This is a genomic window from Bradyrhizobium sp. USDA 3650 (assembly GCF_054057395.1).
This window is the reverse complement of sequence record NZ_JBSRZG010000001.1, coordinates 7,174,150-7,229,052: the sequence shown is the minus strand read 5'-3', so window position 1 is coordinate 7,229,052 and position 54,903 is coordinate 7,174,150. Positions and strand designations below refer to the sequence as shown.

The 54,903-nt window shown below is 63.2% G+C and carries 57 protein-coding genes and 2 pseudogenes (2 of these 59 cut by a window edge); 24 read left to right on the top strand and 35 right to left on the bottom strand.

The annotated features are described in order from the left end of the window. Window positions 1–673 carry the 3' portion of a cyclase family protein gene (locus ACVIN2_RS34030; protein ID WP_456768957.1) on the top strand. 104 nt of this gene lie to the left of the window's left edge, so 673 of the gene's 777 nt are visible here — the last part of the coding sequence; its start codon lies beyond the left edge, outside the window; the stop codon is at window positions 671–673. Here ACVIN2_RS34030 and ACVIN2_RS34025 read toward each other — a convergent pair. The 3 genes from ACVIN2_RS34025 to ACVIN2_RS34015 all read right to left on the bottom strand — a co-directional run bounded on the left by ACVIN2_RS34025 (window position 670) and on the right by ACVIN2_RS34015 (window position 2,604). Continuing rightward, window positions 670–1,398, bottom strand: coding sequence for a Crp/Fnr family transcriptional regulator (locus ACVIN2_RS34025; RefSeq protein ID WP_007601607.1), 729 nt, complete (start codon window positions 1,396–1,398; stop codon window positions 670–672). The two genes, ACVIN2_RS34030 and ACVIN2_RS34025, sit on opposite strands and share 4 nt — an antisense overlap. Window positions 1,399–1,669: 271 nt before the next feature. Then, window positions 1,670–1,804 carry a hypothetical protein gene (locus ACVIN2_RS34020; RefSeq protein ID WP_456768956.1) on the bottom strand — a complete coding sequence of 45 codons (135 nt, stop codon included), beginning with the start codon at window positions 1,802–1,804 and terminating at the stop codon, window positions 1,670–1,672. Between the two features lie 89 nt (window positions 1,805–1,893). Continuing rightward, complete coding sequence (locus ACVIN2_RS34015) at window positions 1,894–2,604, bottom strand: helix-turn-helix domain-containing protein (RefSeq protein ID WP_456768955.1); 711 nt, start codon at window positions 2,602–2,604, stop codon at window positions 1,894–1,896. Between the two features lie 147 nt (window positions 2,605–2,751). On the opposite strand from ACVIN2_RS34015, the gene ACVIN2_RS34010 reads away from it, so the two are divergent. Continuing rightward, window positions 2,752–3,069, top strand: a complete 318-nt coding sequence (locus tag ACVIN2_RS34010) for a c-type cytochrome (protein ID WP_456768954.1) — start codon at window positions 2,752–2,754, stop codon at window positions 3,067–3,069. A 6-nt stretch (window positions 3,070–3,075) separates the two neighbouring features. Here the strand turns inward: ACVIN2_RS34010 and ACVIN2_RS34005 are convergent, their stop codons facing one another. From ACVIN2_RS34005 to ACVIN2_RS33995, 3 genes are read right to left on the bottom strand one after another with little or no spacing between them, the layout of a single operon-like run. After that, a complete protein-coding gene (locus ACVIN2_RS34005) occupies window positions 3,076–4,179 on the bottom strand; it encodes an ABC-type transport auxiliary lipoprotein family protein (RefSeq protein WP_456768953.1) in 1,104 nt (367 codons plus the stop codon). 3 nt (window positions 4,180–4,182) lie between these two features. Further along, window positions 4,183–4,950, bottom strand: a complete 768-nt coding sequence (locus ACVIN2_RS34000; protein WP_456768952.1) for an ABC transporter ATP-binding protein — start codon at window positions 4,948–4,950, stop codon at window positions 4,183–4,185. Window positions 4,951–4,952: 2 nt separating this feature from the next. Next, window positions 4,953–6,089, bottom strand: coding sequence for an MlaE family ABC transporter permease (locus ACVIN2_RS33995; RefSeq protein ID WP_456768951.1), 1,137 nt, complete (start codon window positions 6,087–6,089; stop codon window positions 4,953–4,955). 175 nt (window positions 6,090–6,264) lie between these two features. Between ACVIN2_RS33995 and ACVIN2_RS33990 the strand changes: the two genes are divergently transcribed. After that, window positions 6,265–6,540 carry a hypothetical protein gene (locus tag ACVIN2_RS33990; RefSeq protein ID WP_456768950.1) on the top strand — a complete coding sequence of 92 codons (276 nt, stop codon included), beginning with the start codon at window positions 6,265–6,267 and terminating at the stop codon, window positions 6,538–6,540. Next, complete coding sequence (locus tag ACVIN2_RS33985; protein ID WP_456768949.1) at window positions 6,541–7,029, top strand: phage holin family protein; 489 nt, start codon at window positions 6,541–6,543, stop codon at window positions 7,027–7,029. It begins immediately after the preceding gene. A 9-nt stretch (window positions 7,030–7,038) separates the two neighbouring features. Here the strand turns inward: ACVIN2_RS33985 and ACVIN2_RS33980 are convergent, their stop codons facing one another. Together ACVIN2_RS33980 and ACVIN2_RS33975 are read right to left on the bottom strand one after the other, a co-directional pair. Further along, the gene (locus tag ACVIN2_RS33980; RefSeq protein ID WP_456768948.1) at window positions 7,039–9,732 is read right to left on the bottom strand and encodes a bifunctional acetate--CoA ligase family protein/GNAT family N-acetyltransferase; all 2,694 of its coding nucleotides are present in this window, start codon (window positions 9,730–9,732) and stop codon (window positions 7,039–7,041) included. 69 nt (window positions 9,733–9,801) lie between these two features. Further along, window positions 9,802–10,632, bottom strand: coding sequence for a universal stress protein (locus tag ACVIN2_RS33975; RefSeq protein ID WP_456768947.1), 831 nt, complete (start codon window positions 10,630–10,632; stop codon window positions 9,802–9,804). A gap of 191 nt (window positions 10,633–10,823) precedes the next feature. Here ACVIN2_RS33975 and ACVIN2_RS33970 point away from each other — a divergent pair, with 191 nt between their 5' ends. Then, a complete protein-coding gene (locus ACVIN2_RS33970) occupies window positions 10,824–12,356 on the top strand; it encodes a bifunctional aminoglycoside phosphotransferase/ATP-binding protein (protein ID WP_456768946.1) in 1,533 nt (510 codons plus the stop codon). A gap of 12 nt (window positions 12,357–12,368) precedes the next feature. After that, a complete protein-coding gene (locus tag ACVIN2_RS33965) occupies window positions 12,369–13,340 on the top strand; it encodes a CHAD domain-containing protein (RefSeq protein ID WP_456768945.1) in 972 nt (323 codons plus the stop codon). Here ACVIN2_RS33965 and ACVIN2_RS33960 read toward each other — a convergent pair. Beyond that, window positions 13,337–15,184 (bottom strand): PHA/PHB synthase family protein, encoded by a 1,848-nt coding sequence (locus tag ACVIN2_RS33960; RefSeq protein WP_456768944.1) that lies wholly within the window; start codon window positions 15,182–15,184, stop codon window positions 13,337–13,339. The two genes, ACVIN2_RS33965 and ACVIN2_RS33960, sit on opposite strands and share 4 nt — an antisense overlap. A gap of 190 nt (window positions 15,185–15,374) precedes the next feature. Between ACVIN2_RS33960 and ACVIN2_RS33955 the strand changes: the two genes are divergently transcribed. Next, entirely contained in the window at window positions 15,375–16,103 is a 729-nt protein-coding gene (locus ACVIN2_RS33955; protein ID WP_456768943.1) for a CBS domain-containing protein, read from the top strand. Between the two features lie 46 nt (window positions 16,104–16,149). On the opposite strand, the gene ACVIN2_RS33950 is transcribed toward ACVIN2_RS33955, so the two are convergent. The 3 genes from ACVIN2_RS33950 to ACVIN2_RS33940 form a co-directional block, all read right to left on the bottom strand. Next, window positions 16,150–16,608 (bottom strand): RidA family protein, encoded by a 459-nt coding sequence (locus ACVIN2_RS33950; RefSeq protein ID WP_456769850.1) that lies wholly within the window; start codon window positions 16,606–16,608, stop codon window positions 16,150–16,152. Between the two features lie 21 nt (window positions 16,609–16,629). Beyond that, window positions 16,630–18,321, bottom strand: coding sequence for a benzoate-CoA ligase family protein (locus ACVIN2_RS33945; protein ID WP_456768942.1), 1,692 nt, complete (start codon window positions 18,319–18,321; stop codon window positions 16,630–16,632). A gap of 147 nt (window positions 18,322–18,468) precedes the next feature. Beyond that, window positions 18,469–18,987: a MarR family winged helix-turn-helix transcriptional regulator gene (locus ACVIN2_RS33940; RefSeq protein ID WP_456768941.1), complete on the bottom strand. Its 519-nt coding sequence runs from the start codon at window positions 18,985–18,987 to the stop codon at window positions 18,469–18,471. Between the two features lie 248 nt (window positions 18,988–19,235). On the opposite strand from ACVIN2_RS33940, the gene ACVIN2_RS33935 reads away from it, so the two are divergent. After that, window positions 19,236–20,411, top strand: coding sequence for an ABC transporter substrate-binding protein (locus ACVIN2_RS33935; RefSeq protein WP_211398297.1), 1,176 nt, complete (start codon window positions 19,236–19,238; stop codon window positions 20,409–20,411). A 29-nt stretch (window positions 20,412–20,440) separates the two neighbouring features. Beyond that, window positions 20,441–20,896 carry a cupin domain-containing protein gene (locus tag ACVIN2_RS33930; protein ID WP_007601580.1) on the top strand — a complete coding sequence of 152 codons (456 nt, stop codon included), beginning with the start codon at window positions 20,441–20,443 and terminating at the stop codon, window positions 20,894–20,896. A gap of 9 nt (window positions 20,897–20,905) precedes the next feature. Here ACVIN2_RS33930 and ACVIN2_RS33925 read toward each other — a convergent pair whose 3' ends face one another. The 4 genes from ACVIN2_RS33925 to ACVIN2_RS33910 form a co-directional block, all read right to left on the bottom strand. Continuing rightward, the gene (locus tag ACVIN2_RS33925; RefSeq protein ID WP_456768940.1) at window positions 20,906–22,156 is read right to left on the bottom strand and encodes a flavin-dependent oxidoreductase; all 1,251 of its coding nucleotides are present in this window, start codon (window positions 22,154–22,156) and stop codon (window positions 20,906–20,908) included. Window positions 22,157–22,211: 55 nt separating this feature from the next. Beyond that, window positions 22,212–24,563 carry a bifunctional salicylyl-CoA 5-hydroxylase/oxidoreductase gene (locus ACVIN2_RS33920; protein ID WP_456768939.1) on the bottom strand — a complete coding sequence of 784 codons (2,352 nt, stop codon included), beginning with the start codon at window positions 24,561–24,563 and terminating at the stop codon, window positions 22,212–22,214. A gap of 95 nt (window positions 24,564–24,658) precedes the next feature. Continuing rightward, window positions 24,659–25,495 (bottom strand): enoyl-CoA hydratase family protein, encoded by an 837-nt coding sequence (locus tag ACVIN2_RS33915; protein ID WP_247411750.1) that lies wholly within the window; start codon window positions 25,493–25,495, stop codon window positions 24,659–24,661. 43 nt (window positions 25,496–25,538) lie between these two features. Beyond that, complete coding sequence (locus ACVIN2_RS33910; protein WP_456768938.1) at window positions 25,539–26,300, bottom strand: SDR family NAD(P)-dependent oxidoreductase; 762 nt, start codon at window positions 26,298–26,300, stop codon at window positions 25,539–25,541. A gap of 215 nt (window positions 26,301–26,515) precedes the next feature. Between ACVIN2_RS33910 and ACVIN2_RS33905 the strand changes: the two genes are divergently transcribed. Genes ACVIN2_RS33905 through ACVIN2_RS33885 form a run of 5 tightly spaced genes read left to right on the top strand, consistent with a single transcriptional unit; the run spans window position 26,516 to window position 32,222 of the window. Next, complete coding sequence (locus tag ACVIN2_RS33905) at window positions 26,516–27,313, top strand: alpha/beta fold hydrolase (protein WP_456768937.1); 798 nt, start codon at window positions 26,516–26,518, stop codon at window positions 27,311–27,313. 12 nt (window positions 27,314–27,325) lie between these two features. Beyond that, entirely contained in the window at window positions 27,326–28,615 is a 1,290-nt protein-coding gene (locus ACVIN2_RS33900; RefSeq protein ID WP_456768936.1) for an acyl-CoA dehydrogenase family protein, read from the top strand. A 2-nt stretch (window positions 28,616–28,617) separates the two neighbouring features. Beyond that, window positions 28,618–30,141: a class I adenylate-forming enzyme family protein gene (locus tag ACVIN2_RS33895; protein WP_456768935.1), complete on the top strand. Its 1,524-nt coding sequence runs from the start codon at window positions 28,618–28,620 to the stop codon at window positions 30,139–30,141. Continuing rightward, entirely contained in the window at window positions 30,138–31,226 is a 1,089-nt protein-coding gene (locus ACVIN2_RS33890) for an NAD/NADP octopine/nopaline dehydrogenase family protein (protein WP_456768934.1), read from the top strand. The genes ACVIN2_RS33895 and ACVIN2_RS33890 overlap by 4 nt, the downstream gene beginning before the upstream one ends. 3 nt (window positions 31,227–31,229) lie before the next feature. After that, window positions 31,230–32,222, top strand: a complete 993-nt coding sequence (locus tag ACVIN2_RS33885) for a 3-hydroxybutyryl-CoA dehydrogenase (protein ID WP_456768933.1) — start codon at window positions 31,230–31,232, stop codon at window positions 32,220–32,222. On the opposite strand, the gene ACVIN2_RS33880 is transcribed toward ACVIN2_RS33885, so the two are convergent. The 6 genes from ACVIN2_RS33880 to ACVIN2_RS33855 form a co-directional block, all read right to left on the bottom strand. Then, window positions 32,219–33,265, bottom strand: coding sequence for a peptidase M29 (locus tag ACVIN2_RS33880; protein ID WP_456768932.1), 1,047 nt, complete (start codon window positions 33,263–33,265; stop codon window positions 32,219–32,221). The two genes, ACVIN2_RS33885 and ACVIN2_RS33880, sit on opposite strands and share 4 nt — an antisense overlap. A 36-nt stretch (window positions 33,266–33,301) precedes the next feature. Then, on the bottom strand, window positions 33,302–34,069 hold the full coding sequence (locus ACVIN2_RS33875) for an ABC transporter permease (RefSeq protein ID WP_027519277.1): 768 nt from the start codon (window positions 34,067–34,069) through the stop codon (window positions 33,302–33,304). Continuing rightward, complete coding sequence (locus ACVIN2_RS33870; RefSeq protein ID WP_456768931.1) at window positions 34,066–34,851, bottom strand: ABC transporter permease; 786 nt, start codon at window positions 34,849–34,851, stop codon at window positions 34,066–34,068. The genes ACVIN2_RS33875 and ACVIN2_RS33870 overlap by 4 nt, the downstream gene beginning before the upstream one ends. Further along, window positions 34,848–35,693 (bottom strand): ABC transporter ATP-binding protein, encoded by an 846-nt coding sequence (locus tag ACVIN2_RS33865; RefSeq protein WP_456768930.1) that lies wholly within the window; start codon window positions 35,691–35,693, stop codon window positions 34,848–34,850. The genes ACVIN2_RS33870 and ACVIN2_RS33865 overlap by 4 nt, the downstream gene beginning before the upstream one ends. Window positions 35,694–35,814: 121 nt before the next feature. Continuing rightward, entirely contained in the window at window positions 35,815–37,509 is a 1,695-nt protein-coding gene (gene ilvD, locus ACVIN2_RS33860; RefSeq protein ID WP_456768929.1) for a dihydroxy-acid dehydratase, read from the bottom strand. 78 nt (window positions 37,510–37,587) lie between these two features. Continuing rightward, a complete protein-coding gene (locus ACVIN2_RS33855; protein WP_456768928.1) occupies window positions 37,588–38,571 on the bottom strand; it encodes an ABC transporter substrate-binding protein in 984 nt (327 codons plus the stop codon). Between the two features lie 246 nt (window positions 38,572–38,817). Between ACVIN2_RS33855 and ACVIN2_RS33850 the strand changes: the two genes are divergently transcribed. Beyond that, complete coding sequence (locus ACVIN2_RS33850) at window positions 38,818–39,666, top strand: NAD(P)-dependent oxidoreductase (protein WP_456768927.1); 849 nt, start codon at window positions 38,818–38,820, stop codon at window positions 39,664–39,666. Window positions 39,667–39,691: 25 nt separating this feature from the next. Here the strand turns inward: ACVIN2_RS33850 and ACVIN2_RS33845 are convergent, their stop codons facing one another. From ACVIN2_RS33845 to ACVIN2_RS33825, 5 genes and pseudogenes are all read right to left on the bottom strand, one after another. Next, a complete protein-coding gene (locus ACVIN2_RS33845; RefSeq protein ID WP_456768926.1) occupies window positions 39,692–40,237 on the bottom strand; it encodes a flavin reductase family protein in 546 nt (181 codons plus the stop codon). A 9-nt stretch (window positions 40,238–40,246) separates the two neighbouring features. After that, window positions 40,247–41,476: an acyl-CoA dehydrogenase family protein gene (locus ACVIN2_RS33840; RefSeq protein ID WP_456768925.1), complete on the bottom strand. Its 1,230-nt coding sequence runs from the start codon at window positions 41,474–41,476 to the stop codon at window positions 40,247–40,249. A gap of 107 nt (window positions 41,477–41,583) precedes the next feature. Further along, a complete protein-coding gene (locus ACVIN2_RS33835) occupies window positions 41,584–42,852 on the bottom strand; it encodes a CaiB/BaiF CoA transferase family protein (RefSeq protein WP_456768924.1) in 1,269 nt (422 codons plus the stop codon). Between the two features lie 279 nt (window positions 42,853–43,131). After that, a pseudogene (locus tag ACVIN2_RS33830) lies at window positions 43,132–43,510 on the bottom strand (GNAT family N-acetyltransferase). A gap of 62 nt (window positions 43,511–43,572) precedes the next feature. Next, window positions 43,573–43,872 (bottom strand): hypothetical protein, encoded by a 300-nt coding sequence (locus ACVIN2_RS33825; protein ID WP_456768923.1) that lies wholly within the window; start codon window positions 43,870–43,872, stop codon window positions 43,573–43,575. 352 nt (window positions 43,873–44,224) lie between these two features. Here ACVIN2_RS33825 and ACVIN2_RS33820 point away from each other — a divergent pair, with 352 nt between their 5' ends. The 3 genes from ACVIN2_RS33820 (at window position 44,225) to ACVIN2_RS33810 (ending at window position 46,696) form a co-directional block, all read left to right on the top strand. Further along, the gene (locus ACVIN2_RS33820; protein WP_456768922.1) at window positions 44,225–44,425 is read left to right on the top strand and encodes a hypothetical protein; all 201 of its coding nucleotides are present in this window, start codon (window positions 44,225–44,227) and stop codon (window positions 44,423–44,425) included. A 60-nt stretch (window positions 44,426–44,485) separates the two neighbouring features. Beyond that, window positions 44,486–44,914 (top strand): response regulator, encoded by a 429-nt coding sequence (locus tag ACVIN2_RS33815; protein WP_456768921.1) that lies wholly within the window; start codon window positions 44,486–44,488, stop codon window positions 44,912–44,914. A gap of 243 nt (window positions 44,915–45,157) precedes the next feature. Further along, complete coding sequence (locus tag ACVIN2_RS33810; RefSeq protein ID WP_456768920.1) at window positions 45,158–46,696, top strand: FAD-dependent monooxygenase; 1,539 nt, start codon at window positions 45,158–45,160, stop codon at window positions 46,694–46,696. A 44-nt stretch (window positions 46,697–46,740) separates the two neighbouring features. Here ACVIN2_RS33810 and ACVIN2_RS33805 read toward each other — a convergent pair whose 3' ends face one another. The 3 genes from ACVIN2_RS33805 to ACVIN2_RS33795 all read right to left on the bottom strand — a co-directional run bounded on the left by ACVIN2_RS33805 (window position 46,741) and on the right by ACVIN2_RS33795 (window position 48,727). Then, window positions 46,741–47,130 (bottom strand): hypothetical protein, encoded by a 390-nt coding sequence (locus tag ACVIN2_RS33805; RefSeq protein ID WP_456768919.1) that lies wholly within the window; start codon window positions 47,128–47,130, stop codon window positions 46,741–46,743. Between the two features lie 298 nt (window positions 47,131–47,428). Continuing rightward, window positions 47,429–47,635 (bottom strand): hypothetical protein, encoded by a 207-nt coding sequence (locus ACVIN2_RS33800; protein WP_456768918.1) that lies wholly within the window; start codon window positions 47,633–47,635, stop codon window positions 47,429–47,431. 726 nt (window positions 47,636–48,361) lie between these two features. Further along, on the bottom strand, window positions 48,362–48,727 hold the full coding sequence (locus ACVIN2_RS33795; protein WP_456768917.1) for a hypothetical protein: 366 nt from the start codon (window positions 48,725–48,727) through the stop codon (window positions 48,362–48,364). Window positions 48,728–49,402: 675 nt separating this feature from the next. On the opposite strand from ACVIN2_RS33795, the gene ACVIN2_RS33790 reads away from it, so the two are divergent. Both ACVIN2_RS33790 and ACVIN2_RS33785 read left to right on the top strand, forming a co-directional pair. After that, a complete protein-coding gene (locus tag ACVIN2_RS33790; protein ID WP_456768916.1) occupies window positions 49,403–49,603 on the top strand; it encodes a hypothetical protein in 201 nt (66 codons plus the stop codon). After that, window positions 49,600–49,806 carry a hypothetical protein gene (locus tag ACVIN2_RS33785; protein WP_456768915.1) on the top strand — a complete coding sequence of 69 codons (207 nt, stop codon included), beginning with the start codon at window positions 49,600–49,602 and terminating at the stop codon, window positions 49,804–49,806. The genes ACVIN2_RS33790 and ACVIN2_RS33785 overlap by 4 nt, the downstream gene beginning before the upstream one ends. Here the strand turns inward: ACVIN2_RS33785 and ACVIN2_RS33780 are convergent. Continuing rightward, a complete protein-coding gene (locus ACVIN2_RS33780) occupies window positions 49,800–50,069 on the bottom strand; it encodes a DUF6894 family protein (RefSeq protein ID WP_456768914.1) in 270 nt (89 codons plus the stop codon). The genes ACVIN2_RS33785 and ACVIN2_RS33780 overlap by 7 nt on opposite strands. Window positions 50,070–50,390: 321 nt before the next feature. Between ACVIN2_RS33780 and ACVIN2_RS33775 the strand changes: the two genes are divergently transcribed. Next, complete coding sequence (locus ACVIN2_RS33775; protein WP_027566625.1) at window positions 50,391–50,951, top strand: hypothetical protein; 561 nt, start codon at window positions 50,391–50,393, stop codon at window positions 50,949–50,951. 128 nt (window positions 50,952–51,079) lie between these two features. On the opposite strand, the gene ACVIN2_RS33770 is transcribed toward ACVIN2_RS33775, so the two are convergent. Further along, window positions 51,080–51,328: a hypothetical protein gene (locus ACVIN2_RS33770; RefSeq protein WP_456768913.1), complete on the bottom strand. Its 249-nt coding sequence runs from the start codon at window positions 51,326–51,328 to the stop codon at window positions 51,080–51,082. Between the two features lie 629 nt (window positions 51,329–51,957). Between ACVIN2_RS33770 and ACVIN2_RS33765 the strand changes: the two genes are divergently transcribed. Further along, window positions 51,958–52,728, top strand: a complete 771-nt coding sequence (locus tag ACVIN2_RS33765) for an EAL domain-containing protein (RefSeq protein WP_456768912.1) — start codon at window positions 51,958–51,960, stop codon at window positions 52,726–52,728. Here ACVIN2_RS33765 and ACVIN2_RS33760 read toward each other — a convergent pair. The 3 genes from ACVIN2_RS33760 to ACVIN2_RS33750 all read right to left on the bottom strand — a co-directional run bounded on the left by ACVIN2_RS33760 (window position 52,714) and on the right by ACVIN2_RS33750 (window position 53,623). Next, complete coding sequence (locus tag ACVIN2_RS33760) at window positions 52,714–52,935, bottom strand: hypothetical protein (protein WP_456768911.1); 222 nt, start codon at window positions 52,933–52,935, stop codon at window positions 52,714–52,716. The two genes, ACVIN2_RS33765 and ACVIN2_RS33760, sit on opposite strands and share 15 nt — an antisense overlap. 130 nt (window positions 52,936–53,065) lie before the next feature. Further along, a complete protein-coding gene (locus ACVIN2_RS33755) occupies window positions 53,066–53,242 on the bottom strand; it encodes a hypothetical protein (protein ID WP_456768910.1) in 177 nt (58 codons plus the stop codon). Between the two features lie 90 nt (window positions 53,243–53,332). Further along, the gene (locus ACVIN2_RS33750) at window positions 53,333–53,623 is read right to left on the bottom strand and encodes a hypothetical protein (protein WP_456768909.1); all 291 of its coding nucleotides are present in this window, start codon (window positions 53,621–53,623) and stop codon (window positions 53,333–53,335) included. A gap of 260 nt (window positions 53,624–53,883) precedes the next feature. On the opposite strand from ACVIN2_RS33750, the gene ACVIN2_RS33745 reads away from it, so the two are divergent. Then, entirely contained in the window at window positions 53,884–54,069 is a 186-nt protein-coding gene (locus tag ACVIN2_RS33745; RefSeq protein WP_007612773.1) for a hypothetical protein, read from the top strand. A 280-nt stretch (window positions 54,070–54,349) separates the two neighbouring features. Then, window positions 54,350–54,903 (top strand): annotated as a pseudogene (locus tag ACVIN2_RS33740) (NRAMP family divalent metal transporter); it runs 734 nt beyond the window's last position.

The following is a 54,903-nucleotide window of genomic DNA, read 5'->3' as shown; positions in this document are numbered from 1 at the left end:
CCTGCCGCGGATGCTGCAGTTCTTCGACGGCCTCACGGCACAGGACCTGCCGGACGGCCAGGGCTGGGCCGTCGAGCAGGTCTCGCTGTCGACCCATAACGGCACGCATCTCGATGCGCCCTGGCACTTCCATCCGACCATGAATCGCGGCGAGCGGTCATGGACGATCGACGAGGTGCCGCTGGAATGGTGCTTTCAGCCCGGCGTGAAGCTCGACTTCCGGCATCTCCCCGACGGCTACGTGGCGAGCGCCGACGACGTCGAGAAGGAGTTGAGGCGGATCGGGCATTCGCTGTCGCCGCTGGAGATCGTCGTCGTCAACACCGGCGCCGGCGCCAGGTTCGGCCAAGTCGACTATGTCAGCTCAGGCTGCGGCATGGGCTATGAGGCCACCATGTACCTGCTCGAACGCGGCGTGCGGCTGACCGGCACCGACGGCTGGAGCTGGGACGCGCCGTTCGTCCACACCGCGAAGAAATATGCCGAAACGAAAGATGCCGGCCTGATCTGGGAAGGCCACAAGGCGGGACGGCACATCGGCTATTGTCATCTCGAGAAGCTGCACAATCTCGACCAGCTGCCTTCGACCGGGTTCACGGTCTCGTGCTTTCCGGTGAAGATCGAGCGGGCCTCCGCGGGCTGGACCCGCGCCGTCGCGATCATCGACAGCTAGCTGTCGAGCCCGCTCTCGGCGAGTTCGCGCAAGGCATCCATGTCGAGCACGACGATGGCGCCGTGCTCGAGGCGAACCCAGTTGCGGCCCGCCCAGGCGCGCAATTGCTTGTTGATGCTCTCGCGCGTCATGCCCACCATCTCGCTGATCTCCTGCTGCGTGATGGCGAGCGTGCCGCTGCCGGAGTCGAACTTGCGCTCTTCGGTGAGGCCGAGCAGCGCGCTCGCGAGCCGGCCCGGCAGATTTTGCAGGATCACCTGCTCGACCTGCTGGCTGGTCCAGCGCAGGCGCGCGCACAGCAGCTCGATGAATTTCATTGCGAGCGCCGGCTGGCTCTTCACGAACGGCAGGAAATCCCGGCGATCGATGATGTAAAGCTCGCAATTGGTGTTGGCGGTCGCATCGGCCGACCTGGGGGCGCCGTCGAGCACCGCGATTTCGCCGAAGATCTCTCCGGGACCGATCAGATTGAGAATGGCGTTACGGCCGTCGGGCGACGAAGAGGAAATCTTCACCGTCCCTGTGATCACCGCAAACAGGTTGTTGCCGGGATCGCCCTTGGCAGCGATCGTCGCGCCGCGCTTCACCGTGGTGTGCTTGGCGTAACGGCAGAGCTGATCCAGCGCCTCCGGCTCCAGATCCGCAAAGATCGGGTGCTTGCGCAGGACCGATAATTTATTCCCCGCCGCTTGTCGGGGGTCGTCGCCGGTCTTGTCCTGAGGCACGCCACTGGGCTCCTAAGACTGCGAGGCACTGGGGTCCCTGCGTAGTCAGTGTAGCCCAGTTTTTCAACCGGAAAGCATGGTCTCGATTTGAGGCAAACGCGGCGAAAATGCCGCGGTCGGGCGCGAAGCCGGCAGCCGAAGGATGAGCCAATGCGTCCCGGTCGATGCAGAGTTGCAAGCGCCGCACGCCGCCTTGCGTTGAGGCGCTGCCAACCCGCCCGAACTCGCACGGCATAGCCGCGCCGCGGGCGCCGCAAATGCGACCGTGATCTCAGGCGCTTCGATGCTTGACGTCTGACTTGAGCCGGCCTGGACTGGTTTGCCGGCCTGCCCAGACCAGTGCCCCGGCGAATGTGACAAAGATTGCCACGACAATGATGCTCATCAGCAACGCGTCGGCCGGCATGATGCCCTCCCCTGTGAATTCAGGCATTATTCGGGACACGCGGCGGAACGCATTGATCCCGATCAAAATCGAGCCGCGCTGCGTCGGAATCAGGCTGCGGCCAGGGCCTCGACCTTCGCCGGATCGAGCAGGCTGATCCCGCCATGAATGATCTCGATCACGCCGTGGCGCTCCAGCTTGGTGAAGGTGCGGCTGACGGTCTCGATGGTCAGGCCGAGGTAGTCGGCGATGTCCTGGCGGCTCATCGGAAGCGGGACCGTGTCCGATGCCCCCTTCAGCGAGACCAGCCGCTCGCGCCAGCCGAGCAGAAAGGCCGCCACCTTTTCGCCCGCCGAACGGCGGCCGAGCAGGACCATGTGGTCCCGGGCCTGGTTCAGCTCGCGAATTGCCAGCTCATTGATCCGCCTGAGGAGGTGCAGCCGGTCCTCGATGAAACGGCCGAAGGGTGCCTTCGCGAACTGGCATACGGTCACCGTGCCGATCGCATCGGCCGAAAAATTGTGCCTGCCGGAAATATTCATCCCCAGGAAATCGCCGGGCAAGGCAAAGCCCACGATCTGCCGGCGGCCGTCGGGCAGCAGCTTGTACAGCCGCATGACGCCCTCGATGAGATTGTAAAACGAGGTGGTGATGTCCTCCTCGGAGAACACGGTCTCGCCTGAGGCAAAATGGACGCGCCGGCCGAGATGTTCGAATTCCCGAAGCTCGACCGCATCCAACGACGAGCAAACCGCCGATGCGCGGACGGCGCAATCGCTGCAGAGCTGCCAGTTCGGCTCAATCGTGACTACGGGCTTCATCGACCGCTCCAAGCGCCGGGTGCCCATCAGGCCCATTCCGTCGCGCGGCTGCATTTTACTGCACTGCGCCAAAGCCGGTTGACCCAGATCAATTTTGGAGGGAATCCCCGCCCTATTCTCTCCCAGACTTAAACGGGGTCACTTTACATGCTGCAAGGAATGCTGCGTCACGGGCTGGTCGGGTTGCTTCTGATCACACCTGCCCTGGCGGCCCCGACCGCCGAACAACGCGGCAAGGCCTTTGCGCGCGCCAATTGCGTGCGCTGCCACGCGATCGACCGTGCGTCGAACAGTCCGCTCAAGATTGCACCGCCGCTGCGAGCCCTGCACCAGCGCTATCCCATCGAGAGTCTTGGGGAGGCGCTGGCCGAGGGCATCAACACAGGCCACGCCGACATGCCGGCCTTCGAGCTCACTCCGGACCAGATCCACGATCTCCTGTCCTACCTCAAGACCCTGGAATAGCCGCCCTCACACCGCCTGCACCGTCCAGCCGATCAGCTCCTTCGCGATGCGCGTGAAGGCCGTATCAAACGCTGCGACCGCCGCGGCCGGTTCGACCTTGTCGAGCTTTTCGCTGGTCTCGACGAGACGCGAGGCGATCACCTTGCCGTTCTTGTCGACGATCCGTGCCGACAGTCCGATTTCGACCCGTGCCTCCCCCTCCGTGGCGATGCGGAAGCGCCTGATGTCGATCAGCAGCTGATAGTCCGCCTGCCCGAGATCGGCCGTGCGCAGCGGCGCGTGGGCGATGTCGTAGTTCTCGAAACTGTCGATCAACCGCGCCTGCACCAGCTTGGGAATGCTGTCGGCCCAGAGGAAGTCCGCAAAGCCCGGATTGTCGCCGCCGGGCGCAAACAGCATGCGCTGGGTCTGGAGCATGGCGACCGCTGTCGGCTCTGGAATGGCCAGTGACGCCGCGAGCGTCTTGCCGGCCGGACCGAGGTTCTGCGGCGTGCGCAGGTCATAGGTGACTTTCTGCGCCGGCGTTCCGCCGCCGGTCATCTTCTCCAGGCCCGCCAAAATGCCGTCAATCTTGCCGGTGTTGCGCGCAAGCCCGTCGGAGAAGGTCTTGAGATTGGCGATGGTGTCCTTCAGCGGGCCCGAATTGTCCTCCAGCACGGTGTCAACCCGCCGCAATGCATCCCGCGCGGCCTGCGTCATGCTCTGGCCCGCACCGGCCTCGGCAATCAAGGTCGGGGGCTCGCCGGATTTGGTGACGATGACGCCCCCCTCCAGCGTCACCACCGGCACGCCGGTCAGCCCCTGGAAATCAAGCCCGACCTTGCTGTCGGCGCGCACCGGCGTGGTTGAAGCAACCGAGATCGTCGCATTGACGAAGCGTGGATTGTCCGGCGCAAGGCCTAGCTGGGTGACCTCGCCGACGCGGATGCCGTTGAACAGCACGCCGGCGCCGACCAGAAGACCGGGCACCGGGCCCTGGAATTGCACGTGATAGCTGGTGCGCGGTCCGATGCCGCCGGTGTTGTTCAGCCAATAGACGAAGCCGAACACCGCGAGGATCGCGGCCAGGACGAAACTGCCGATCAGCACGTAGGGAGCGCGTGTTTCCATGTCTCATCTCATCTCGTGTTGCAGCATCTGCGAGCGCTTGCCGTGGAAATAGGCCCGCACCCAGGGATGCTCGGATTGCAGCAATTCGCGCATCGGACCGATCGCCACGATCTTGCCGTCGGCGAGCGCGGCGACCCGGTCGCAGACCGTGGTCAGGCTCGCCAGATCATGGGTGACCATGAACACGGTGAGGCCGAGGGTCTTTTGCAGGGTCCCGATCAGCGCGTCGAAATCGCCCGCCGCGATTGGATCGAGGCCTGATGTCGGCTCGTCCAGGAACAGGATCAGCGGATCAAGTGCGAGCGCGCGCGCCAGCGCCACTCGCTTGGTCATGCCGCCGGACAGCTCCGCCGGATATTTATCGGCGTCCTGCGCCCGCAGCCCGACCATTTCGAGCTTGGCGATCGCGATCTCGTCCATCAGCTCCTGCGACAGCACGAGATTTTCACGGAGCGGAAACTGGATGTTCTGCCGGACCGTCAGCGAGGAGAACAGCGCGCCCTGCTGGAACAGGATGCCCCATGTCGTGGCCGCGCCTTCGGTGCGGCCGCCGATTGGCCGTCCCGTCACCTCGATGGTCCCGCTTTGGCGCGGGATGAGGCCGATGATGGTTCGCATCAGGACCGACTTGCCGCCACCGGACGCCCCCACGAGTCCGAGGATCTCACCCCGGCGCACGTCGAGCGACAGATGATCGAGCACGGTCTGCCGGCCGAAGCCGACCACGAGGTCGCGGACGCGGATCGCGAACTGCTCTTGCGATTCGCCCATGATCACATTCCGATCGAGGCGAAGAAGATCGCGAACAGGCCGTCGAGCACGATCACCAGGAAGATCGACTTGACCACCGACGTCGTGGTCTGTCGTCCCAGCGACTCGGCGCTGCCCTTCACGCGCAAGCCCTCGCTGCAGGCGACGACTCCGATCACCAGCGCCATGAACGGCGCCTTCAGGATGCCCACCTCGAAATGGGTGACCGAGATCGCCTCGTGCAGCCGCGCGATGTAGATCGCCGGCGCCATGCCGCCGTAGAACTGCGCGACCAGGCCGCCGCCATAGAGTGCGGCGATCGATCCGATGAAGGCAAGGATCGGCAGCGCAATCACCAGGGCAGCAACCCGCGGCAGGATCAGGACGTGGACGGGATCGAGGCCCATGGTCGAGAGCGCGTCGATCTCCTCGCGCATCTTCATCGAGCCGAGCTCGGCGGTGTAGGCGCTTCCCGAGCGGCCGGCGACCATGATGGCGACGATCAGCACACCAAGCTCGCGCAGCACCAGGATGCCGACCATGTCGACGGTGTAGGACTCCGCGCCGAACCTGCGGAAATGAAAAAATCCCTGCTGGGCGATGATGGCGCCGATCAGGAAGGTGATCAGCACGACGATGGGGATGGCCTGCCAGCCGATGCGGTAGAGCTGGTAGATCCGCGATGTCAGCCGCAGCGAGCGCGGCCGGCGCAGCACGCCGATCACGGCCATGAACAAGGCGCCCAGCATTTGAAGAAAGATCGTGATGTCTTCGCGCGCGCCGACCGTGGACTTGCCGAGATCGTTCAACCTGAGCAGAACAGGGTTGGGTGCGGGCGCCGGCGGTGGGGTGTGGCGGTTGACCTGGCGCACCTCGTCCATCAGGCCACTGAAATGGTCGGCGACACCGATAAACTCGGCCGACCTGCCGGATGATGAAGCCCTGCGCGACAGCTTTTCCAGGACCCAGGCGCCGAGCGTGTCGAGTGCGCTGACGCCCGACATGTCCAAGGTCACGGCTCTGGATCGATCGACATCCGCCCCGACCGACCGGGACAATGTCTCCAGCATCGACACGTTCGCGGCAATCCACGGCCCTTCCGGGCACAATTTCAGCTCTTCGCCGGAGGGCGTTGCCAGCAACAGCGGTTCGGAGTTCACGCTTCCACCTCATCGGGACAACCGGGTCCCCATTCAGCCGGTCATTCTAGGCCAGCATGTGGCAGCCGGTTTGACCTGTCTCAAGACCACGACGCGTCTGCCTCCTTGACGCAAATCAAGCGCGGTCGGGCCGGCGAGTCCTAGGTTTGTTTCCATTAACGGGGAAATCAGATCCATGTTCGACCGCGACAGGATGAGCGAAGAACTGCGCACGCTGAAGGTTGACGTCACACGCTTGCTGAGCACGGCCGGCGAGGAGATGTTCGACAGTTCGAAAGACCGCGCGGAGGCACTTGCCGATCAGATCAAGGCCGCGCTCGCCGAGCTCGGCGAGACCGTCGACGAGGAGCAGGACCAGCTTCAGGGCCTCATTGCGGACCGCCCGCTCACATCACTGGCCTCGGCCTTCGCGCTCGGCGTGGTCGTCGGATTTGCGCTGCGGAGGCACTAGGTGAACACGGAAAATGTCGTCAAACATCTGCGTGTGCTCTGGCGTACCGACAGGATCATCGCGGACATCAGGCTGCGCCACCTGCTGATCGGCCTAGGCCTGCGTGCCTTTGCGGCGCTGATCGCCGCGTTCGGGCTCCTGATGCTGGAGCTGTCCGCCTATTTCGCACTGGTGCAGATATGGAGTGCCATTGGCGCGGCCGCCATTCTCGGCGCCGTCAATTTTGCCATCGCCGCAATTCTCTTTGTGATTGCCGGCCGGCCGCCTTCAGGTCGCGACATCGAACTCGCCAACGAGATTCACGGCGCATCCATCGAAGCGCTTCAGCTCGAGGCACGCACATTCAAGGCCCAAATGTCGGGCGCCGTGCATCATCCGCTCAGCACGATGTTGCCCGTGCTGGTGCCGCTGATTGCGGTCCTGGTAAAGACTTTGCGGAGAACGGCCAAGGAGGCCCCCGCCGCAAATCCGGCTGAAGCCCGCTCATAGCGGTCGAGCTCAGAGTTTCAGCCTGACGTCGCAAATATCCGGTTCAGTGGGATCCGGCTTCACCTCAAAGCCGAGCTGCCGGCACATTTCGAGCATCGTGGTGTTCTCCCTGAGAACATCACCGGAGATCGCTTTGAGCCCCTCCGATCTCGCGTAGTCGATGATCAGCTGCATCAGGGCCCATCCCAGCCCCTTGCCCTTGAGATCGGAGCGCAGCAGGATCGCATATTCACCGCTCTCGTAGATCGAGTCCGAATGGAGTCGGACCACGCCGACCATCTCGCCGTTCGCCTCGTCGAACGCGATAAAGGCCATCGCCCGCGCATAGTCGAGCTGGGTCAGGCGCGCGATGAACTCGTGGGTGAACTCCTTCATCGGCGCGAAGAAGCGCAGACGAAGGTCGTGCGCCGTGACATGCTTCAGGAATGCGTGGATGGTCGGCTCGTCCTCCGGACGCAGGGGCCGCGCGAAGATCCGCCAGCCCTCCTTGAGCTTGAGGCGGCGCTCCCATTGCGACGGATAGGCCCGAACGGCGAAATTGGCAGCGCCGGAGCCCGCAAATTTCCGTTGCGGCGACCCGACTGCGACGCGGGCATCGACCGCGGTCGCGCCGGTTTCGTCCGCCAGCAGCGGATTGATGTCGAATTCACGGATCCCGGGAATGTCGGCGGCCATCTGCGCCAGCTTGACCAGGACCATGGCGACGGCGTCAGGCTTCACCGCCGGCACGTCCCGGTAAGCGCGAAGCAGCCGGGACACGCGGGTGCGGTCGATCAGATCGCGGGCCAGTTGCAGATCGAGCGGCGGCAGCGCAAGCGCCTTGTCGTTGATGATCTCGACCGCGGTCCCGCCGCGGCCGAACACCACGACGGTGCCGAAGGTGGGATCGTCGGCGAGACCCAAAATCAACTCGCGCGCCTTCGCCTTGACGACCATCGCCTGCACGATGACGCCCTCAATGCGGGCTTGCGGACGCAGCTTTCTTGCCCGAGCGAGAATGTCGGTGGCGGCGGCGCGCACCGCCTCGACCGTCGTCAGATTGAGCACGACGCCGCCGACGTCGGATTTGTGGACGATGTCACGCGACATGATCTTCAGCACGACCGTGGCGCCTTGCGCAAAGATGTCGCTCGCGTAGGCCACCGCCTGCTCGATATCGGCCGCGGCGTATGTGGGCACCATCGCGATATCGTAGGCTTCGAGCAGGTGCTTGATCTCGACAGGTTCGAGCCATTGGCGCCCATCGGCGATGGCAGCAGCTACGATCTGTTTTGCAGCACGTGCGTCCGGCACGAACGTCTCAGGCATCGCCGGTGGAACCTGGCTCAGCTCCTCCACGACTTCGCGGTGCCTCACGAGGTACATGAAGCCGCGCACGGCGTCATCCTCGGTCGGATAGTTCGGGATGCCCGCACCGGACAGTGTTTCGATGATGTTCTGGTCTGCTCCGATCCACGAGGCGAGCACGGGCTTGGCCCAACTGCGGTGCTTCTCGCGATATGCCTTGACCCGTTCGGTCACCATCGTTGCGATATCGGCAGCCGAGGCGATCGCGGTCTGCACATTGAGGACGAGGACCGCATCATTGTCGGGATCGGCAAGCAACACCTCAAGCGCTGCCGCATAGCGCGACGCATCGGCGTCGCCCACGATGTCGACTGGATTTGCGCCGGACCAGGTCGGCGGCAGCGCGTCATCGAGTTTCTTGCGGGCGTCGGCCGAGATGGTCGCCGGAATGCCGCCGAGCTCGACCAATCGGTCAATAGCGAGGACGCCGATGCCGCCGCCATTGGTCAGGATGGCGAGGCGCTTTCCCGCCGGCGACTCGACGCGGCCGAGTGTCTCGGCGCAATCGAACAGCTCGCGCAGATCAGAGACCCGCAGGACGCCCGCGCGCCGGAACGCCGCGTCATAGACGGCGTCGGCGCCCGCAAGCGCACCGGTATGGGTGGCAGCCGCCTTCGCGCCCTGCGCCATTCGGCCGGACTTCACCACGACGACCGGCTTCACGCGCGCCGCGCCACGCGCGGCCGACATGAACTTGCGCGCGTCCTTGATGGCTTCGATGTAGAGCAGAATCGCCCTGGTTTTGTGATCCATCGCGAAATGGTCGAGCAGATCGGCAACATCGACGTCGATTTGATCGCCGATCGAGACGATGCCGGAGAAGCCGACGCCGCGCTGCGCGGCCCAATCGACCATGCCGGCCGCGATCGCGCCTGATTGCGAGATCAGCGCGAGATTCCCCGGCCCCGGCATGTGCGCAGCAAAACTGGCATTGAGGCTCACGCCGGGCATCATGATGCCCAAGCAGTTCGGCCCGATCAGCCGCATGCCGTATTTGCGGGCCGCAGCGATGGCGGCCTCGTGCAGGGACCCCGGTCCATGGCCGAGCCCGGCCGAGACGATCAGGGCGCCCGCCGAGCCGCGTCGCCCGGCTTGATCGACGATGCCGGGAACCGCGCGCGCCGGCACGGTGATGATCACGAGCTCGGGCACGAACGGCAATTTGTCGAGGCTGTCCACGGCCGCGACGCCGCCGATCTCGGCATGGCGCGGATTGACGAGGCCGAATTGTCCCGAGAATCCAGCCTTCTGGATGTTCTCCAGAACGGCGCGTCCAACGGACACCGGGCGGGCGCTCGCACCGACGAGCGCGACCGAACGCGGCGACAGCAGGTTCTTCAGACGATAGGTTGACATGAAAGCAAATGCGCCCGGTCGGTGGCGGTTCCGATGGTTGACGATCAAGCCGATAAACTGACGACCCGCCTAGTACGAGAGCATAACCCAGCACGGTGGCTCGCCAATGACGGTCTTTGTCACACCGCCCCAAACGATCTCGTTCAGGCGCGAATGATGGTAGGCGCCCATCACGATCGCATCGATGGCATGGGAATTCGCCCAGCTTCCGAGCACCTTGCCAATCGAGCTGCCGCTGCCCGTCGTGGTTTCGAACGAGGCGTAGACCCCATGTTCCCTCAAGTGATCGACCAGAGCCGTCCCGGATTGCACGATCGCGTCTGACTTGTCGTCCGCCACGGTCACCACGCGGACCAGGGCTGCTGCCTGAAGGATAGGCAGCGCGTCGCCGACCGCACGCGCCGCACGCGCGGAGTGATCCCAGGCGATCATGACGTTCTCGAATTCCGGTCGCAGTTTGTCCACATGCTGCTCCGGGCAAAGCAGCACGGGCCGCCCGGATTCGAACAGAAGCGTCTCGATGATGTGCTCGATGCGACTGTCGTGCGGCTTCACGGGGGCCAGCGTGAGATCGCTGAAGCGTCCGTGCTCGGCCAGGACTGACGCGATCTGGTCTGGCGGCACCTTGGCCGACCGGCTTTGAGCGCGAATGCCGGTGCGGGAAGTTGCGCGGGTGAACGCATCCAGGAGATGCTGACTGTCGCCCACCCCAAGCGAGCCGTTTGCCTCGGCCGCATCGGGGAGCATCACCTTCGGCCGCACGAAGACATCCTCCTCGAGTGCAAGCGCGGTGATCCTGGCGCCGAGGTCGGCAGCAACGGCCACGCATTTCTCGATCGCAGCAAGGGCCGGGTCGCGTGGCTGGCCGACGAGCGGCAGAAAGACGTCCTTGATCGGCATCGGGATTCTCCTCAGGCACCAGAATAGGCTGGCTTTGGTCGGGACGCTTGATCCTCGTCAAGCCCGGGAACTTCGACCGGCCGGAAGGAAACAGGCGTTGACCGAAGTCAAGGACTGGCCGCGATCTGCTTCTATGGATTACCCTGATCGCGGGGCAAGCAGCCTTAACGCATCTGGACGTACCAGCTGGAATGACAGACGATTCTGCGACCCAGGACCGGATCTTTGCGGCGCTCACCAATTCCGCGGATCATCCGAACGTGAGGCGGATCGATACGCACGCAGCTTCGGTCTTTCTCGAAGGCAAGCGTGCTCTGAAAATCAAGCGCGCCGTGAAATTTCCATTCCTCGATTATTCGACGCTCGAGAAGCGCAAGGCGGCGTGCGAGGAGGAGATCAGGATCAACCGGCCGCTGGCGCCGCAGATCTATCACCGCGTCGTGGCGATCACGGAAGAGCCCGATGGATCGGTGAAGGTCGACGGAAGCGGCCGGCCGATCGAGTATGCGGTCGAGATGTTGCGCTTCGACGATAGCCGGACGCTGGATCATCGGGCCAACGCCGGGGCGCTGGATGACACTTTTGCCTCAGCTGTCGCCGACGCGATCGTGGCTTCGCATGCGCAGGCTGTTCGCGCCGACGGCAGCGCATGGGTTTCCTCCATCCCCGGCCTGATCGATGGCAACAGCAATGGCCTGCGGACCGGCAATCATTTCGAAACCGAAGAGATCGCAGAACTCGGCAGAGACTCACACGCAATGTTCCTCCGCCTCCGGCCTTTGCTCGAAGAGCGCGGCCGTCAAGGCTTCGTGCGCCGCTGCCATGGCGACCTGCATCTTGCGAACATCGTGTCGATCGACGAGAAGCCGGTGCTGTTCGACGCCATCGAATTCGATGCGCAGATGGCAACCACCGACGTGGTCTACGATCTCGCATTCGGATTGATGGATCTGTTGCACCACGATCAGGCACGCGCAGCCAACATCGTGCTGAACCGCTATCTCGCCGCGACTCCAGTCGAAAATCTCGACGCGCTCTCCGCACTGCCGCTGTTCATGTCTATCCGGGCGGCAATCCGCGCCCAGGTCGCGCTGGCACGGCTGAAGCCGCCGCATTCCGATGATCCCAGCCTTCTCGACGGGGCGCGACGCTATTTTGGCCTCGCCCGCGCGCTGATCCATCCTCCCGCTCCCCGGCTGATTGCAGTCGGCGGACTGTCAGGCACCGGAAAGACGATCTTGGCACGCACGCTCGCGCCGGACGTTTCGCCGCAGCCGGGCGCCGTCGTGCTGCGCAGCGACCTCGTCCGCAAGCAGATGTTCGGGATCGAGGACACGGACCGGCTGCCGGCATCCGCATACACACCGGAGGTCACGGCCCGCGTTTACGAGATATTGGCTCAGCACGCCGGGCGGGTGCTGGCGCAAGGCCATTCAGCGATCATCGACGGTGTGTTCGCCCGTGAGGACGAACGGGACGCGGTTGCAGCACTGGCTCGCGAGCGTAACGTGCCGCTGAGCGGCCTCTTTCTGGTTGCGGACCTCGCGACCAGGCAGGCGCGGATCGGAGGCCGCCGGGGCGACGCATCCGACGCCACGCAAGAGGTTGCCGCGCTGCAAGAGCACTATAATATCGGCCATGTCGGTTGGGCGACCATCGATGCATCCGGGACGCAAGAGCAGACGCTCCAGAACTGCCGGGACGCGATCGCCGAGAGCAAGTAAGGCAGTCTGCAAATGGCGCGACCCAGCACGAATTCGACGGCCGCGCGCGTCAAGCCTGCGGCGAGGCACAATGTCCTGCCCGGCCGCCTCAGCCCCGGCATGGTCTGCGATACGGCGTTCCGGATCATCGCCCGCCGTCACCTCGCCGCCGTTCTCGCCCAGCATGACGGCACCTGCCGCGGCGATCCCGAGGCGCTGCACCAGATCCGGATTGCACTGACGCATCTGCGCACCGCCATCCGCTTCTTCTCGCCGATGGTGGATGACGCCGTACGGCCGGAGGTCTGGACCGAACTGAAATGGCTGAACAGCCAGCTCGGCATGGTGCGGGACCTCGACGTGGCGATCGAGCGGGTCATCGCCGAGAGTGGAGGCGAGTTGACCGTGATTGCCGAGCTCCAGCACTGGGACGAGAAGCGCGCCGAGAGCCACCGCCTGCTGGCGCGCGCGCTGCAATCCGCGCGGTATCGCCGGCTCGTCGAGCAGACGTCAGCCTGGATCGAGAGCGGCCCCTGGTCGACCCGCCGCAGCAAGGAGGCCATCAGGCTGCGCCGCTGCGCGCTCGCCGACCACGCAACAGCGAAACTCGCGGAATGGGAAAAGGCGCTGCTCAAGAAAGCGCGTAAGCTCCGCAAGCTCGGTGTCGAGAAACGGCACAAGCTGCGGCTTCTCAACAAGCGGCTGACTTATTCGATCGAGTCGCTCGAGGACCTGTTCGCCGACGAGTCGCTGACCAGGCAGAAGTCGATCCTCAAGCAATTGCGCAAGGCGCAAAAGTCCCTTGGGCGATTGAACGACGACGCGCGAGGGCAGTCGCTGGCCGCGTCATTGAACGTAGCCATCCCCGAAGCGGGCATTCGCTTCCTCAACCGCAAGCGCGAAAAGAAACTGTTGCGGATCGCTTCGGACGCCTACCGGAAACTGGACAAGGCCAAGCCGTTCCGCTCCGCCGACCTTGCGCCGAATGCGCAGCCTGAGGATTAGGTGTGGACATAGTCTCCCGGCGCGTCGGGCAAACCGTCAAGGTCTCCGCCTCCGGTCTGCGGCGGATCGCAGGGCGCCCCGGAGTGTGCGGCCAGCCATTCTGCCCATTCCGGCCACCACGATCCCTCGACTTGCGGTGCCAGCTTCAGCCATTCGTCCGGGCCGACATAGCGCGCATCGGCGGCCTTGATCAGCACCTGATAGCTGTGGCCGGACTCGTCCGGCGGCGCGACGACGCCGGCATTATGGCCGCCGCTGGTCAACACAAAGGTCACGTCGGCATCGACCTGATAGTGGATCTTGTAGACGGATCGCCACGGCGCCACGTGATCGGCGAGCGTACCGACCACGAACATCGGCGCATGGATGTCGGAAAGCGACACGCTCTTGTCCTCGACACGATAGCGGCCCTCGGCCAGATCGTTGCCCAGGAATAGCTTTCGCAGATACTCCGAGTGCATGCGATAGGGCAGCCGCGTGGCGTCGGCGTTCCAGGCCATCAGATCGCTCGGTGGCGCACCCTCGCCCATCAGATAGTCGTGCGACAGCCGCGACCAGATCAGTTCGTTGGAGCGCAACAACTGGAACGCGCCGGCCATCTGCGTCGTGTCCAGATAGCCCCGCTGCCACATCAGGTCCTCGAGAAAGGCGACCTGGCTCTCGTTGACGAAGAGCGTCAGCTCGCCGGCCTCGGTGAAATCCGTCTGTGCGGCAAGCAGGGTGGTCGTACACAGTCGCTTGTCGCCATCGCGCGCCATCGCAGCCACAGCGATCGACAGCAATGTGCCGCCCAGGCAGTAGCCGAGCGCATGGGTCTTCTGGCCCGGCACGATCCGGCCGATCATGTCCAACGCCGCCATGACACCCAGCTTGCGATAGTCGTCAAAGGCAACATCCCGGTCTTTGGCATCCGGATTTCGCCAGGAAATCGCGAATACGGTGAAGCCCTGGCCGGTCAGATACCTCACCAGAGAATTCTGCGGCGATAGATCGAGGATGTAGTACTTCATGATCCAGGCCGGCACGATCAGGATTGGCTCGGGTCGCACTTGAGCGGTCGTCGGATGGTACTGGATCAGCTCGATCAACGCGTTGCGATAGACGACCTTGCCCGGCGAAGCCGCGACCGTCTTGCCGACGACAAACTGTTCGTCACCCGCCGGCGTTGCGGCGGAGAGCAGGCGCATCAGGTCGCTGCACCAGTTCTGCCAGCCGAATACGAAATTCTCCCCGCCGCTCCGGAACGCCTTCTCCAGCACTTGCGGATTGGTCGCCGCGAAATTCGACGGCGCCAGCATGTCGAGCATCTGACGCATCGCGAATTCGACGACGGCTTCATTTGCGTGCGACACGCCGCGTACGCCGGTCGTGGCATCGTGCCACCAGCGCTCTCCGAGCAGGAACGCCTGCGCCAGCAGATTGAACGGTGCGGCTTCCCACTGCGGACCCCTGAAGCGACGATCCCGCCCCTGCGGCGCAATCACGGACCACGGCTTTTGCGACGTCGCATGCGCGGCGGCTTCCACGAACTGGCCCATGTCGCGAAGCACGTTGCGCGACATCTCCACCTGACGCTGGGGCGCCGCGGCCAGATGAGAGCTCCAATCGAGCCAGGCGAGCGACAAGGCCAGCGGCGAAATCCCGCCCGTCAACCGCGCCAGCATCGCATGAAACGCGCGGTCGAGAGGGTATGGCTCCGATACAGGCAGGGGATCGGCGGCGACCGGCATTCCAGCCGGCGTTTCGGGGCCCCTCGTAGAGGCTTCGGGCTCAACGACAGGGCTAACGGAGAGAGCCTGCGCGGATGGCTCTTCGGCCCGTGGAAATATCTGCACGACGCTCATGGCTGAATGTTCCTGCCAGCTTCTTGGCTGCGTGGCAGCAGGATATGGCGAGGCTTCGGATGCGCGTTGAGCTGCATCAAGTCCGGGCATCGGGAAGAGCCCCGCTTCACCCCTTGACCTGCATCAAGCCGCAGCACCACGCCGGAGCTAGGTTTTGCGCATCGACATCGACAAGCCAGCGGAGACTGCCATGCGTGCCCATCAGATCATGACCCGGTCGGTCATCTCGGTTACCCCGGACACCAGCATCGTCGAGGCGGCAAACATCATGCTGAAGCGGCATGTCAGCGGTCTCACGGTCGTGGACAATGCCGGCAAGCTGGTCGGCGTGGTCTCGGAAGGCGACTTCATCCGCCGCAGCGAAATCGGCACGGGACGCAAGCGCGGGCGCTGGCTGCGGTTTATTCTCGGATCCGGCAAATCGGCCAGCGACTTCGTCCACGAGCACGGCCGCAAGGTCTCGGAGGTGATGACCTCTTCACCGGTGACCACCACCGAGGATGCGGCACTTGCCGAGATCGTTGACCTCATGGAACGGAACAATGTGAAGCGTCTGCCGGTGGTCCGCGGCGACAAGATCGTCGGCATCGTGTCGCGGGCGAACCTGCTCCAGGCGGTGGCGGACCTCGCCCGAGATGTACCCGACCCGACCGCGGACGACGATCACATTCGCAGCCGCATCATCGATACCATGGAGAAGAACGACTGGTGCCCGTTCGGGCTGAACGTCATCGTCCGCGATGGCATCGTTCATCTCAGCGGCGTCATCACCGAGGAGCGCGTGCGACAGGCCGCGGTCGTCGCAGCGGAGAACGTCATCGGCGTGAAGAAGGTGCATGACCATCTCTGCTGGGTCGACACCATGTCAGGAATATATCTGAACTCGCCCGAGGACGATGACCTCGCCAAAGCAAGCTGACCAAAGCAAGCTGACCAAGGCAAGCTGAGCGCGCGCCGATCGCAATTCAGCGCGGAATGACGGCGGTAGCTTCGATTTCGACGCGCGCCGCCTTCTCGACAAGCCGGACGACCTGAACCAACGCCATCGCCGGGTAGTGCGCGCCGAAGATGGCGCGATAGGCCTTGCCGAGCTCTTTCAGGTTCGCCAGGTACTCGTCCATGTCGACGACGTACCAGGTCAGGCGCACCAGATGCTCGGGCTGCGCACCGGCCTCCGCGAGGATCGCGGCGATGTTGCTCAGGGTCTGGCGCACTTGCGTGACAAACCCCTCCGCGAGACGCTCCTCGGCATCCCAGCCGATGACGCCGCCGGTGACGACGATGCGTCCCTCGGCGGCCATGCCGTTGGCATAGCCTTTCGGCACCGGCCAGCCGGACGGCTGCAGCACCTGCGCTCTGGAGCGGGCTTCGTCCTCGGCTGCTGTCGGCAGCACCGCGAGCTGCGGGCCTTTCGGCGTCGTCACGGACAATTCTCTATCCTTCTCTCATCCCGCCGCGACGCCGGAGGACGTCACCGCGGTCTGCGCCAGTTGCCGCAAGGCAAAGCGCTTTAGCTTGCCGGTCTCGGTCTTCGGTAGTTGCGTCACGAACTCGATCGCGCGCGGATATTTGTACGGCGCGATCTCGCGTTTGACATGCTCCTGCAACGCGGCCACGAGTTCCGCGTTCGGCGTTACGCCCGGCGCGGCAATGACATAGGCCTTCACGATCATGCCGCGCGCCTCGTCCGGCGCGCCGACGACCCCGCACTCGACGACGGCGGGATGCGTGAGCAGCGCCGCCTCGACGTCCGTGCCTGCGATGTTGTAGCCGGCCGACACGATCATGTCGTCCGAGCGCGACTGATACCAGAAATAGCCGTCGCTATCCATCAGGTAGGTGTCGCCGGTGATGTTCCAGCCGTTCTGGACGTATTTGCGCTGGCGCTCGTCGGCGAGATAGCGGCATCCGGTCGGCCCGCGTACCGCGAGCCGCCCCATCGTGCCCGGCGGAACGTCATTGCCGGAATCGTCGACGATCTTCGCCTCATACCCCGGCACCGGCTTGCCCGTCGCACCAGGGCGGATCTCGTCCTCGGTCGCGCTGATGAAGATGTGCAGCAGCTCGGTCGAGCCGATGCCGTCCATCAGCTTGATGCCGGTCGCCTTCTGCCAGGCATCGAATGTCGGCTTGGGCAGCGTCTCGCCGGCGGACACGCATTTGCGAAGCGAGGAAATATCGCGGCCCGGAAGCTTGCCGATCATCGCCCGGTACGCGGTCGGCGCGGTGAAACAGACCGTCGTCTTGTACAGCTCGATCGCATTCAGAATGTCGTCGGGCGCCGTCTTCTCAAGAACGACGAAGGAGGCACCGATGTGCATCGGAAACAGCACGCCGCCGAAACCAAATGTGAAGGCAAGCGGTGCCGAGCCGACGAATCGGTCCTTCTGCTCCGCGCGCAGGATGTTGCGCGCATAGCCATCGCACACCGCCAGCATGTCACGGTGGAAATGCATGGTGCCCTTGGGATCGCCGGTCGTGCCCGACGTGAAAGCGATCAGGCAGACGTCGTCGGAGGCAGTATCGACAGCTTTGAACTCCGGACTTGCATCCTCCATCAGCGCCTCGAGCGAGTCGCTGCTGCCGTTGCCCCAATAGACCACGCGCTTGAGGCCGGGGGCCGCAGCTTTCGCCTTCTCCATTTCGTCGGCGAGCTTGCCATCGCAGAGCGCGAGTGTGATCTCCGCCTTCTGGATCGGATAGGACAGCTCCTTGGCGCGCAGCAGCGGCATGGTCGCCACGACGATGCCGCCAGCCTTGATCACCGCCAGATAAGTCGCGACCATCATCGGATTGTTGGCCGAGCGTAGCAGCACGCGCCCGCCGGTGACGAGACCAAGCTTGCCCACCAGCACATTGGCGATGCGGTTCACGACCGTTTGCAGCTCACGATAGGTGTAGCTGACGGCGGGGCTGATCACGCAAGGAGCGTCGCCATGCCCCTGCTCGACCCAGCGGTCGAGGAAATAGCTGACGCAGTTGAGGCGGGGCGGATATTGCAGTTCCGGTCGCGTGAAGATGAATTCCGGCCAGAGCTCGGCTGGCGGAAGATGCTGCCGCGCGAACGTATCGACATGGGCTGTCGCAGCATTGGCGTCACGCGAACCCGAGACTTGAACCTTGGCGGCGTTGGCCATCGCACGCTCCTTTCAGCATGGAAAGCACCCGGCAGCACTCACTCGAAAACATTTTAGGCTTAAAGCAATTTCGCGCAATAGCGGATTTTGGGCATCCCGTGCTTTTTCCGGCGGCAAATGGGATTGGTGGGTGCCTCGGCCGCGGACCTAGGCCCGGCGGCGAGCGGCCGATTTCTGCGCCGATGCCTTGGTCTTGGCGAGCAGCCGCATCAATTCGCGCACATCCTTCGGCGTCAGATCGGCGAAGAGATCGGCGATCCAGGTTTCGTGTTCCGCGGCCATTCTGCGAAACTCGGCGCGACCGAGTTTAGTCAGCCGGATCACCTGGACGCGGCGGTCCGTCTCCGACGTGCGGCGGTCGAGATGACCGGATTCCACGAGGCGCTCGACGAGACCAGTGACGTTGCCGTTCGACACCATCATGCGCTTGGAGACGTCGGACAGCGTCATGCCGTCGGGCGCCTTGTCGAGCTGCGCCATCAGGTCGAAACGGGGCAATGTGACGTCGAAGCGCTGTCGCAACCGGCCACGGACCTCGCCCTCGATCAGGGTCGTGCAGGTCAAGAGGCGCAGCCACAGCCGAAGCTCTTCGGCGTGGTCCTCCGGAGTTTCGACGGCCTTGGTCTCGGAATCGAGCATCTCGATGTAGCCACTCACGGCCGGCATGGGCGCCGGCACGGATTCCCAACGTTTTGAGCTTCAAGTAAATCCGAGCCGGCTGCAAGCGTAAAGCCGCAACAATCGACCGCATGCCGATTTCTTTAGGCTTCAAATAATTGGCGCGCCGCTTGCATGCACCGCTGCCCGCAGATGACGACGCTTCGAGCTCGCTTGCCGCGGCAGCAATCATCGGCATAAACTTGGATTGGAGTAGCGGCTTGCAGCGCAAGTCCTGTTGTCACGGGGGACAGATCATGAAGACGCAAATGACGTTGGCCGCAGCCGCCTTGCTGCTTGGCACTGCGGTGAGCCCTTCCCTCGCCCAGGAGAAAATCAAGCTGGGTGTGATCGTGACCCTGTCGGGACCCGCCGCCGCGCTCGGCCAACAGGTTCGCGACGGCTTTGCGCTCGGAATGAAGGATCTCGGCGGAAAGATGGGCGGCCGCGATGTCGAGGTCGTCGTGGTCGACGACGAATTGAAGCCGGACGCAGCGGTCACCAAGGTCAAGGGCCTTCTGGAGCGCGACAAGGTCGATTTCGTGGTCGGCCCGATCTTCTCCAACATCCTCCAGGCGATCCACCGGCCGGTCACGGAATCGAAAACCTTCCTGATCAGCCCCAATGCCGGCCCATCGACGTTTGCCGGCAAGGACTGCAACCCGTTCTTCTATGTGACCTCGTATCAGAACGATCAGGTGCACGAGATCCTCGGCAAGGTCGCGCAGGATCGCGGCTACAAGCGCATGTATCTGATGGTGCCGAATTATCAGGCCGGCAAGGACTCGGTGGCGGGCTTCAAGCTCGACTACAAGGGCGAGATCGTCGAAGAATCCTACATGCCGCTCAACACGCTGGACTTCCAGCCGGAGCTTTCCAAGATTTCATCGCAGAAGCCCGATGCTCTCTTCACGTTCATGCCCGGCGGCCTCGGGGTCAATCTCGTCAAGCAATACCGGCAGGCTGGCCTTGCCGACAGCATTCCGGTGCTCTCGGCTTTCACGGTTGATGAATCGACGTTGCCGGCGCAGCAGGACGCGGCGGTCGGCATGTTCGGCGGCGCGAACTGGGCGCCCAATCTCGACAATCCCCAGAACAAGAAGTTCGTCGCCGCCTACGAGGCCGCCTATAACGGCGTCCCCGGCACCTACGCGTTCCAGGCGTACGATGCCGCGATGCTGATCGACAGCGCCGTCAAGGCCGTGAAGGGCGACCTCTCCAATAAGGACGCGGTCGCGGCCGCTCTGAAAAAGGCCGACTTCACCTCGCTGCGCGGCGCCTTCAAGTTCAACACCAACGGTTATCCGATCCAGGATTTTTACCTGACCAAGGTCGCCAAGCGCGCGGACGGCAAGTTCCAGACCGAGATCGTCCAGAAAGTCTTTGAGAATTACGGCGACCGCTACGCCAAGGACTGCAAGGCGGCGAATTAAACCGCGCGTCGCGTCGAGGGAGGATCACAATGAAGAGCGAAATCACCGGCATCACGCGCGCCAATGAGGGGATCCAGGGCATCTCCTGGAACATCCTCGGCCAGACCTATGTGCCGAAGAGCAACACGGAGCACAGCTTCTCCTGGCATGCGACGCTGCCGCCGGGCACGTTCGTACCGCCGCACATTCATCCCGACCAGGATGAATATCTCTACATGCTGGAGGGCAAGCTCGATTTCATGCTCGGCAATTCCGAGTCGCAGGCGACCGCGGGCGACCTGATCCGGCTCGGCATGGGCGTGCCGCACGGCATCTTCAACAAATCGGAGCAGACCGCGAAGGTGCTGTTCTGGGTGTCACCGACCCGCAAGCTGTTCGACCTGTTCTGGGGCCTTCACAACATGAAAGAACAGAAGCCCGAAGACGTGGTGGCGATGGCCGCCGAGTTCAACATCCACTTCCTGCCGCCGCCTCCCGGCGGCTAGCAGCGCAATTCACGCCCTCACCGCCGCAAGTCCCGGCACTGCGGCGAAGCCGGCCTTGGTGGCATAGCCGCGCACGATCGCCTCGCGCTGGGAATAGCTCAGCACGTTGTCGACATTGTCGAAACCATCAGGCGCGAGCTGCTCGACGGCGTCGATGACGCCCTCGGGGCCGCCGCGCCGGTTGGAGCGAACGATGTCCGCGGTCATGGGCAGCCGCTTCTTCTCGTATTCAAGCAACGCCTGGCGCGGATGCTCGGCGCGCACCAGCGCGTCGGCGAGGCAGCGCGCATCGAGGATGGCCTGCGAAGCGCCGTTGGAGCCAACCGGATACATCGGATGCGCGGCATCGCCGAGCAGCGTAACTCTGCCCGACGACCAATAGGGCAACGGATCGCGGTCGCAGGTCGGATATTCGTAGAACTCGGGCGTGGCCGAGATCAGGCTCTTCACGTCGACGTAAGGCACCGAGAAGCGCGCCACATGCGGCATCAGCTCCTCGCGACGGCCCGGCCGCGACCAGTCTTCCTTCCGCGGCGGCGGGGCATTGCCCTCGCCGACCTTCACCAGCACCGCCCAGTTGGTGAGACGGCTCGCCGGGCTCGATCCCTCCGCGATCGGATAGATCACCACCTTGGCGTTGAGCCCGCCGGCCACAATCATCGACTTGCCGGTGAGGAATAGCGGCCAATCCCGCGCACCGCGCCACAGCATCAGGCCGTTCCAGCACGGCGGCCCCTCGCTCGGGAACAGCGTGTCACGGACCCGCGAATGGATGCCGTCGGCACCAATCAGAATGTCGCCGCGCGCGGTATGGATGTGCACGCCAGCGCGATCGAAGAAGTAAGCGGTGACGCCGCCCTCGTCCTGCGTGAAGGCGCCGAGGCGGCAGCCGGTATGGATGGCCTCCGGCCCGAGCCGCTCCTCGACGGCCCGATGGATGACGCCTTGAAGGCGACCGCGATGGATCGAGAATTGCGGCACATCGTGGCCGGCGTCGATGCCGCGGGCCTCGCGCCAGACTTCCTGGCCGTGACGGTTGAGGTAATAGAGCTGGTCGGTGCGGATCGCGACATCGTCAAGCTGTTGGAGCAGACCGAGGCCTGCCAATTCGCGCATGGCATGGGGCAGCGTGTTGATGCCGACGCCAAGCTCGCGGATGGTGTCGGACTGCTCGAAAATCTCGCAAGCGAGGCCCCGCGAACGCAGCATCAATGCGGTGGTGAGACCACCGATACCGCCACCGACGATAATCGCCTTCATCGCCCTCACTCCACTCGGTACACACCAGGCAATGCGGCCAAAGTCGCACGGGCGGTCACTCCGCCGCAAGCGGCTTTGTCGCCTCCGCCTTGAGCTCGGCCCGGGTCTTGGGCTTAGCCTTAATTCTCAGCTCCTCAAGATCCTGCCGGTCGCGCACGCTGTTGCGGAAAATCTGATCTTTTCCGGGAAGATATTGCGGCGGGCAGAACGCGTCGTCCGCCCCGTACCAGGCCGCCGCCCGCATGGTGAAGGAGGGATCGACCAGATGCGGCCGCCCGAGCGCGACGAGGTCCGCCCGGCCGGCAGCCAGGATGGTGTTGGCCTGGTCCGCCGTCGTGATGTTGCCGACGCACATGGTGGCCACGCGCGCCTCGTTGCGGACCTGGTCGGAGAACGGAGTCTGGAACATGCGGCCATAGATCGGCTGCGCATCGCGCACGGTCTGCCCGGTTGAGACGTCGACGAGGTCGACGCCGGCTTCGGCAAAAGCCCGCGCGATCGCTACCGCATCGTCGCCGCCGATGCCACCCTCGGCCCAGTCGGTCGCGGAAATGCGCACCGACATCGGCTTGTGCGACGGCCACGCGGCCCGCAGCGCCTCGAAAATTTCCAGCGGGAAGCGCAGGCGATTTTCGAGCGAGCCGCCATATTCGTCCGTCCGGGTATTCGTCAGCGGCGAGATGAAGCTCGCGAGCAGATAGCCGTGGGCGCAGTGCAGTTCGAGCATGTCGAAGCCACAGCGCTCGCCGCGCTCGGCCGCCGCCACGAAAGCGTCCCTCACTGCGTTCATGCCAGCGCGATCGAGCTCGCGCGGAACCTGGCTGTCGGGGAAATAGGGCAGCGGCGACGCCGAACACACCTCCCAGCCGCCCTCCTCGAGCGGACGGTCCATGCCGTCCCACATCAGCTTGGTCGCACCCTTGCGCCCGGCGTGCCCCAGTTGCAGGCAGATTTTTGCGGCTGAATTGGCATGGACGAAATCAACGATGCGTTGCCAGGACGCCTCCTGCTCGTCGTTCCACAATCCTGTGCAGCCCGGCGTGATGCGGGCGTCGCGAGCAACGCAGGTCATCTCCGTGAAGATCAGGCCGGCGCCGCCAATCGCGCGCGATCCATAATGCACCAGATGGAAATCGGTCGGCACGCCCTCCTTCGCCGAATACATGCACATCGGCGACACCACGGCGCGATTGGCGATCTCCATCTCGCGCAACCGGAAGGGCTGGAACAGCGGCACCATCGGCGTCTCGGTGTCGACGTCGAAGCCGCTGTCACGAACACGCTTGGCAAACGATCTTTCGACCTCCGCCACAAAGTCGGGGGCGCGAAGCTTCAGATTGTCATAGGTGATCGCCTTCGAGCGCGTCATCACACCGAAGGCGAACTGCACGGGATCGAAATTCCAGAAGCGGTCGACGTGCTCGAACCAGACCAGCGAGACGTCGGCGGCGTGCTGCGTCTTCTCGACCTCTTCGCGACGGCCGTGCTCATAGACGTCCAACGCCGCCTTGATGCTGGGCGCCTTCTCCATCGCCTCGGCCAGCGCAATCGCATCTTCCATCGCGAGCTTGGTGCCCGAGCCGATCGAGAAATGCGCGCTCGCCTTGGCGTCCCCGAGCAGAACCATGTTGTCCTTGACCCAGCGCTTGCTGCGGATCATCGGGAAATTGCGCCACGTCGAACGATTGGTGAGCAGTTGATGCCCATCGAGGAACCAGCCGAAGATCTCGGCCATTCGCGTAGCCGACTGGGTCTCGTTCAGCCCTGTCAGCCCGGCGCGTTCGAACGTGTCGGGATCGGTCTCGAAAATCCAGGTCGAGTGGCCGGCTTCATATTGATACGCATGGGCGATGAACGGCCCCCACTCCGTCTCCTGGAAGATGAAGGTGAAGGCATCCAGCGGCCTGGTCGAGCCCATCCAGGCGAACTTGTTGGCACGGAGATCGACTTCCGGCGCGAAATGATCGACGTATTTGTCGCGAAAACGGCTGTTGATGCCGTCCGCGACCAGGATCAGATCGGCGTCGGCGAAGCGGGATTCGTCCTCGACGTCCGCTTCGAAATTCAGGACGACCCCCAGTTCGCGCGCGCGCGCCTGGAGGATCAGGAGCAGCTTCTGCCGCGAGCAGCCACAAAAGCCGTTGCCGCCGACCCGATGGACCGTTCCGCGGAAGTGCACGGCGATGTCATCCCAGTAGGCGAATTCCTGGGTGATGCGGCGATAGCTCGGAAGATCGTGCTTCTCGAAATTATCGAGGGTGGCGTCCGAGAACACCACGCCGAAGCCGAAGGTGTCGTCGGCGCGATTGCGCTCGTACACCGCGATCTCAGCGCTCGGCCGCTGCTTCTTCAGCAGGATTGCAGCGTAGAGACCCGCAGGTCCGCCACCGATGATCGCGACTTTCATGGGAGCCTCGCCAATTCAACCCGGCGAAACTATTTTAAGCCTAAAATAATCTCGCGCAAGTCCCCATTGCGGCAGGCTGCCGGCAAAGCCCCCGTTTAATCGCCCCTGAAGACCGGCTTGACCTTGTTGGCAAAGGCCTCGAAGGCCCGTTCGAAATCGGCCGTTGTCATGCACAGCGCCTGAGCAACGGCTTCCGCCTCGATCGCCTCCTCCACCGACATCGCCCATTCCATGGCCAGCATCCGTTTGGTCATGGTGTTGGCGAAGGTCGGTCCCTCAGCAATCTGCTTGGCCAGTAGCTGCGCCTGGGGCAACACCTGCTCCGGGGTGACGAGGCGGCTGAAGAAGCCCCAGCGCTCGCCCTCCTCCGCGGTCATGAACCGGCCAGTGTAGAGCAACTCGGAAGCGCGGGACTGTCCGATGATCCGCGGCAGGATCGCGCAGGCGCCCATGTCACAACCGGCAAGGCCCACCTTGTTGAAGAGGAATGCGACCTTGGCCCCGCTCGCCGCAAGCCGCATGTCCGACGCCATGGCAATGATCGCGCCCGCCCCGGCGCAGATGCCTTCAACCGCGGCAACGATCGGCTGCGGGCAGGCCCGCATCGCCTTGACGAGGTCGCCGGTCATCCGCGTAAACGCCGTCAGCCCCTTGGTGTCCATCTTCACGAGCGGACCGATGATCTCGAACACATCGCCGCCGGACGAGAAATTGGCACCAGCGCCGGTCACGACGATGGACTTGACCGCATCGTCGAACGCGCAGGCGCGAAAGAAATCGGTGAGTTCGCGATAGCTCTCGAAGGTCAGCGGATTCTTCCGTTCCGGACGATTGAGCGTCACGGTTGCAACACCATCGACGACGGCCAGCAGGAAGTGCTGCGGCGAATAGTCCGCAAGCGGTAAGGTCACCGGATTGGCTGGTCTGCTCATGCGATCTCCTTGGCTTCCTTGTACCGCGCCTATGCCAGGCGCGCTAAATCTCACCACCGGCAACAGCGATCGCCTGCCCGGTGATTGCGCCGGCGCCCTCGCCGCACAGCCAGAGCACGGTATCCGCGACCTCTCGAGGAGAGATCAATCGTCCCTGTGGATTATGCTTTGCGAGCTCGGCAATGGCCTGCTCGCGGCTACGCCCCGTCTTTTTCATGATGTTCTCGATGCTGCCGGCGACCAGATCGGTGTCGGTGAAACCGGGACACACTGCGTTGACGGTCACGTTGCTGCCAGCCATCTCGAGTGCAAGGGACCGGACGAGACCGACCACAGCGTGCTTGGCCGCGGTGTAGGCGCTGACATAGGCATATCCCTTGAGCCCCGCCGTCGACGCGATCGCGACGATACGGCCATAGGGACGATCCTTCATCCCGGGCAGCACAGCGCTGACAGCATGGACCACGCCCATGAAATTGACATCCATCATGCGCGCAAACAGGGCACTGTCGGATTTGGAGAACGGCGCAGACTCGGCGCTTCCCGCGTTGGCGATCAGGATATCGATCGGCTGCCGCGCACTTGCTTGAGCGATGGCGGCTTTCAATGAGGTTTCGTCCGAGACGTCGGCGACGGCCGCAAAATGCGCGGCGCCTGCGCTGACAGCCTCTTCAAGCGTCGCAGCGTTCCGCCCAAGGACGGTCACCGTGGCACCGGCCTCGACGAGCGCTGCTGCGATGGCGCGACCGATGCCGCGACCGCCACCTGTCACCAGCGCGTGCGGCGAATGCGGTAATCCGGACATGCGCTGGCTTCCTTGCATTCTGCTGATCGCTCTCTCGATATATTTTAACCTTCAAACTTTTGCAAACAAAGCTCGACTCCACCCCGTGAACGGCCGCAACGGAGAAGACGGCCCGAAAATTGCTTTAAGTATAAAATTATCTCTTCCCATCCCTCACAGGCCTGTTAGCATTAAAGGGCCAAGCAAAAGGATGTCGCGTGTCGCAGCCTGCGCCAATGATAACAAAGGACGGCCGCTTCGCCTATGAAGCAGCGGGCGATCCGGGCGGGACACCTCTGATTTTCCTGCATGGCATCGGCGGTGCGGCACGGGCCTGGCGGCAGCAGCTTGCGACATTCGGCGACCGCTTCCACGCGATTGCATGGGACATGCCCGGCTATGGCGGATCGGCGCCGCTCGCCAGCGTCAGCATCGCTGCCCTGGCGGATGCGCTTCAGCGATTCATCGAGCAGCTTGGTGCGAGCAGGCCGATTCTGGTCGGCCATTCCATCGGCGGCATGATCGTCCAGAAATGGCTGGTGCACTCCCCAAAACTGGCGCGCGCGATCGTGCTGGCGCAGACCAGCCCGGCGTTCGGCAAGGCCGACGGCGATTGGCAGAAATCGTTTATCGCCGCACGGCTCGGGCCGCTCGATCGCGGCGAAACGATGAAGTCGCTGGCGCCCTCTCTGGTGAAGGAACTCGTGGGCGACGATCCTGATCCCAGGGGAATGGAGCTTGCACGCGAGTGCATGGCAAGTGTGCCCGAGGCGAGCTATCGCGCCATGATGCTGGCGTTGATCGGCTTCGACCAACGCAGCACCCTCAAGAATATTTCCATCCCGACGCTGCTGCTGTCCGGCTCCAAGGACAACAACGCGCCAGCACCGATGATGGCGAAGACGGCGACCTACATTCCCTCCGCGGAATATGTCGAACTCGACGCTGTCGGCCATCTCGCCAACCTCGAGCGTCCCGACGCCTTCGACGCGGCCCTCGGCCGGTTCCTGAATTCCGTTGCGACCAAAACGTAGGATGACTCCGCAATGACCATGCAAGTCAGCAAGACCATCGGCGCGACCGACAAGGTTGCGCTGGATGCGCCGATCTTCGATCCCGTTGCATTCCGACTGAGTGACGAGCAGGCCGGTATCATCGCGCGGGCGCGCGAGATCGGCCAGAGCGTGTTCGCCGGCCGCGCCGCGACTTACGATCGCGAGGCGATCTTCCCGTCGGAGAACTATCGCGATCTGCATCGCGTCGGCCTGCTCGGTATTGCCGTCCCCAAGAAGCATGGCGGGCTCGGCGCGAACTACCAGACCTACGCACTGGCGGCAGCCGAAATCGGCCGCTATTGCGGCGCGACTGCGCTCACCTGGAACATGCATGTCTGCTCGACGCTGTGGTCCGGTCCGCTCGCGGACGATCTCGACATGGATGCTGAAACCCGCGCCGAGCACGAGCAGCGGCGTGCAGTCCACTACAAGCGCATCGTCGAGGATGGCGCGATCTATTCGCAGCCCTTCTCGGAGGGCGGTGCGGCAGCGGCAGGCGGCGTCGCTTTCGGCACGGAAGCAAGGCCGGTCGAGGGTGGCTGGATCGTCAACGGCAAGAAGATCTTTGCATCACTCTCCGGCCATGCCGACTATTACGGCGTTCTCTGCACGGAGATCGAGGAAGGCGAGAAGGCTTCGCGCCGCAATACGCTTTACCTCGCCATCCCCTCAAAATCGGAGGGCGTCTCGGTCGTCGGCGACTGGGATCCGCTCGGCATGCGCGGAACAGTCTCGCGCACGCTGCTGTTCAAGGACGTGTTCGTGCCGGCAGATTCGGCGCTGATGCCGCGCGGCGTCTATTTCCAGGCCGCGATGCGCTGGCCGCACATGTTCCTGACGCTGTCGCCGACCTATATGGGCCTTGCGCAAGCCGCCTATGACTTCACGGTGCGGTATCTGCGCGGCGAAGTACCGGGCATGCCGCCGGTCAAGCGCAGGATGTATCCGACCAAGCAGATTGCGGTCGCGCAGATGCAGATCAAGCTCGAGCAGATCAAGGCGATCTGGTTCCAGGCAGTCACCGAAGCGCGCGCCAACCCGAGCAAGGAGCAGGTGCTGCGCGCCTATGCCGCGCAATATTCGGTGATGGAGGGCGCCAATGAGCTCGCCGCGCTCGCGATCCGCACCTGCGGCGGACAGGCCATGCTGCGCTCGTTGCCGCTGGAGCGGATCTATCGCGACAGCCGCTGCGGCTCGCTGATGCTGCCCTGGACAGCCGAGCTCTGCCTCGACCGGATCGGGCGCGAAGCGCTGTACGAGGCCGGCGAAACGGACGACTGACGGTGGACCTCTGCAGTCTGATCGATCGCAACGCGGCGTTCGCGCCAGACAAGACAGCTATCGCCTTCGAGGGCGAACAGTTGAGCTACGCGGCATTCGCTGCGCGCATCGAGCGGACGGCGGCGACGTTGAAGCAGGAGCTCGGCGTCGTCAGGGGCGACCGCGTTGCGATCCTCAGCCTGAACCGGCCGGACTATCTGGTTCTGCTCTATGCCTGCGCGCGGCTCGGCGCGATGCTGGTGCCCCTGAACTGGCGGCTCGCTGTCGCCGAGCAGCTTTTCATCCTCAACGATGCCGGCGCCAAGGTTCTGGTGCTCGAGCAAGCATTTGAGGGGGTACTTGCCGAGCTTGAGGGAACCGCAATCGTCGGGCTCGATTTCGAGCCGCCCCGCGGCACGACGTTCGAAAACCTGTTGGCTCGGAGCCGGGGCACCGGCCGCAACCCGCACACCGATCTCTCCTGCCCGCTCCTCATTGTCTACACATCGGGAACGACCGGACGGCCCAAAGGCGCGGTGTTGCGCCAGGAGGCGCTGTTCTGGAACGGCGTCATGAGCCAGCACATGCACAACATGACGTCCGATGACCATGTGCTGACGCTGCTACCGTTCTTCCACGTCGGTGGCCTCAACATCCAGACCACCGCGGCGCTCCAGCTGGGCGCGACGGTCACGGTTCACGCACGCTTCACGCCGGACACCGCGCTTGCAGCCATCGAACGGGAACGGCCGACCTTGACCGTGATGGTGCCGGCGATCATCCAGGCGGTGAGCGAGCATCCCGCCTGGGCCACGACCGACCTCTCGTCACTCAAAGCCGTCGCGACCGGATCGACCATCGTGCCGCCGCATCTGATCGACCGCTTCGTAGCGCGCGGCGTACCCGTGCTTCAGGTCTACGGCTCGACGGAAACTTGTCCCATCGCAGTCTACACCCGGCTTGGTGGCGACCTTTCGCGCGCGGGATCGACCGGACTTGCCGGACTGTGCTGCGAAGCGAAAGTGATCGATCACGCCGGCAACGAGGTGCCGGCGGGCGCACCGGGGGAGATCGCGGTGCGCGGCCCCAACGTGTTCTTCGAATATTGGGGCAATGCGGACGCCACGCGCGATGCGCTGCACGACGGCTGGTATCGTACCGGCGATATCGGCCTGTGCGACGCGGACGGCTATTTCTGGGTGCGCGACCGCAAGAAGAACATGATCATTTCCGGCGGCGAGAACATCTATCCGGCGGAGGTCGAACGCGTCCTGCTCGAACATCCCGATGTCAGCGAATGCGCCGTGATCGGCCGGCCCGATCCGCGCTGGGACGAGGTGCCCGTCGCCTACGTCATCCCGCGATCCGGCGGTCGGCTGGAAGCAGACGCGTTGAAAGCGCATCTCCAGGCCCAACTCGCCCGCTACAAGGTTCCGCGCGACATCGTTTTCGTCACCGACCTGCCGCGCACAGCGCTGGGCAAGGTCCAGCATTTCCTGCTGAAGCAGCTTGATGCGCAATCGCGCACGCAAGGAGAAGCATCTTGAAGATTGCGGTTCTGGGTGGGGGAAACGGCTCTTTCGCGGCCGCGGGCGATTTTGCGCTGTCGGGACATGAGGTCCGGCTCTGGCGCCGCGACGCGGATCAGGTCGCAGCCCATCGCACCGCCGGGTCGCGCATCCTGGTGAAGGATCATAACGGCCGTCACGACGTGAAATTGGCGCTGGTGACGACCGGCATCGCCGAGGCCGTCAACGGCGCAGAGCTGATCCTGTGCCCCGCCCCGGCCTTCGCACAGCCTGATATTGCGCGCCTGCTCGCTCCACATCTGCGGGATGGACAGGTCGTGTTTCTGCCGCCGGCTACGTTCGGCTCGATGATCTTCACCCAGGCTGCGCGGGATGCCGGCAACCGCGCCAAGGCGTGCTTTGCCGAAACCGGGACCTTGCCCTGGCTGACCCGCAAGCACGGGCCGTTCGAGGTCGCGATCACGATCCGCGCCAAGCGACTGCCCGTCGGCGTTTTCCCGCTCGATCAGGCGCCGCGCGCACTTGAGGTGATCGGACAGGCTTTCCCCGGCGCGGTCGAGCCGTGCGGAGATGCTCTTTCGGGTGCGCTGATGAATGCAGGCCCGATTATCCATCCGCCGCTGATCGTGATGAATGCAGGTCCGATCGAGCATTTCGAAAAGTGGGACATCCACAAGGAAGGAACGCAAGCCGCGATTCGCCGTGTCACCGACGCGCTCGACGCCGAACGGATTGCCGTGCGTGAGGCGCTCGGATATGGCGCACCGCATTTTCCGCTCGCCCATCACTATGCCAAGGAAGGCGAGGTGTGGATGTACGGCCGCGGCTCGCACGACCGGCTGACCGATTCCGGCGACTGGCGCGAGCGGATCGTGCTGACCGAGCACCGCTACATGAGTGAAGATTTGCGGCTTGGGCTATCGCTGCTGGTCTCTGTCGCCGGGCTGGCGGGCGTTGCTACGCCGCTGGCCAAAGGATTTCTGGCCATCGGTGGCGCAATCTGCGGTGAGGATTTTACGCAAGGCGGCCGAACCCTCGAGACGCTGGGCCTCGGCAATCTCGACAAGGCCGCTTTGCAGACGCTTCTTCGCAAGGGATTTTGACCGATGACCAGCCGAGCCACAATCGCCTGTCTCGGGGCCGGCCGAATGGGCCGCGGCATCGCCGTCGCGTTCGCCTACGCGGGGCATATGGTCACGATGATCGACATCAAGGCCCGTTCAGTGGAGGATTTCGCGAGGCTGGAGGCAGATGCGCTCGGCGAAGTCAGGAAGACCTTTGCCAGCCTGGCGAAGCTGGGGCTACTGACCGAGGCGGATGTCGACCCGCTGATTGCGCGGGTCTCGATGGTGCCGGCCAGCCAGAGCGATGCGGCACTGTCCGACGCGGGAATAGTCTTCGAGGGGGTCCCCGAGATCGTCGAGCTCAAGAGGGACGTGCTGGGGGCGGCCTCGAAACAAGTCGGACCCGATACGATCATCGCATCGACGACATCGACCATTCTCGTCGACGATCTCTCGGGCGCGATCGTGAACCCTCGCCGTTTCCTCAATGTGCACTGGCTCAATCCGGCCTATCTGATCCCGCTGGTGGAGGTTTCGCCCGGCAAGGCCACCGATCCAGGCATCATCGCGGAGGTCAAGGCGCTACTCGAAGGCATCGGCAAGGTCCCGGTGGTCTGCGCGGCGACGCCCGGCTTCATCGTTCCGCGCATCCAGGCGTTGGCGATGAACGAGGCCGCGCGCATGGTCGAGGAAGGCGTCGCTAGCGCAGAAGACATCGATAAGGCGATCCGCTACGGCTTCGGCTTCCGCTATGCCGTGCTTGGGCTGCTCGAATTCATCGACTGGGGTGGCGGCGACATTTTGTACTACGCCAGCCGCTATCTCGAAGGCGCACTCGGCAGCGACCGCTATCGTGCACCGGAGGTCATTTCGCGGAACATGCACGAGGGCCGGATCGGCCTGCGAACGGGCGCAGGCTTTCTCGACTATTCAGGTATGGACATCGAGGCCTATCGGGCAAAACGGCTTCAGGCCATGGTCGACCTGCTTCGGCACTTTGACCTGGCGCGGCCACCAGTGCTCGATCGCGGTTAGCCGAAGACGTCCTGCAGCACGCCTTCGCGCACCACCGCAATGCCGTCGAGCTCGATCGTCGTCCCCATCATCGGCAGATCGAAATGGCCCGCCGTGTAACGGCCGGCGAATTCGTTGGCACCGGTCGAGAACAGGAAGTTGCCGGAGACGGCACGAATTTCCGTGCCGTTGGTGTCGCGCTGGTCATACATCGACAGCGCCTCGTAGCGCGCGCCCGGATTCATGCCGAAACCGACATGCGATACCGCATAGGCTTCCCGATCGCCCCAGGCGGCAAGATAGGCACGCATCATTGCGGCATCCGTGCCCTCGCCCTCCAGCTCGACGACATAATCGTCCTTCAGTGTCATCTTCACCGGCGAAGTCAGGTAACGCTTGAAGGTCAGGTTGATGTCGCCGGGCGCCATCACCAGCGTGCCGTTGATCGTTCCGCTCTTGGGGAAGCTGACGACGATGCCCCCGGGCCAATGCGCCAGCGTACCGGGCTTGTCCGTCCAGCCCCACACGCCGACCGTGGACGCGCCGACCATATCGACGTCGAGCGCCGTGCCGGCTTTTGACGTCACCCGCATCCGCTTGGTCCCGCGCAGCATCTTTGCCGCCGCGCGAACGCGCTTCTCGAGCGCGGAATCCGGCACCATCCGCTCCAGCGCCTCAGGATGCTCGTTGGAGATCACCAGGATGCGCGCGCCGGCTTTGAGGATCTCGGGTGTCTCCACCGCATGCATCAGGCCCTCTATGGTGCAATCCACCACAAAGCCGGCTTGTTGAAGCGCGGTGATGACCGGGCCGAGCCGCTGGATCGCCTCGCTCGCCCCTGTCGAGCGAACCGGAACGATATTCCGGTTACGCGGGGTCGGCATGACCACGTGAAACGGTCGCGCGCCCATCCGCAGCAGCGCGAGCTCCGCCAGATGAACGTTCAACGCACGTGACTGGGTTTCCGAGAGAATCGCCGCGGTATCGCCGGCCTTGACGGCGCATCGCTCAAAAATTTCGCAAAATGCGTCGATCCATTTTGCCTCGATGCGATCAGCCAGCATGGTCTACTCCCGTCTTTCTGTTTCTTCTTCGTCAGTTCATGCTTCGGGGAAACCCCGCAGCAGATACGCGCGCACTGCCCCCAGTAGACCATTGAGGATCAGGCCCAGCAGCGAGATCGTGATCAGCGGCACGAACATGTCGACGGCCTGAAAGGTCCGGGCCGCCGTGACGAGCACATGTCCGAGCCCGTCGCTCGACGTGATCATCTCCGCCAGAAACACCACGATGCAGGAAATGACAAGGCCGATCCGGCAACCGGTCAGGATCGACGGCATCGCGGCCGGCAGCACCACCTTGAACAGGATCTCATAGCGCGGCGTTCCCGCCGCCATGGCCGACCAGATCAGCTTCTGCTCCACCGTTGACGCGCCGTAATAGGTAGACAACAGAATGGGAAAGAGTGCATCCGCCGCCACCAGCGTAATCTTCGATCCGTGACCGAAGCCGAGCAGCAGCAGCAATGCTGGATAGAGCGCGACCTTGGGCAAGGGTGCAAGCACGCGAACGATCGGCCGAACCACGGCGTTGATAGCCGGATTGGCGGCCGCGGCGATGCCGATGCTGACGCCGAGCACGACCGCAATCGCAAAACCGGCAAACAGCCGGATCAGAGTCGCCGCGATCTCCTGCTGAAACGTCCAGGTCAGGAGTTGCTGAAGCAACCTGCTGAAGACGTATCCCGGCGGCGGCAGCAAGACCGCAGGCGCGAAGCCAAATGATACAAGGCCTTGCCACAGCGCGATCACCAGCACGATCGGCGCAAGCCCAAGGATAATGCTGGTGGAGCGAAGCTGCGGCATCATGAGAAGCTCAGCGGCATGTCGAACTGCGGTTCCGACCAGCGCACCAGTCTTGCGCGGACCCGCTCGAAGATCGCATCGAGGCAAATTCCCATCGCGCCGACGATGATGATCATCGCAAAGACGGTGTCGTATTGGCCCATGTCGAGGGCGTTGAACAAGATGTTGCCGGCGCCGGACTGACGGGCGATCATCTCGCTAGTGATCATCGTGATCAGCGCCAGCACGAGTCCGGTGCGGCAACCGGTTAGAATTTCTGGAAGCGCCGCCGGCAGTACGATCCGGACCAGCCGTTGCGCAGGCGAAAGCCCCATCGCGGCGCCCGACCACAGCATCTTCTCTTCCACCGCCTTGGCGCCCTCGAAGCTGTGATAGATCACGGGCAGGCTGACGCCGAGAAAGATCACCAGCGTCTTCGTGATGTCGCCGACGCCGAGCCACAGCATGATGATCGGCATCAAGGCCGCCTTCGGCACCGGGTAGATCACCATCAAGAGCGGATTGAAGGATGCCGCGACGGCCCGGCTGCGGCCCATCAACAGGCCGAGCGGAATCGAAACCAGCACCGCGACCGCGAACCCGATCGCCATGCGGCGGAGCGAGGCCAGGATGTTGATCAGCGATTCCTTGTTCCCGAGGATGTCCGGGATTGCACGGATCGCCTCGACTGCCGTCGGGAAGCTGTCGTTCTTCAGCGCGAGTGACGCAACCTGCCATGCCGCCAGAAGCCCGATACAGGCAAACACCGGAGCGGCACGCTTGCCCAAGGCCGCCAGCGACGTCACGACCGCGATCCCGTCTCGTCGACCTCGTCGAACATGCGCTCGATATCGACAACGTATTTCTGGTAGCGTGGATCGAGCAGCAGCTCGCTGCGGCGGCGCGGCCGCGGCAGATCGATGTCGATGACCTCGCGGATGCGGCCGGGAGACTTCGACATCATCACGACCTTGTCTGACAGGAAAACCGCTTCGTCTACCGAATGAGTGACGAACAGCACCGTCTTGCGATCACGCTCCCAGATATTCAACAGATCGTTCTGCAGCCGCGTTCGCGTGTGAGCATCGAGCGCGCCGAACGGCTCGTCCATCAACAGAACCTCAGGATGGTAAGCCAGCGTTCGAGCCAGCGCTACGCGCTGCTTCATGCCGCCGGACAGCTCCTTGGGATAGAAGTTCTCATAGCCCTTGAGCCCGACCATTTCGATCAGGGCCCGGCTCTGTGCTTCCGCCTCGGTGGTGCGCACGCCCTGCTGGCGAGGGCCATACATCACATTGCCCAGCACGGTCTTCCACGGAAACAACGCGAATTCCTGAAATACCGGGCCGCGATCCGGCCCTGGTCCCGTGATCGTCCGTCCCCTGATCTTCGCTGAGCCGCTGGTCGGGCTGACGAAGCCGCCGACGACGTAAAGCAATGTCGACTTGCCGCAGCCGGACGGACCAAGGATGGAGACGAAGGCTCCCTCCTCGATTGCCAGCGAGATGTCCGATAGCGCCACATGGTCCTTGCGCGCCGAGGTCTGAAATACCTGCGAGACGTTCTCGATCTCGATGATTGCAGAAGCCGGTTTTTGCGGCGTCACCGGTCTCACCCATTCGCTCGATCTCGAAGGCACTACCTTCATCCCGTCTCACTTCATTCGCGCGAACCCTGCGCAACAGGCTTGCTAAACATCCTTCGTCAGCGACGCGAGCTTAGCAAGAAACTTGCCAGACCATTGGCTGTTTTCGGGCAAGTGCGCCGCGTCATCCGAACCAGGGCCATTCCGCAGGCCCCTCATGCGTCACGGCCCCGCCCGGTGCCTGGCCAACCAATCGCGCATATTTGGCGAGGGCGCCGGCACGATGACGAGGCGGACGCGGCTTCCAATCGTGTCGGCGAGCAGTGAGTTCTTCCTCGTCGACCAGCATATCCATCTGCCGGTTCGCTGCATCGATCCGGATCCTGTCACCATCGCGTACCAGCGCCAGGGGACCGCCGACGAAGGCCTCGGGAGACACATAGCCGATGCACATTCCGCGCGTGGCGCCGGAGAACCGTCCATCCGTGATCAGGGCCACCTTCTCGCCCATGCCCTGTCCATAGATCAGCGCGGTGACCCCGAGCATCTCGCGCATGCCGGGGCCGCCTACCGGCCCCTCGTTTCGGATCACGAGAACCTCGCCCACCTGATAGGTGCGATCACGAACCGCAGCGACGCAGGCCTCCTCGTCTTCGAAAACGCGCGCCACGCCTTCAAAGAACTGGCTCTTCAGGCCCGCGACCTTGATGACCGCGCCGTCGGGACAGAGGTTTCCCTTCAGCACCGCGACGCCGCCATCTGGCATGATCGGCGCGCGAGCCGCGTAAACGACCTCTCCGTCAGGTGCATTGGCGGCGCCGTATTCTTCGGCAAGCGTACGGCCCGTGACAGACAAACAGCTGCCATCAATATGCCCGCTCTGGATCAGCTCCCGGATCACCACGGCGGCACCGCCGATATCGTAGACGTCCTTCGCTGTATATTTGCCTCCAGGCCGCAGGTTTCCGATCAGCGGGGTCCTGGCAAAAACCTCGCCGACATCATCGATCGTGAATGCGATGCCGGCCTCGTTCGCGATCGCTGGCAGATGCAGCGCAGCATTGGTCGAACCGCCCGTGGCGGCTACGATTGCCGCACCGTTTTCCAGGGATTTCCGCGTCACGATGTCGCGCGGCAAAGGCCCGCCGCGCTCCAGCATTTCCATGACGAGGCGCCCGGCCCGCCTGGATATCTGCGCGCGTTCGGCATAGACACCCGGCACCATCGACACGTTAGGAATGGTGAGGCCCATCGCCTCCGAGACCATCCCCATGGTGTTAGCAGTGAATTGGCCGGCGCACGCGCCGATGGTCGGCAGGCAGGCCCGCTCAATCCGCTCGAGCGTGGCGCCGTCGATCTCTCCGGTCATGAAGCTGCCGACAGCCTCATAGGAGTCGAGCACGGTCAGGGTCCGCCCGTCCACGCGGCCCGGCAGCGCGCTGCCGCCATAGATGAAAATAGCCGGCACGTTACAGCGGACCATGCCCATCATCACGCCGGGAAGCGTCTTGTCGCATCCGCCGTATCCGATCAGCGCATCGTAGGCGAGACCATGGACGACGGCTTCGATCGAGTCGGCAATCAGCTCCCGCGAAAAAAGGGAGAACTTCATCCCTTCGTGATTCATGCTGATACCGTCGGAAACCGACACGGTCGAAAACTCGCGCGGCGTGCCGCCGGCCTCCTCGATTCCGGTCTTGGCCGCTGCGACCTGAAAGTCGTGCGTCATGTTGCAGGGCGTCTGTTCGCCCTTCATGCTGACGACGCCGACCATCGGCTTGGCAATCGCAGCGTCGTCGAGCCCCATGGCGCGCATGAACGCGCGGTGCGGAGCCCGGTCGAGGCCATCCGTCGTGATCCGAGATCGGAGCTTCTTCATACGTGCATCATCTTCATGCAACGTCCCGGATCATCCTGGACGCCGCGACCTTCTCGCTCGGTTCATTCGCCCGATCGCCTATTGCAGCGGAGCGACAATCGTCGAATGCTTGAATTGCGCGACATCCAATTTTGGCAGCATCCCTGTCTCCGCGTAGATGTCCAGCATCTTCTGGATCGCGGGGAAATTCGGTGCAGCGCCCGGATCGCGGCCGAAATCATTGTCCTTGAGCAGATAGGTCTCGAGAACCGGAATAGGTGCCTTCAGGACTTCGTTGACGACCTTCAACGTCTCTTCGCGGTTCGCCAGCGCTTTCTTCATGCCAGAGGTAATGTCACGCACGTAAGCCTTGACCAGTTCCGGGTTCTTGTCGACGAAATCGGCACGGCAGGCTTCCAGGATGTGCACGATGTTCGGCATCGCCTGCGACAGCGAGAACAGTTTGCGCGTGCCGCCCTTTGCCTCCGCGCGCGCGGCAAACGGCTGGTTCATGTTGACCGCATCGACGCGGCCCTGCCGCAACGCATCTTCGGAGACGGCAAAGCCGACCTCGACCAGCTTGATGTCCTTGGCCGGATCAATGCCGTTCTGCTTCAGCAACAGATTGAACGGGCCTTGGGTGCCGCCGCCGATCACGGAGATTCCGACCGTCTTGCCCTTGAGATCGGCGATCGTCTTGATCGGGGAGTCGTCCATGACAGCCCAGTAGACCGAGAAACCGCCGGCCTTCTCGAAGACGTGCTGCGCCACGATGTAGGCCTTGAGGTTGCCGCCAACTACGCCGTTGGCGAGCGACAGCGGCGCCTGCGTCGCGCAATCCAGCGCGCCGGCCGCCAATGCCTGCGTCATCGGAGCGGTGCCCTGAAACTGGGTCCATTCGATGTTGTAGGCCTTGCCGATATTGGGAAACTCAGCCGGGCGGCGCATCATCCAGTACTTGGATTCTTCGGCCGGAATCGTCCAGCCGACACGAATTGTCTGCTGCGCACATGACGGGCCTGCGCTCGCGCTCACGGCCGCTGCCGCCCCCAAAGCCAGGATCCACTTCGAAACGGTTCGCATCGTGCCCACTCCGCTGCCCAGGCGCCGACCGGCGCCATCCAACCCGACCGCAGCAAATGTTTCATGGTTCAAACAATCAAGCAAGCCATGCCGGCCGGGGCGGTTTCGTCGTGAGTTGCGCGATATATGGTAATGCAGCGCCGCGGACCGACAGATGGAGGCAACCTATGGCTGAAGCGAGCAAGACAAACCCCGCAAGGCGCCGAGCGGCTCGGCTATCTAGGCCTTGGACTGATGGGGACACCGATGAGCCGACGCCTGCTCAACGCCGGCCATCAGGTCGCTGTCTGGAACCGTTCGGAAGGAAAGATGGCCGCGCTCGTGGAGGCCGGTGCCAGGCGTGCAGCCACCCCCCGCGACTTGATGGAGAGCTCGGACATCGTTTTCATGTGCGTGACGGATGCGGCCGCCGTGGAAGAGGTGATCTTCGGGCCCGCGAGCATCTCAACAGCGCCCGGCGCGGGTAAGCTCGTGGTCGACTTCTCGTCCATCCATCCCGATGCCGCACGGGACCTTGCAATGCGATTGTTAGCTGCGAACGGCGCGGGTTGGATCGATGCGCCGGTGTCCGGTGGTACCAAGGGCGCCGAGGAAGGCACGCTTGCCATCATGGCCGGCGGAAAAGCCGGCGATATCGAGCGGGTCCGCCCCTACGTGCTCGCCATGGCACGCAGGTTCACCCACATGGGCCCGACCGGCGCCGGCCAGACCACAAAGCTATGCAACCAGGTGATCGTCGGATGCGCAATGGCCGTTCTTGCGGAGGCAACACGCCTTGCAGTGAACGCCGGAATCGACGCCAACCGGTTGCCCGAAGCACTCGCCGGCGGCTTTGCTGACTCCATTCCGTTGCAGCTGTTCGTGCCGCGGATGGTCCAGGGCATTCACTCACCGCCGCTTGGTCATATCGCTACAATGCTCAAAGACCTCGATACCGTCGCCGATGTCGCGCAGACGACGTCGACGCCGGTGCCCATGGCCTCGCTTGCCGGACAACTTTTCAGGCTCGCCAAGGCCGCGCGAGGCGCGAATGCGGATGCGCTCGAAATCTACAAGCTTTCGGCGGGGAGCGCTAAACCATCGAGCGCGAACTGAAGCACGCTTGCACTGACTGCTTGCGCTAGCCGTCGGCAAGAAATCGGCCGAACGCGCCGCGCGCGAAGAGCAGCGGCTCCTTCGTATTGTAAGTATAGGCCTCGACTGCACCGAGAAAGATCACGTGGTCGCCGCCGTAATAACGATTGACCGAGCGGCATTGAAAATTGGCGACGCTCTCGGCGAGCACCGGCGCGTTGCCGAGGCCCGGCGTCCAGTCGACACCGGTGAACTTGTCATCAGACGACTTGGCGAATTTGCTCGCAAGCGCCTGTTGCGAAACGCCAAGCACGTTGACCGTGAAATGACTGGCGTTCTGGAAGATGGTCAGACTAGAGGAATAGACGACCAGGCTCCAAAGAACCAACGGCGGATTCAGCGAGACCGAGGCGAACGAATTGCACGTCAGGCCATAGGGCTTGCCGTCGGGAGCCGCGGCTGTGATGATCGTCACCCCCGTGGCGTAGGTGCCGAGCGCACTGCGGAAATCACGGGGATCGATCGGCGAGCTGTCGCTCGCGAGTTCGTTGGCCGGATCGGGAACGGCCGGCTGCTTCGGCAGATCATTCATCGGCCGGCCTCACAGCGTGAGATTCTCGGACGGCAGGCCCAGTGCCACACGTCCATAGTTGGTCCCGGCCGCATCGAAATTGAACGCGAGATGCGAATTGATCGCGTGCGCATCGCGGAACTGCCGCTGCAACGCGCCCGTCGTGAACAGGCCCCGTGCTCCGCTCGCGGCAAAGAGCATCGACACCGCATCCGTGCAGAAGTTTACTGAAAAAGCGCCGTCGCGCCGATATCTGGTCTTGGTCGCCATATCGGGGATATGACCCCGCCTTGCATCCTCCATGGCATTCAGACAGGCCGATCGCATGATCAGGCGTGCGGCGTCGATCTTCGCCGAGGCCTCGGCGATTTTGATCTGGGTGCTTTGAAAGTCGCTCAGCCTCGCGTGGTTGTAGGTGGAAATGCGATGACGGACGACCTCCGCATAATCGTCGAGACACGCCTGCGCGTTCCCCAGCGCGACACCGGAGAGGACGTAGGGAAACAGCGAGAACACCGGGAGCGCATACAGCGGGTTGGGATTGAGCTTGCTTCCCGGCGTCGGACCGCCGTCAAGATCGCCGACTGCAACCGTCATGTCCGCGGGCACGAAAGCGTCCCTGACCTCCACGTCGCAAGACCCTGTCCCGCGCAGCCCCGCGACATTCCAAGTGTCGAGGACCTTGTAGTCGGCTTTCGGCAGCAGAAATATCCGATACTCGATGCCGTCTGCCTCATCGTCGGAGTAGACCACGCTTGCAAGCATGTTCCATGCGCAGGAGGCAACGCCCGAGGAGAACGGCCAGCTGCCATGGAGCCGGTATCCGCCCTCGACTCTCGTGGCACGTCCGGCGGGAAAAATGAACGAAGACGCGATCAGCGCGTCCGGGTCACGGCCCCAGACCAGCTCCTGCGCCGCCGGCTGGAACATGCCGAGCATCCAATGATGGCTCGCCAGATTGGCCAGATTCCAGGCCACCGAGGCGTCCGCTTGTCCGAGCAGGTCCGCGCAATCGATCAAGGCAACATAATCGAGTTCTGCGCCGCCAATGCGCTTGGGCTGAAGCATCCGGAACAGGCCCGCGTCGTGCAGATCCCTCTCCGTTTCGGGCGGCAAATGCCGCAACTCCTCCGTCCGCACCGCCCGCTCTCGCAGCCGTGGGACGAGCGCGCCGGCCTTCGCGACCATTGCCGCATGGGCAGGTTCATCGGATTGCGCCCCCGCGGGCCGGCCCACGCTTGGCTCTTGACCAGGCGCCATTCGTATCCCTCGCTTTCATGCATTTATGCGGCTGGAGCATCGCCAAATCAAGCGGATGCAGCGCTAGGGCGCGATTTGCACGTCCCCAGGGGAACGACCGCTTGGGTTCAAACCTGCTCCGATGGCTTGCCCGATCCAAAAGCCCCCTTTTGGTTGAACTCCAAGATCCGACGCTCGTCGTAACCGAGCGTATCACGCAAGACCTGCTCCGTGTGTTCGCCCAGCAATGGAGCAGCCACAGGATCAATCGGGCCTGTCAAGCTCATGGCAATCGGCGGCTCGATGTTCGGGACCCACTCTGCCGTACGATGTGGAATCCGGTTCAAGCGATGGCGCTCTCGCGCCTCCGGTGCATTGAACCCCTCCTCGACCGTCCGCAGATAGCCGACCGGGATATTGGCCAGCTTCATCTTGGTCATCCAGTTCTCGAGGGTGTCGCTTGCAAAGACCTCCGCGATGGCTGCTCGCAAGAGCTCCTTGTGCTCGGAACGCGCCTTGCGCGAGGCAAACTGCGGATCGGTGATCAGATCCGGCCGGTTCAGCACCTCGACAACCAGCCGGCGATAGAGCCGGTCGTTCGCGCAGGCCATGTAAAGCGGCCCATCGGAGGCCTCGTACACGCCGACGGTAGGAGAGCCACTCGGCGAATTACCAAACCGGCCGGGATTTTCGCCGTTGATCAGATAGGCCATACCATAGAAGCCGGTCATGCCCATCGCGACGTCGAACAGGGCGACCTCGACATGCTGGCCGCGACCGAGCCGATCCCGCGCCAACAGCGCCATCAGGATGGCGTTGCAGGCAGACATCCCCGTCGCCATGTCCACGATCGGCGGGCCGGTGCGAACCGCCGGGCCATCGGCAAATCCGTTGAGCGACATGAAGCCGCTTTCCGCCTGCGTGATCGGATCAAAGCCGGGACGCGAGGCAAACGGTCCGGTGCGCCCGTAGGCGGAGATCGAGCAATAGACCAACCGCGGATTGAGCGGCGCAACCGTTTCATGGTCGAGGCCAAATTTCTTCATGACCCCACTGGAGAAGTTCTCGACGACCACGTCGGCCTTGCGAATCAGATCCAGCGCGATCTCACGAGCCTCCGGCACGGTAAGGTCGAGTGTGATGCCACGCTTGTTGCGATTGAGGCTCAGATAGGCAGCACTCTCTCCACCGATCTCGGCGTGTTCATACGCACGCGTGTCATCGCCTCCGTCTGGATTCTCGATCTTGATGACCTGCGCGCCGAAATCAGCAAGCGTCTGCGTACAGGCCGGGCCGGCAACCACACGCGTGAAATCGACGACCAGCAGACCGTCGAGCGCGGTAGGCGCCCCCGTCGCCCGCGACGAACGTTCCGGCAATTGAGGCTTGGTGGGCATCGACGGCGCTCCCTTACATCGGCTTATCGTTGCCGAATTTTCCGCAGGAGCAAACTTAAAGCCCGGCACCGCTGACTTCGCAAGTCCTTCGCCCGCATCGCTTCAATACGCAAAAAGGGCCCGGCAGCTGTCAAGCTGCCGGGCCCTTGGACGTTCCGTGTTGCGCTTCATCTCGCGCGAACCATTTTCCGTTGCGGGAATTGCGTTCCGCACCACGGGAAACCTGACTCCATTCGCTTAGCGAAGCCGCTTTCGCCAGTAAAGCGTATGGACCCAGGCTCAGGGCACATGGGGTTCAAAGAGTCGATAGCCGCCCGGATGAAATTCCACCGGATTGTCCGTCGTATCCGAGACGATGCTGTCCCAGCCAATACGCCGCGCCGTTGCCTCGATCACCCGCATCAGCCTGAACTGGAGGTCACGTCCCCGGTGCCGGTGCAACACCCCGACCCTGGAGAAATTACCGCCATCTCGAATGTGCGTTGACGGCACGACACCGGCGAAGGCTACTGGCTCATCGCCGTGATAGGCAAGCCACCACGCCCCCTAACTCGAATTGTGACAAGAGAGCCGCATCGAAGAACGTCAACCGGTGAAGGTCGGCCAATGTATCGGCGATGTCGTCATCGGATGCATCCACGATGCGAATTCTGTACATGAGACGGTCCGTTGGCGAAGGACGACGTGAGTGGAATGCAGCAATGTCGTCGCGGCTGAGGCTCACTTGCCGAGCACGACCTTGACGCTTAGCCCAATCACACCCATCAGACCGGTGGCGATCACCGTAATCACGGCCTTGAGCGTGTAGCTCTGCGCCTGCTCGACGCTCGTTCGCCATCGGCGCAAGTGCTGAAAATCGGCCCTTAGCTCCTTTCGGTCGTCATCTTCGATTCCGAAAGACGCCAGCACCAATGCCACCGTCCGCAATACGATGGCATCGATGTTCGCCTGCTGAAGCCTGTGTTGCTCGGCCAGCGTCTCGGCAACGATCGCCCTGATTTCGTCATCTGCCATCTTCACCGCTTGATGATCCTTTCAATGTTCTCGAAGCTGCGCATGGCGAAGTAGGAGACAACCAGATTGGCTCCGAAGGCCGCAGCGGCGCGAGCACTGGCCCAGCGCCGCGGGCCGGCACATTCGCGCGTGCGCGGCCAGCAATAGTACGGCCGGCGGCGCACCAGGTTTGACGAGTGCGTGGCCGCAGCGCGCCGCCGCCGTCCGATCTCGATCGAGACGAAAAAAACCGCGGCGAAAGCTTTCCGCGCGGGTGAACTAAGCTCGTTTCGATGATGCCATTCTGCCAGTGTTTTCGCAGACGTGTCAAAAGAACGAATTCGCTTAAGCAGCGTTAGCCGATCAGGAGGGCCGGCAGATGACACTCAAGACGACCTCACAAAACACGTCGCCAAATCTTGCAGGACGAAAGCCGCGCATCGACAAGGAGCGCGACACTCAAGAAGCCGTCGTTGAAAACGCCGGCGACACGGAGGACAAGGACTGCGATCTCGTGCATGGCGAGGGCGGCCCCATCGACCTTCCCACCAAACCCGGCGATTTGTCGAAGGACGACTAGGCCACTCCGCAGGCGGGGGCGCATCTTGATCTTGCCGTTCTGCGGCGCCTTGCACGAGGTGTGAAACATCGCTCGTTCGACCAGGCCGTGCTGGAACTTACGCCACGGCGGGCGCGTTTATTCCTTCAGAAGGAACGTTGTGCGATGAGCCATACCGTACTGGTTGTTGACGACGATCCCAGCGTGCTCGACGTCATCGTGGACATGCTGGAAGATCTCGGCTGCGAAGTCATCAGCGCCCGGAGCGCCCCCGATGCGCTCGACCGGCTCAAGCAGAACCAGGAGATCTCAATCCTCATCACTGACATCAACATGCCCGGCATGGACGGTCACGAACTGGCCGAGCGGGCCAGGCGAAACCGCCCGGAACTGAAGATCCTGCAATTGTCCGGGCGTGAACCCCGGCGCGACGGCCTTCCCATGATCAGAAAGCCGTTTTCGTTCGAGGAACTCGCCAGCACCATGCAGCGGACCACCGGCATGTGCTGAAGGGCGCAAGCCCAGAAAACCCAAAACAAAACCCGCAGCGGATCGCCTCCGCGCGGGTCAAACCAAACTCTTTTCGATGATCGCATCATGCCGGTGTTTTGCCCGACGTGTCAACGCGGCGAACGAGGACAAAGGATTCCCTCTCCCCACTCAGATATGTGGTGTGCAACGGGCTTGCTTCAAGCCCCCGACCCTGCCGTAGAACCCTCGACCCGAACACCATCAAACGCGAGGGGGCATCACATGCCTGTACTGCTTCCGACGTCCCGGACGCGCGGCCACGCCAAAGGGGCCGGCGCCCGCCACACGCAAGACCAAGTGAAAGACCATGCCGTGGTGATCGCCGGCGGTGGCCCGACCGGGTTGATGCTAGCCGCGGAGCTCGCGCTCGCGCATGTCGACGTCGCCGTGGTCGAACGGCGCGCCGATCAGGAACTGGTCGGCACGCGCGCCGGCGGCTTGCACGCGCGCAGCATCGAGATCCTCGACCAGCGCGGCGTCGCGGATCGTTTCCTGCGCGAAGGACAGATCACCCAGCTCGCGGGCTTCGCCTGGACCAGGCTCGACATCAGCGACCTCCCCACCCGGCACGCTTACGGGCTGGCCCTGCGGCAGAGCCACATCGAGCGCATCCTGGCCGACTGGGTCAGCGAGCTCGCGGTGCCGATCTATCGAAACCGCGAGGTGACGAGTTTTGCGCAGGACGAGACCGGCATCGACATGACGCTGTCCGGCGGCGAAACCTTGCGCGCGAATTATCTGGTCGGCTGTGACGGCGGCCGCAGCCTGGTGCGCAAGGCCGCCGGCATCGACTTCGCAGGCTCCGATCCGACGCTGAGCAACCTCATGGCCGAAGTCGAGATGCGCGACGAGCCCGCATGGGGCCTGCGCCATGACGCGCTCGGCTTTCACGGCCTCAGCAAGACCGAGAGCGGACGCGTGCTGGTGGTCGTGACGGAAGCGACACTCGATCGGACGGGCGAACCCAGCTTGCGCGATCTCAGCGAAGCCCTCGTCGCCGTGTACGGCACCGACTTCGGGCTCCACAACCCGTCCTGGATCTCCCGCTTCACCGATGCGGCGCGGCAGGCGGTGTCCTATCGCAAGCGTCGCGTGCTGCTCGCCGGCGATGCCGCGCATATCCATCACTCCGTCGGCGGACAAGGCCTCAACATTGGCGTGCAGGACGCCGTCAATCTCGGCTGGAAGCTCGCACAAGTGGTCAAGGGCCTGTCGCCCGACAGCCTGCTCGACACCTACCATTCCGAGCGGCATCCTGTCGGCGCGCGGACCTTGCGCAACACCATGGCGCAAATCGCCCTGCTCCGCCGCGGCGAGGACGGCCTCAAGGCCGCGCGTGAGGTCGTCTCCGAACTGCTCGGCATGGACGAACCGCGTAAGCGTTTTGGCGCGATGATGAGCGGGCTCGACGTGCACTATGATCTCGGCAAAGGACACGCACTGCTCGGGCGCCGCATGCCCGATCTCGATCTGACGGTCGAAGGGCGTCCGCTGCGACTATTCACGCTGCTGCACGACGCGCGGGGCTTGCTGCTCAATTTCGGCGAGAAGAGCAGCTTCGATACCGCACCATGGGTTGATCGCGTCAAAACAGTGGATGTCGAACACGACAGCGCCTGGGAGCTTCCGACCGTCGGACAAGTCGCAGTACCAAGCGCCGTGTTGGTGCGGCCGGACGGGCACGTGGCCTGGGTGAGAGATCAAAGCGATGATGGACTTGCGGACGCGCTGACGAGGTGGTTCGGGGCGCCTGCGGCGTAGTAACGGACGAATTTCAACAAATGTCGCACGTTTCGGCGCATACATCAGCACGACCACGTCTGATCCCTACGTAGCGACACTGCGCGCGTACTGAGCGACGCTTGTGCATTTGGCTTCGTATAGACCCGACGAAGCCGAAGAAAAGGCGCGTCCACGTAGGTGAAACTGATGACCCCGATCGGAATCATCAGGGTGAAACAGGCGAATGACCACGCCAGCGCAACGTAGAAGTTCGAGATGTCCATCATGTGGCGTTGAACGAATTCCGCTACTTGAAACACGAAGAACGTATGCAGCAGGTAGATGGAATAGCTATATTCGCCGATCTTCGATAACGCCCATGAAAGGCCGGCGCCTCCCAGCCTGAAGCTGGTGTCATAGTAGGCGATAAGCGACGAGTAGGCCCGAATATGGTCAAGCCCGATGAAGTGCAAGCCGGATGATGACCTCAATTGTCGCCCTCAATTATCGAAAGTTAGACGCGCGGAAACCCAAATGGATTCGGGCCTTAGAGATAGATGAGCAAGCAACTAACGTTTAAGGTCAGGTTTCTCACGAGAGTTGTGTCGGTTCTCGAAGTGGTCAATTGAAGGTCTAACGATCCGTTACTCGGCTCTTAAAAATGTCCGCAATGGGTGTCACTTGCCGCCATCTTGGATCTGGCGATGATGTCCAATAACGGCCTTGACGGAATACAGCGGGCGGCGGTGGCCTGGCTCCGCCTCATCGAGCCTAGGAGATCGTGCGTTTCCTGAGCCAGCCGATCAAAGCGGGCCGCACACCAAATCCAATGATGACTAGGATTATCGCCCAGTTTCGCGGGATGTCGCCTTCGAAGACAAGTAATCGAGCCACGGCCGCTGACACAAAAAGCCCGGCACCAGCTGCAGTCCACTGCGCAGGCGTCAGATCGAGTCCTTTGTTGATCGGCAAGCTCACGACTATTTCTTTGCGAGGGCGGTTCCGGTGAGATCCTCAACCGAAGATGCAGCGTAGGGTCCCCCGGCGCTTTCGTCGACCCGAAGGCCGCGGTGCGAGGCCTATCTCGAGGCGGAAAAGTCTTCCAACTCCCGCAAGGGCTACGCCACTGATTGGGCTGACTTCATCGGCTGGTATGGACAAGTTTCCGAGGGTCCGCTGCCAGCTCTTCCGATCGTCGCCCGTTACCTAGCGCAGCTCGCTGACTGCGGGCAAACCATCCAGCGACGCGTCGCGGCGATCCGCAGCGCCCTTCAGGGCAGTCGCTGCTAGCCACTCCCTCAGGGGAAAAGCACTGCAAGAACGCCGTCGACGAAGGCCTGACACTCAGCATGCGTTTTGAAGGCGCCCTTGTACTTGCCGAACAAGAAAACGGTTCGGCCGTGTCCCTTTCCGAAGAAGTATTGGCCCACGTGCTGCCCGCTCCCATCCTTGAGTTCAATGGTTAGGAGGCTCTGGGCTAATTTGAGGTCCGTTTCGGGTAGCGTAATCTGCACGGTATGAGTCCCCAGGATTGAGCTGCCCCGACAGTTTAGTATGACCTGCACCGACTATGCATCATGGCTCTGGTGTCCGTTAGGGACGGTTATCGGATGTCATAACAAGCTGATGAGCATGTCGGCTAAGGCCAGGAACGGACATCGGTTGGCAAGACGGCAGCGCGTTGGCTGCATCTTGCGCTAAATCTCAGCCGACGAGCTGTGCATTCCCTTGCTGATCGGGGCTTGAGCCATTTTGCCAAAGTCCGCAGCCGACAGCGAAATTCCAGAGGGCGTATCCGAGCACAGCTTCGCCGTCGACCTGATCATGCTGATAGAGGATCACACAAACGTTTGCCGCCAGCACCCCAAAAGAATACGCGACATAGGCGCAAGCGAATCCGCGCCAGAACCTGCGAGGAAGTACGTTGATCTTGAAAGCCATCAGCACAAGACCGATGGTCACCAGCACCTGAACCACCATCTCCTGCAAGCTATGAGGGGTGGCCGCCGGGCTGGTGATAAGCCAACACATGAACAATAGGTTTAAGAGTGCAAAAAGCTTCCAGCCCACCTACACCTCCTTATCATTCGCCCCCAGGTAGAGAACGTGAGTGAATTTCTCGCTGACAGGCTTGGTTTAACTTGAGTTGCGGCGATAGCTCAAAGCGTCGGAAAACGGGAGATTTCGGCGACGATCATCGGATCGGACCGCCTCTCTCAGCTCTGCAATTCGCGTAAACGTCACCCTCCCCGCAATGTGTTAGACCAGATCGATAAATACGCTGAGGCACACGGCTTCACACGCTCGGGCCTTCTGACCCAAGCCGCTAAAAAGCCGATGGCCGAGGCCTCATAAGGAAAGCCCGAGATGATTTCTCGGGCTTTTCTATTGCTTCTTAGCTGGCGCCAGCTTCTCGGGGCTTCAGCTTCATCTTGAAAAATCCACTTCGAAGATGCGCACCCATCGGCCGTGGCGGCGCTGCTGCTCGAGCCGATGCGAAGACGCGTCCAAGTAGTTCGCATCCAAGTGCAAGTCGCCAATCTCCCGCACCGCAAAATGAGTAAGCCGCTCCACCCGCTCAAACCGGCCGCCATCGGCCCGAAAGATTCTTCCAAACAAACTAGCAAATGACACAGACGGCGCGAAACCGGCGGCCTACGCTTGACCCATCACCGCGCCTCACTCGGCATCGATCGGCAATGACGCCGGGGTTGCGCTCCCGCCTGCTCGCACGATGGACATGCCATGCAGAAGCGCCGACGTTTCAAGCAGACCACGACACTCACCGAACGGCTCGCCGAGGAGGCCGCGCGGCTGCGCGAAGAGGCGCGCATGCTCGCGCCGGGGCGCCGCCGCGAGATGCTGCTGCGCAGGGCGCGGCAGGACGAGACCGCCATGCACATCGACGCCTGGCTGCAATCGCCAGGGCTGAGGGCACCGTCATGACCCTACAATATCGCGCCTATCTGGTCGGCGACAACGGCGTGTTCCGCTCCGCCGAAGCGTTCGAGGCCGCCTCCGATGCGAACGCCCTCACCTTCGCGCAGCAGTTCACGCGGCACGGCAAGGTCGAGGTCTGGCAGCTCGGCCGCAAGATCGCCGTGCTCGAGCCCGAGTCATTCCCGCCGGACTTTCTCACGCGTCAATGATCGCGTGATGTCGAGGGCGGCCTGAAGGTCTCGAACGCGAACGAGAACTTGACCTGCATCACGGGACCCCTGGCATCGCGAACGTCGATCGCCATGGTCTGCCTGCCGCCCGCGGGCGGCGCGGAGAGGATGGCATCGCGCGCCATGTCCGCGACCGACTTGGCGGCCTCCGCCTGAACGGCGCGCGCGCTGGCCAGCTCCAACCCTTCCTCGTCGAGCGCTACACCGGTGTCGTCGCGCAGGTCGAAATAATATCGGGGCATTGCAGCATCCTTTGCCCGTAACAGGTCCGAAACGGCCAAAGGGTTTCCGGCGGCGGCGAAAAAATCTGGTGGAATCAACAGGTTCCGGGAACCCAGAGTTTCCCGACCGGCGCCTGCAATTCGCCTGCGTGTACCCATCTCAGGTCGATCCGGCAGGCCACGAGCGCCGACCGCGCCGCCGCTCCCCCGTCCTCTCTCATTCCAACGAAGGAGGATTTCGCCTGCTGTGTGCGCGGCGTCACGGAAGCACGCGCCATGTCCGCCTATCACTCATCCCACGACGACGGCATGAGACAAAACAAACAACCAGACAGGTGGACCATGACGAAGACCTTGATGATCACGAAGATGGCGGCAGCGATCGTGTTGGCCAGTGTTGCGGCAGGCGTTGCGAGCAGCTCGGCGCAGGCCGGCTGGGGCGAGAACGGACAGTATGGCAACGCGCCGCAGGCCCGGCCCCAATTCGGTCCCCATTTCAACGGCTATGGCGGCAACGGCGGCCAGCGCCCGGTCGTCTATCCCGGCCCCCGGCCGATGCCCCAGGTCGTCGTCTATCCGCGGCCCGCGCCGCCGGTCTATATCCCGCCGCAGGTCGTGGTCCGGCCGGTCCAGTATCCGGTGGTCGTGAACAGGCCGGTGTACGTTCCGACGCCGCAGGTGGTGGAAAAGACGGTCGTCGTGCAGCGGCCCGCCACCGTGGTTGCGGCACCGGTCGCAGCGGCTGCGCCCGCTCCGGTGGTCAACAACAACTGCAACTGCCTCGTGAAGGAATATCCGCAGGCCGGCGTCGTGGTGTTCAGGGATATCTGCACCAAGGAAAGCGCGACCTACACCAACCTGCCGCAGCAGACCACGCAGGCCGTGCTGCCGCCGACCCAGTAATCGCGGGAGCCGGGCTCAGGATACGATGACCAAATCGAACGCGGCAGCATCGCTTGCCGCGTTCGTGTCTTTCCTTGAAGCGAAAGCGACAGGTGCGAAGCGACAGGGGCGAAACGACATTCGGCCCTTCACTCCTCCGCAAGCTTCCCGACGATATAGGCATCCACCGTTTCGGCGAACGAGCGCTGCACGCCGACCGCGGTCCCATGCTGGTCGAGCGCGTCGCGCTGGAGCACGCGCAGCCCGCGGCCACGCATGCAGACCGGCGCCGTGTTCAGATATTGATCGATGGCGCCCTTTGCGAGCGGGATGGCCTTCGGGTCGCCCCTTGCGATCAGAAGCCGCAAGAGGCTCTGGCATTCGGCCAAACCTGGCATGGGATCAGCGCCTCACGCCTGCCGCGATTTCGCCGGCCGCTTGACCGGCTGGGTGTGAGTGCCGAACAGCGCCAGCAAGAACGCGACTTCTTCCTTCGAACCAACCTCGATCATGATGATCTCCTTTTCGCTAGGTTGGTCGGGGCCAGCGGGCGGGGCGTTCGAGACTATCTGGTTTCAGCACTGTTTCAGGCGTGTTTCGTCGGGGGCGCGCCAGCAAATTAGGAACAGCTTTTGGGATGAAGAAGTTATTCGGGCGTCGGTCCGGATGCACGACCGGCACCTCCCCAACGGCCTCAGCTCGCCCCCCCGGGCTGGGGCCGTTTCTCCGCCCGCGAAAATTCAACCCGAGCCCGCGTTCTGGTCTCGCATCGGCTTCTCCCAGGACAGCTTGTTGCAGCCGGAACACCGGAAGATGGCAATCGCCCCCTCGGGTGAACTGACCGCGTCGATGAATGTCATGGGCTTGTTGCACGCGGCACACATCGGCCGCTGCCTGCTGTCTCGGTTCGCCATGCGCGCAAACGCGGGACAGAGCAGGAGGTTTCTATCGTTCTGCTCTTCGCTGTTCCTTAACGCCTGCCACCTAGTTTTTCCCGCGGCGCTTGAGAGGACGTGGGGTTCGCGTGATGGCTGTGAAATGTGCGGGATGTGCCGACGGGACCGAGCTCCCGTTCCAGTTCAAGATGGCGTTTCAGCCGATCGTCAATGTCGTCGAACACCGGATCTGGGGCTATGAGGCCCTGGTGCGCGGTCCGAACGGCGAAAGTGCGCATAGCGTCCTCAGCCAGCTCACCGACCAGCAGCTCTACCGCTTCGACCAGGCCGCCCGCGTGCTGGCGATCGAAACCGCAGGCGCGCTGTTCGACGACCCGGAGGCGCGGCTCTCGATCAACTTCCTGCCGAACGCGGTGTACGAGCCGCGCGCCTGCATCCAGAAATCGCTGGAGGCCGCGCGGCGCGCGAGCTTTCCGACCTCGAAGCTGATGTTCGAGTTCACCGAGAACGAGCGGATGTCAGATCCGGCGCATATCGAAAACATCGTCCGCGCCTACAAGGAATTCGGGTTCTGGACCGCACTGGACGATTTCGGCGCGGGCTATGCCGGCCTCAGCCTGCTCGCCCGGTTGCAGCCGAACCTGATCAAGATCGACATGGAGCTCGTGCGAGACATTCAGCTCAGCCATCCCAAGCAGGTGATCGTCTCCGCGGTGGCCGCGATCGCGCGCGAGCTCGACATCACCGTGCTGGCCGAAGGCGTCGAGAGCGAGGCCGAGCTCACTTCCTTGCGAGCCGCCGGGATCGCGCTGTTCCAGGGTTACTATTTCGCCAAACCGGGCTTCATGTCGCTGCCGCAGGTTGCGGGACTCCAGCGGCTGGATGTTTCAGTCGCCATTTGACGAGAGAGGCGGGCCGTTTTCAGGGTCCGCGCTTCTGCGTGACGAGCCGCAGCGCGATGCCGTGCTGCCAGGCGCGCCCACGGCGGCTTCGCTGCGACCAAGCTCGCCGGCGATCGCGTCCGGCCGCCAGCCGGCTTCGGCCAACGCCTTCAGCCGCTCGTGCTCTTCCGCTGTCCACTTCTTCAACAACGGGTAGCGTGATTGCATGGTCGGAAGCTGTCTCGCCTTGCGTGGTCGATGCAGGCGACAAGCGAGCGCAACAGGCGAAGTTCCTATCGGACGTTGTTCTGAGATCTGCGATGGGGCGTCCCGCAGATGGGCCGACGACGGCGCTCGCTCAGATCCAGACGTCCTCGCGGCACGAGTCGCAGCGATAGATCACGATCGAGCAATCGCGCCTCACGTCGAAGATCGAGGTCAGGCAGCGCGTGCCCCTCTCGCATTTGGGGCAGGCCGGCCCCGGCTTGAAATGCTGATCCGGCCTCGTTGCCGGGCCTTGCTGTTCACTGCTCATCTCATTCCTCATTGGAGGACTGAGTTCCTAAGTGCCAAAGTGGACATTCGTTCCAATGGCGCGGGCGGTGCTTCTCTTGGAAGCGAGGGCCTAGGCGCCCCATGATCGCGCGCGCTTGTCGTCGGCTTCGTCCTGAACCATCAAGCGGGCTTGTCCTGAACGATCAAGCCGGCTTGGTGTTGACGGGTCCCCCCCCCGCAGTTCGTCCAGGCTCTCGAGTGTGCAGATGCGCGCGGCGCGGCGGGCCAGCTCGTCGTAATTTTCCGCCACCTTGCGCAGCACGTCCCGCGTCTCGGGGTATTCGCAATTGTCGGCCTTGGTGCGGAATTCTTCCGCCCGCATCCGCCAGTACCGCGGAGGGTGCATCCGCTCGGCTCCCATGGGCCACTCCCCTGGATTGGTCCAACTGTTCATGTTTCTTAATGAAGAGCACGTCCCGGAGTTCCCGCGCAGCTGTTCCGATTCCGATCACACGTGCAGATTGCGCACGGTCTGCAGCTGACGACGACAGCATCTCGCGGGAAAGATCGACTTTAGTTCAAATGCAGCAGGGCGGATTCGGCAGGATGCAAGGGGTTCGCGCCATGCTGGAACATGTCCCTTGCGACAGACGCAACGGGGATGGCTCGGAGAGATCGTCGATGTATGTCGTCGCCGCCGCGTTGCTGGTGCTGTCGGGACTGTTCTACTCCGCGAGCCATCACGAGATCGGCTCGTTCGGCGTTACCATGTGCACCTATGGCAGCGCGTTCTGCGACAACCCGCTGATCGTCTTTTCCGGCGCCGCGCTGGCCGGCGCCTGGGGCATGTTCGTCAGCATCAAGTAATCCCGACGCACGCGCTTGGGGGACAAACGTCTCGCCGTGTCCGTGCGCGGGTTGCGGACTGCGGACTGCGCGACGGTCTCCATGGCGGGCCGGTCGCGCCGGGGATGCGAAGGCGACACCGAATATTCTGCGATGATGCACTTATACAGGTGTTTTGCCCGACGAGTCAAAGGCGATTAGCTTTATCAGAAATCAGCGAGGAGCCCGTTGCCGCTGGCCCGGGAACCTTGTTCCATCATTAGCATTTGTGAAGGACGCGACCGACCGGACCCCTCCTGTCATGACCGACGATGCCCTCACCCCCACGAAATCCGCGCCGACGCTATTGCAGAGGCTGGGACCGGGTCTCGTCACCGGGGCCGCCGACGACGATCCGTCCGGCATCGCCACCTATTCGCAGGCCGGCGCGCAATTCGGTTACGGACTGCTCTGGACGGTGTTTCTGACCACGCCGTTCATGATCGCCATCCAGCTCGTCAGCGCCCGGATCGGCCGCGTCACCGGCAAGGGGCTCGCCGCCAACATCATGCAGATCGCGCCGCGCTGGGCGGTGCTGTCGCTCGTCGCCATGCTCGTTGCCGCCAACACCTTCAACATCGCCGCCGACATCGCGGCGATGGCGGAGGCGCTCTCGCTGGTAATCGGCGGCCTCAACCACGAGCACGCGCTGATCTTCGCGGCGGGCTCGACCCTGCTGCAGGTGTTCCTGCCCTATCGGCGCTATTCGCCGGTGCTGAAATTTCTCACCTTGGCGCTGTTCGCCTATGTCGCGACCGCCTTCACGGTCGAGATCCCGTGGAGCACGGCCCTGCTCGCGGCGGTGTGGCCGAAGAC

What these genes read in the sequence shown, in the direction of transcription:
- ACVIN2_RS34020 (WP_456768956.1), bottom strand. Translation starts at nt 1,804, where the DNA reads ATGCCGGCCGACGCGTTGCTGATGAGCATCATTGTCGTGGCAATCTTT.
- ACVIN2_RS34015 (WP_456768955.1), bottom strand. Translation starts at nt 2,604, where the DNA reads ATGAAGCCCGTAGTCACGATTGAGCCGAACTGGCAGCTCTGCAGCGAT.
- ACVIN2_RS34010 (WP_456768954.1), top strand. Translation starts at nt 2,752, where the DNA reads ATGCTGCAAGGAATGCTGCGTCACGGGCTGGTCGGGTTGCTTCTGATC.
- ACVIN2_RS34005 (WP_456768953.1), bottom strand. Translation starts at nt 4,179, where the DNA reads ATGGAAACACGCGCTCCCTACGTGCTGATCGGCAGTTTCGTCCTGGCC.
- ACVIN2_RS34000 (WP_456768952.1), bottom strand. Translation starts at nt 4,950, where the DNA reads ATGGGCGAATCGCAAGAGCAGTTCGCGATCCGCGTCCGCGACCTCGTG.
- ACVIN2_RS33990 (WP_456768950.1), top strand. Translation starts at nt 6,265, where the DNA reads ATGTTCGACCGCGACAGGATGAGCGAAGAACTGCGCACGCTGAAGGTT.
- ACVIN2_RS33980 (WP_456768948.1), bottom strand. Translation starts at nt 9,732, where the DNA reads ATGTCAACCTATCGTCTGAAGAACCTGCTGTCGCCGCGTTCGGTCGCG.
- ACVIN2_RS33975 (WP_456768947.1), bottom strand. Translation starts at nt 10,632, where the DNA reads ATGCCGATCAAGGACGTCTTTCTGCCGCTCGTCGGCCAGCCACGCGAC.
- ACVIN2_RS33970 (WP_456768946.1), top strand. Translation starts at nt 10,824, where the DNA reads ATGACAGACGATTCTGCGACCCAGGACCGGATCTTTGCGGCGCTCACC.
- ACVIN2_RS33965 (WP_456768945.1), top strand. Translation starts at nt 12,369, where the DNA reads ATGGCGCGACCCAGCACGAATTCGACGGCCGCGCGCGTCAAGCCTGCG.
- ACVIN2_RS33960 (WP_456768944.1), bottom strand. Translation starts at nt 15,184, where the DNA reads ATGAGCGTCGTGCAGATATTTCCACGGGCCGAAGAGCCATCCGCGCAG.
- ACVIN2_RS33955 (WP_456768943.1), top strand. Translation starts at nt 15,375, where the DNA reads ATGCGTGCCCATCAGATCATGACCCGGTCGGTCATCTCGGTTACCCCG.
- ACVIN2_RS33945 (WP_456768942.1), bottom strand. Translation starts at nt 18,321, where the DNA reads ATGGCCAACGCCGCCAAGGTTCAAGTCTCGGGTTCGCGTGACGCCAAT.
- ACVIN2_RS33940 (WP_456768941.1), bottom strand. Translation starts at nt 18,987, where the DNA reads ATGCCGGCCGTGAGTGGCTACATCGAGATGCTCGATTCCGAGACCAAG.
- ACVIN2_RS33935 (WP_211398297.1), top strand. Translation starts at nt 19,236, where the DNA reads ATGAAGACGCAAATGACGTTGGCCGCAGCCGCCTTGCTGCTTGGCACT.
- ACVIN2_RS33930 (WP_007601580.1), top strand. Translation starts at nt 20,441, where the DNA reads ATGAAGAGCGAAATCACCGGCATCACGCGCGCCAATGAGGGGATCCAG.
- ACVIN2_RS33925 (WP_456768940.1), bottom strand. Translation starts at nt 22,156, where the DNA reads ATGAAGGCGATTATCGTCGGTGGCGGTATCGGTGGTCTCACCACCGCA.
- ACVIN2_RS33920 (WP_456768939.1), bottom strand. Translation starts at nt 24,563, where the DNA reads ATGAAAGTCGCGATCATCGGTGGCGGACCTGCGGGTCTCTACGCTGCA.
- ACVIN2_RS33915 (WP_247411750.1), bottom strand. Translation starts at nt 25,495, where the DNA reads ATGAGCAGACCAGCCAATCCGGTGACCTTACCGCTTGCGGACTATTCG.
- ACVIN2_RS33910 (WP_456768938.1), bottom strand. Translation starts at nt 26,300, where the DNA reads ATGTCCGGATTACCGCATTCGCCGCACGCGCTGGTGACAGGTGGCGGT.
- ACVIN2_RS33905 (WP_456768937.1), top strand. Translation starts at nt 26,516, where the DNA reads ATGATAACAAAGGACGGCCGCTTCGCCTATGAAGCAGCGGGCGATCCG.
- ACVIN2_RS33900 (WP_456768936.1), top strand. Translation starts at nt 27,326, where the DNA reads ATGACCATGCAAGTCAGCAAGACCATCGGCGCGACCGACAAGGTTGCG.
- ACVIN2_RS33885 (WP_456768933.1), top strand. Translation starts at nt 31,230, where the DNA reads ATGACCAGCCGAGCCACAATCGCCTGTCTCGGGGCCGGCCGAATGGGC.
- ACVIN2_RS33880 (WP_456768932.1), bottom strand. Translation starts at nt 33,265, where the DNA reads ATGCTGGCTGATCGCATCGAGGCAAAATGGATCGACGCATTTTGCGAA.
- ACVIN2_RS33875 (WP_027519277.1), bottom strand. Translation starts at nt 34,069, where the DNA reads ATGATGCCGCAGCTTCGCTCCACCAGCATTATCCTTGGGCTTGCGCCG.
- ACVIN2_RS33865 (WP_456768930.1), bottom strand. Translation starts at nt 35,693, where the DNA reads ATGAAGGTAGTGCCTTCGAGATCGAGCGAATGGGTGAGACCGGTGACG.
- ilvD (WP_456768929.1), bottom strand. Translation starts at nt 37,509, where the DNA reads ATGAAGAAGCTCCGATCTCGGATCACGACGGATGGCCTCGACCGGGCT.
- ACVIN2_RS33855 (WP_456768928.1), bottom strand. Translation starts at nt 38,571, where the DNA reads ATGCGAACCGTTTCGAAGTGGATCCTGGCTTTGGGGGCGGCAGCGGCC.
- ACVIN2_RS33850 (WP_456768927.1), top strand. Translation starts at nt 38,818, where the DNA reads ATGAGCCGACGCCTGCTCAACGCCGGCCATCAGGTCGCTGTCTGGAAC.
- ACVIN2_RS33845 (WP_456768926.1), bottom strand. Translation starts at nt 40,237, where the DNA reads ATGAATGATCTGCCGAAGCAGCCGGCCGTTCCCGATCCGGCCAACGAA.
- ACVIN2_RS33840 (WP_456768925.1), bottom strand. Translation starts at nt 41,476, where the DNA reads ATGGCGCCTGGTCAAGAGCCAAGCGTGGGCCGGCCCGCGGGGGCGCAA.
- ACVIN2_RS33835 (WP_456768924.1), bottom strand. Translation starts at nt 42,852, where the DNA reads ATGCCCACCAAGCCTCAATTGCCGGAACGTTCGTCGCGGGCGACGGGG.
- ACVIN2_RS33820 (WP_456768922.1), top strand. Translation starts at nt 44,225, where the DNA reads ATGACACTCAAGACGACCTCACAAAACACGTCGCCAAATCTTGCAGGA.
- ACVIN2_RS33810 (WP_456768920.1), top strand. Translation starts at nt 45,158, where the DNA reads ATGCCTGTACTGCTTCCGACGTCCCGGACGCGCGGCCACGCCAAAGGG.
- ACVIN2_RS33790 (WP_456768916.1), top strand. Translation starts at nt 49,403, where the DNA reads ATGCAGAAGCGCCGACGTTTCAAGCAGACCACGACACTCACCGAACGG.
- ACVIN2_RS33785 (WP_456768915.1), top strand. Translation starts at nt 49,600, where the DNA reads ATGACCCTACAATATCGCGCCTATCTGGTCGGCGACAACGGCGTGTTC.
- ACVIN2_RS33780 (WP_456768914.1), bottom strand. Translation starts at nt 50,069, where the DNA reads ATGCCCCGATATTATTTCGACCTGCGCGACGACACCGGTGTAGCGCTC.
- ACVIN2_RS33775 (WP_027566625.1), top strand. Translation starts at nt 50,391, where the DNA reads ATGACGAAGACCTTGATGATCACGAAGATGGCGGCAGCGATCGTGTTG.
- ACVIN2_RS33770 (WP_456768913.1), bottom strand. Translation starts at nt 51,328, where the DNA reads ATGCCAGGTTTGGCCGAATGCCAGAGCCTCTTGCGGCTTCTGATCGCA.
- ACVIN2_RS33765 (WP_456768912.1), top strand. Translation starts at nt 51,958, where the DNA reads ATGGCTGTGAAATGTGCGGGATGTGCCGACGGGACCGAGCTCCCGTTC.
- ACVIN2_RS33760 (WP_456768911.1), bottom strand. Translation starts at nt 52,935, where the DNA reads ATGCAATCACGCTACCCGTTGTTGAAGAAGTGGACAGCGGAAGAGCAC.
- ACVIN2_RS33755 (WP_456768910.1), bottom strand. Translation starts at nt 53,242, where the DNA reads ATGAGCAGTGAACAGCAAGGCCCGGCAACGAGGCCGGATCAGCATTTC.
- ACVIN2_RS33750 (WP_456768909.1), bottom strand. Translation starts at nt 53,623, where the DNA reads ATGGGAGCCGAGCGGATGCACCCTCCGCGGTACTGGCGGATGCGGGCG.
- ACVIN2_RS33745 (WP_007612773.1), top strand. Translation starts at nt 53,884, where the DNA reads ATGTATGTCGTCGCCGCCGCGTTGCTGGTGCTGTCGGGACTGTTCTAC.